45 protein-coding genes, 1 tRNA gene and 1 other RNA gene (2 of these 47 running past the window's edge) are annotated in these 57671 nt (G+C 61.7%); 34 read left to right on the top strand and 13 right to left on the bottom strand.

Annotated features, from left to right (window positions below; translation table 11 throughout):
• The 4 genes from dauA to I6L39_RS14580 form a co-directional block, all read left to right on the top strand.
• A protein-coding gene (dauA, locus tag I6L39_RS14565; RefSeq protein ID WP_216990047.1) for a C4-dicarboxylic acid transporter DauA crosses the window boundary here: on the top strand, window positions 1-1555 show its 3' portion. 182 nt of this gene lie to the left of the window's left edge; only the last 1555 of its 1737 coding nucleotides appear in the window; its start codon lies beyond the left edge, outside the window; its stop codon occupies window positions 1553-1555.
• A 269-nt stretch (window positions 1556-1824) separates the two neighbouring features.
• Window positions 1825-1912 (top strand) — tRNA-Ser (locus I6L39_RS14570).
• Between the two features lie 83 nt (window positions 1913-1995).
• A complete protein-coding gene (locus I6L39_RS14575; protein ID WP_254203657.1) occupies window positions 1996-3252 on the top strand; it encodes a tyrosine-type recombinase/integrase in 1257 nt (418 codons plus the stop codon).
• A 40-nt stretch (window positions 3253-3292) separates the two neighbouring features.
• On the top strand, window positions 3293-4273 hold the full coding sequence (locus I6L39_RS14580; RefSeq protein ID WP_026141915.1) for an IS5-like element IS5 family transposase: 981 nt from the start codon (window positions 3293-3295) through the stop codon (window positions 4271-4273).
• Window positions 4274-4446: 173 nt separating this feature from the next.
• On the opposite strand, the gene I6L39_RS14585 is transcribed toward I6L39_RS14580, so the two are convergent.
• A protein-coding gene (locus tag I6L39_RS14585; RefSeq protein WP_216990048.1) for an IS3 family transposase occupies window positions 4447-5600 on the bottom strand; the annotation gives its coding sequence in 2 pieces (ribosomal slippage) (window positions 4447-5363 and window positions 5363-5600; 1155 coding nt in all).
• 183 nt (window positions 5601-5783) lie between these two features.
• On the opposite strand from I6L39_RS14585, the gene I6L39_RS14590 reads away from it, so the two are divergent.
• Window positions 5784-5911: non-coding RNA, RtT sRNA (locus I6L39_RS14590), on the top strand.
• 516 nt (window positions 5912-6427) lie between these two features.
• Here the strand turns inward: I6L39_RS14590 and I6L39_RS14595 are convergent.
• Window positions 6428-7642: a hypothetical protein gene (locus I6L39_RS14595; RefSeq protein WP_216990049.1), complete on the bottom strand. Its 1215-nt coding sequence runs from the start codon at window positions 7640-7642 to the stop codon at window positions 6428-6430.
• 874 nt (window positions 7643-8516) lie between these two features.
• Between I6L39_RS14595 and hybO the strand changes: the two genes are divergently transcribed.
• From hybO to I6L39_RS14655, 12 genes are all read left to right on the top strand, one after another.
• Window positions 8517-9650 (top strand): hydrogenase 2 small subunit, encoded by a 1134-nt coding sequence (gene hybO / locus I6L39_RS14600; RefSeq protein ID WP_042075290.1) that lies wholly within the window; start codon window positions 8517-8519, stop codon window positions 9648-9650.
• Window positions 9651-9652: 2 nt separating this feature from the next.
• The gene (gene hybA / locus I6L39_RS14605; RefSeq protein WP_216990050.1) at window positions 9653-10702 is read left to right on the top strand and encodes a hydrogenase 2 operon protein HybA; all 1050 of its coding nucleotides are present in this window, start codon (window positions 9653-9655) and stop codon (window positions 10700-10702) included.
• The gene (hybB, locus tag I6L39_RS14610; RefSeq protein ID WP_209791851.1) at window positions 10695-11882 is read left to right on the top strand and encodes a Ni/Fe-hydrogenase cytochrome b subunit; all 1188 of its coding nucleotides are present in this window, start codon (window positions 10695-10697) and stop codon (window positions 11880-11882) included. Before hybA ends, hybB begins: the two co-directional genes overlap by 8 nt.
• Entirely contained in the window at window positions 11879-13582 is a 1704-nt protein-coding gene (hybC, locus tag I6L39_RS14615; RefSeq protein ID WP_216990051.1) for a hydrogenase 2 large subunit, read from the top strand. The genes hybB and hybC overlap by 4 nt, the downstream gene beginning before the upstream one ends.
• Window positions 13582-14112, top strand: a complete 531-nt coding sequence (locus tag I6L39_RS14620; RefSeq protein ID WP_216990052.1) for a HyaD/HybD family hydrogenase maturation endopeptidase — start codon at window positions 13582-13584, stop codon at window positions 14110-14112. The genes hybC and I6L39_RS14620 overlap by 1 nt, the downstream gene beginning before the upstream one ends.
• Complete coding sequence (hybE, locus tag I6L39_RS14625) at window positions 14094-14624, top strand: hydrogenase-2 assembly chaperone (RefSeq protein ID WP_216990053.1); 531 nt, start codon at window positions 14094-14096, stop codon at window positions 14622-14624. Before I6L39_RS14620 ends, hybE begins: the two co-directional genes overlap by 19 nt.
• Before the next feature lie 21 nt (window positions 14625-14645).
• A complete protein-coding gene (locus I6L39_RS14630) occupies window positions 14646-16244 on the top strand; it encodes an ABC transporter substrate-binding protein (RefSeq protein WP_216990054.1) in 1599 nt (532 codons plus the stop codon).
• A complete protein-coding gene (locus tag I6L39_RS14635; protein ID WP_216990055.1) occupies window positions 16229-17233 on the top strand; it encodes an ABC transporter permease in 1005 nt (334 codons plus the stop codon). The genes I6L39_RS14630 and I6L39_RS14635 overlap by 16 nt, the downstream gene beginning before the upstream one ends.
• Window positions 17223-18041 (top strand): ABC transporter permease, encoded by an 819-nt coding sequence (locus I6L39_RS14640; protein ID WP_216990056.1) that lies wholly within the window; start codon window positions 17223-17225, stop codon window positions 18039-18041. Before I6L39_RS14635 ends, I6L39_RS14640 begins: the two co-directional genes overlap by 11 nt.
• 103 nt (window positions 18042-18144) lie before the next feature.
• A complete protein-coding gene (locus I6L39_RS14645; RefSeq protein ID WP_216990057.1) occupies window positions 18145-18933 on the top strand; it encodes an ATP-binding cassette domain-containing protein in 789 nt (262 codons plus the stop codon).
• Window positions 18933-19574 carry an ATP-binding cassette domain-containing protein gene (locus I6L39_RS14650; protein ID WP_216990058.1) on the top strand — a complete coding sequence of 214 codons (642 nt, stop codon included), beginning with the start codon at window positions 18933-18935 and terminating at the stop codon, window positions 19572-19574. Before I6L39_RS14645 ends, I6L39_RS14650 begins: the two co-directional genes overlap by 1 nt.
• Before the next feature lie 257 nt (window positions 19575-19831).
• Window positions 19832-20299: a GNAT family N-acetyltransferase gene (locus tag I6L39_RS14655; protein ID WP_209428948.1), complete on the top strand. Its 468-nt coding sequence runs from the start codon at window positions 19832-19834 to the stop codon at window positions 20297-20299.
• Between the two features lie 91 nt (window positions 20300-20390).
• Here the strand turns inward: I6L39_RS14655 and hypB are convergent, their stop codons facing one another.
• Window positions 20391-21239: a hydrogenase nickel incorporation protein HypB gene (hypB, locus tag I6L39_RS14660; protein ID WP_216991810.1), complete on the bottom strand. Its 849-nt coding sequence runs from the start codon at window positions 21237-21239 to the stop codon at window positions 20391-20393.
• Between hypB and I6L39_RS20295 the strand changes: the two genes are divergently transcribed.
• On the top strand, window positions 21120-21488 hold the full coding sequence (locus tag I6L39_RS20295) for a hypothetical protein (protein WP_254203780.1): 369 nt from the start codon (window positions 21120-21122) through the stop codon (window positions 21486-21488). The genes hypB and I6L39_RS20295 overlap by 120 nt on opposite strands.
• On the opposite strand, the gene hypA is transcribed toward I6L39_RS20295, so the two are convergent.
• The 7 genes from hypA to I6L39_RS14695 form a co-directional block, all read right to left on the bottom strand.
• On the bottom strand, window positions 21466-21807 hold the full coding sequence (gene hypA / locus I6L39_RS14665; protein WP_005333346.1) for a hydrogenase maturation nickel metallochaperone HypA: 342 nt from the start codon (window positions 21805-21807) through the stop codon (window positions 21466-21468). The genes I6L39_RS20295 and hypA overlap by 23 nt on opposite strands.
• A gap of 84 nt (window positions 21808-21891) precedes the next feature.
• Window positions 21892-22896, bottom strand: a complete 1005-nt coding sequence (gene hypE, locus I6L39_RS14670) for a hydrogenase expression/formation protein HypE (protein ID WP_216990059.1) — start codon at window positions 22894-22896, stop codon at window positions 21892-21894.
• On the bottom strand, window positions 22893-24011 hold the full coding sequence (hypD, locus tag I6L39_RS14675) for a hydrogenase formation protein HypD (RefSeq protein ID WP_216990060.1): 1119 nt from the start codon (window positions 24009-24011) through the stop codon (window positions 22893-22895). The genes hypE and hypD overlap by 4 nt, the downstream gene beginning before the upstream one ends.
• Entirely contained in the window at window positions 24005-24256 is a 252-nt protein-coding gene (locus tag I6L39_RS14680; protein WP_201906207.1) for a HypC/HybG/HupF family hydrogenase formation chaperone, read from the bottom strand. Before I6L39_RS14680 ends, hypD begins: the two co-directional genes overlap by 7 nt.
• A gap of 5 nt (window positions 24257-24261) precedes the next feature.
• The gene (gene hypF, locus I6L39_RS14685) at window positions 24262-26679 is read right to left on the bottom strand and encodes a carbamoyltransferase HypF (protein ID WP_216990061.1); all 2418 of its coding nucleotides are present in this window, start codon (window positions 26677-26679) and stop codon (window positions 24262-24264) included.
• Between the two features lie 436 nt (window positions 26680-27115).
• Window positions 27116-28984: a low affinity potassium transporter Kup gene (gene kup / locus I6L39_RS14690; RefSeq protein ID WP_216990062.1), complete on the bottom strand. Its 1869-nt coding sequence runs from the start codon at window positions 28982-28984 to the stop codon at window positions 27116-27118.
• 485 nt (window positions 28985-29469) lie between these two features.
• Complete coding sequence (locus tag I6L39_RS14695) at window positions 29470-31929, bottom strand: hypothetical protein (RefSeq protein WP_216990063.1); 2460 nt, start codon at window positions 31927-31929, stop codon at window positions 29470-29472.
• Window positions 31930-32861: 932 nt separating this feature from the next.
• On the opposite strand from I6L39_RS14695, the gene recR reads away from it, so the two are divergent.
• From recR to I6L39_RS14740, 9 genes are all read left to right on the top strand, one after another.
• Window positions 32862-33464, top strand: coding sequence for a recombination mediator RecR (recR, locus tag I6L39_RS14700; protein WP_042075309.1), 603 nt, complete (start codon window positions 32862-32864; stop codon window positions 33462-33464).
• A gap of 370 nt (window positions 33465-33834) precedes the next feature.
• Window positions 33835-35748, top strand: a complete 1914-nt coding sequence (gene htpG / locus I6L39_RS14705; RefSeq protein ID WP_216990064.1) for a molecular chaperone HtpG — start codon at window positions 33835-33837, stop codon at window positions 35746-35748.
• Between the two features lie 284 nt (window positions 35749-36032).
• Window positions 36033-36677 carry an adenylate kinase gene (adk, locus tag I6L39_RS14710; protein ID WP_005301834.1) on the top strand — a complete coding sequence of 215 codons (645 nt, stop codon included), beginning with the start codon at window positions 36033-36035 and terminating at the stop codon, window positions 36675-36677.
• Between the two features lie 114 nt (window positions 36678-36791).
• On the top strand, window positions 36792-37766 hold the full coding sequence (gene hemH, locus I6L39_RS14715) for a ferrochelatase (RefSeq protein WP_216990065.1): 975 nt from the start codon (window positions 36792-36794) through the stop codon (window positions 37764-37766).
• Window positions 37767-37833: 67 nt separating this feature from the next.
• Window positions 37834-38226, top strand: a complete 393-nt coding sequence (locus I6L39_RS14720; protein WP_216990066.1) for an MAPEG family protein — start codon at window positions 37834-37836, stop codon at window positions 38224-38226.
• A 176-nt stretch (window positions 38227-38402) separates the two neighbouring features.
• Complete coding sequence (locus I6L39_RS14725; RefSeq protein WP_042075314.1) at window positions 38403-39707, top strand: inosine/guanosine kinase; 1305 nt, start codon at window positions 38403-38405, stop codon at window positions 39705-39707.
• A gap of 162 nt (window positions 39708-39869) precedes the next feature.
• Complete coding sequence (locus I6L39_RS14730) at window positions 39870-41498, top strand: methyl-accepting chemotaxis protein (RefSeq protein ID WP_254203658.1); 1629 nt, start codon at window positions 39870-39872, stop codon at window positions 41496-41498.
• Between the two features lie 124 nt (window positions 41499-41622).
• Window positions 41623-41985 (top strand): DUF2750 domain-containing protein, encoded by a 363-nt coding sequence (locus tag I6L39_RS14735; protein WP_042075319.1) that lies wholly within the window; start codon window positions 41623-41625, stop codon window positions 41983-41985.
• Between the two features lie 158 nt (window positions 41986-42143).
• Complete coding sequence (locus I6L39_RS14740; protein ID WP_216990067.1) at window positions 42144-42638, top strand: hypothetical protein; 495 nt, start codon at window positions 42144-42146, stop codon at window positions 42636-42638.
• Here the strand turns inward: I6L39_RS14740 and I6L39_RS14745 are convergent.
• Window positions 42601-44238, bottom strand: a complete 1638-nt coding sequence (locus tag I6L39_RS14745; RefSeq protein WP_209791900.1) for an EAL domain-containing protein — start codon at window positions 44236-44238, stop codon at window positions 42601-42603. The two genes, I6L39_RS14740 and I6L39_RS14745, sit on opposite strands and share 38 nt — an antisense overlap.
• A gap of 188 nt (window positions 44239-44426) precedes the next feature.
• Here I6L39_RS14745 and glgC point away from each other — a divergent pair, with 188 nt between their 5' ends.
• Window positions 44427-45701 (top strand): glucose-1-phosphate adenylyltransferase, encoded by a 1275-nt coding sequence (gene glgC, locus I6L39_RS14750; protein WP_042075322.1) that lies wholly within the window; start codon window positions 44427-44429, stop codon window positions 45699-45701.
• 71 nt (window positions 45702-45772) lie between these two features.
• Here the strand turns inward: glgC and I6L39_RS14755 are convergent, their stop codons facing one another.
• Both I6L39_RS14755 and I6L39_RS14760 read right to left on the bottom strand, forming a co-directional pair.
• Window positions 45773-47773: a hypothetical protein gene (locus I6L39_RS14755; RefSeq protein ID WP_216990068.1), complete on the bottom strand. Its 2001-nt coding sequence runs from the start codon at window positions 47771-47773 to the stop codon at window positions 45773-45775.
• A gap of 146 nt (window positions 47774-47919) precedes the next feature.
• Complete coding sequence (locus tag I6L39_RS14760) at window positions 47920-48471, bottom strand: lipoprotein (RefSeq protein ID WP_216990069.1); 552 nt, start codon at window positions 48469-48471, stop codon at window positions 47920-47922.
• Between the two features lie 320 nt (window positions 48472-48791).
• Here I6L39_RS14760 and amoC point away from each other — a divergent pair, with 320 nt between their 5' ends.
• The 6 genes in view from amoC to amoG are tightly spaced (at most 20 nt apart) and all read left to right on the top strand, a layout consistent with a single transcriptional unit that may run on beyond the window.
• Complete coding sequence (gene amoC / locus I6L39_RS14765) at window positions 48792-49979, top strand: amonabactin biosynthesis isochorismate synthase AmoC (protein WP_216990070.1); 1188 nt, start codon at window positions 48792-48794, stop codon at window positions 49977-49979.
• On the top strand, window positions 49976-51646 hold the full coding sequence (locus tag I6L39_RS14770) for a (2,3-dihydroxybenzoyl)adenylate synthase (RefSeq protein ID WP_216990071.1): 1671 nt from the start codon (window positions 49976-49978) through the stop codon (window positions 51644-51646). Before amoC ends, I6L39_RS14770 begins: the two co-directional genes overlap by 4 nt.
• A gap of 17 nt (window positions 51647-51663) precedes the next feature.
• On the top strand, window positions 51664-52581 hold the full coding sequence (amoB, locus tag I6L39_RS14775) for an amonabactin biosynthesis bifunctional protein AmoB (protein WP_216990072.1): 918 nt from the start codon (window positions 51664-51666) through the stop codon (window positions 52579-52581).
• Complete coding sequence (gene amoF, locus I6L39_RS14780; protein WP_216990073.1) at window positions 52578-55679, top strand: amonabactin biosynthesis non-ribosomal peptide synthetase AmoF; 3102 nt, start codon at window positions 52578-52580, stop codon at window positions 55677-55679. The genes amoB and amoF overlap by 4 nt, the downstream gene beginning before the upstream one ends.
• 20 nt (window positions 55680-55699) lie before the next feature.
• Window positions 55700-56449 carry an amonabactin biosynthesis protein AmoA gene (gene amoA / locus I6L39_RS14785; RefSeq protein WP_216990074.1) on the top strand — a complete coding sequence of 250 codons (750 nt, stop codon included), beginning with the start codon at window positions 55700-55702 and terminating at the stop codon, window positions 56447-56449.
• A 14-nt stretch (window positions 56450-56463) separates the two neighbouring features.
• Window positions 56464-57671, top strand: the beginning of a protein-coding gene (gene amoG, locus I6L39_RS14790; protein ID WP_216990075.1) for an amonabactin biosynthesis non-ribosomal peptide synthetase AmoG. 5071 nt of this gene lie beyond the right edge of the window; 1208 of the gene's 6279 nt are visible here — the first part of the coding sequence; its start codon is at window positions 56464-56466; its stop codon lies off the right edge, out of view.

Genomic DNA, 57671 nt, shown 5'->3' on the forward strand with positions numbered 1-57671 from the left:
CGGCCTCTACACCGCCATCATCGCCGGGATCGTGATCGCCGTGACCGGGGGCTCCCGTTTCTCCATCTCGGGCCCTACCGCCGCCTTCGTGGTGATCCTCTATCCGGTGGCCCAGCAATTCGGGGTGGGGGGACTCTTGATGGCCACCCTGATCTCGGGCTGCTTCCTGGTGGCCATGGGGATGGCGCGGCTCGGGCGCCTCATCGAGTACATTCCGCCTTCGGTCACCCTGGGCTTCACCGGCGGTATCGCCATCGTGATCGCCACTTTGCAGATCAAGGACTTCTTCGGCCTGCAGGTGCCCGATATGCCGGAGACCTATGTCGGCAAGGTGCAGGCGCTGGCCCATGCCCTGCCCAGCTGGCAGTGGGGTGACACGCTCGTCGGGGTGGCCACCCTGGCGGTGTTGTTGCTCTGGCCCAGATTGCGGCTGCCGGTGCCGGGCCACCTGCCCGCCGTGCTGGTGGGGGTGGGCCTGGGTTTTGGCCTGCATCAGTTCGGGGTGGACGTGGCCACCATAGGCAGCAAGTTCAGCTACACCCTGGCCGATGGCACCCAGGGGATGGGGATCCCCCCCATAGCGCCGACCCTGGTGATGCCCTGGGCCCTGCCGGGACCGGACGGGGCGCCGGTGGAGTGGAACCTGGCCGCCATCGAGCGGCTGCTGCCCGCCGCCTTCTCCATGGCCATGCTGGGTGCCATCGAATCCTTGCTCTGCGCCGTGGTGCTGGATGGCATGACGGGTCGCAAGCACAGCTCCAACGGCGAGCTGGTGGGGCAGGGGCTTGGCAACATCCTGGCCCCCTTCTTCGGCGGCATCACGGCGACGGCCGCCATCGCCCGCTCCGCCGCCAACGTGCGGGCCGGGGCCACCTCGCCCATCTCCGGCATCGTCCATGCCCTGGTGGTGCTGGCCGCCATCCTGGTGCTGGCCCCCTGGCTCTCCTGGCTGCCGCTCTCTGCCATGGCGGCCCTGCTGCTGCTGGTGGCCTGGAACATGAGCGAGGCCCACAAGGTGGTGGATCTGGTGCGCCGTGCCCCCAGGTCCGACGTGCTGGTGCTGCTGGTCTGCCTGTCTCTCACGGTTATCTTCGACATGGTCATCGCCATCACCTTCGGGGTGATCCTGGCTTCGCTGCTGTTCATGCGGGAAATTGCGAAGATGACCCGGCTGCACAACCTGGCGGAGCACAAGCGCTATGCGAGCGAGGTGCCGGCCCAGACCCTGATCTACAAGATCAACGGGCCCCTGTTCTTTGCGGCGGCGGAGCGGGTCTTCGACGAGTTGCTGGCCCAGGTACGGGATCACAAGGTGCTGATCCTGCAGATGGAGGCGGTCTCCATCCTGGATGCGGGGGGACTCTCCGCCTTCCAGCAGTTTGCCAGACGGATGGCCAAGTCGGGTGTCCGGCTCAAGGTGGCCGAGTTGCAGTTCCAGCCCCTCAAGACCCTGGCCCGGGGCAAGGTGCGCCCGGTGGCGGGGGAGTTGGAGTTCTACGGTTCGCTGGAAGAGGCCATTCGAGGAGAACATTTGCACGAAGCGGTTGAAAATTGATGGAAAGGGATAGGAAACGGCAACTTTTTGGTCACTTGGTTCGCTAATTGAGCAATCAGTGGCAAAAGATAAAAAATTGGATTGACCGGCCCGCTCCTATCCCTTACATTACGCCCCGTTCCAGCGCAGCAGCGCAACGAACCCGTGTTGGCTGAACACGTTAAATCACAGACAGAACTTTGGTGGGGTGCCCGAGGGCTGCCCACGACGAAGTTGGCAAGAAGCACGCATCGCGTGATACGAAAGCCACTTCAAAGAAGTGAAAATTTGGTGAGGTGTCCGAGTGGCTGAAGGAGCACGCCTGGAAAGTGTGTATACGGCAACGTATCGAGGGTTCGAATCCCTCCCTCACCGCCAAATATAACCCGTTGAATTTCAACGGGTTTTTTCATTTCTAGACTTACGTGATTTTTTTCCTGGATCAACTGGGTGGAACAATCATGTATCTGAGTAAAAATGCCTCCGGCACCTACTACACTCGTCTCCCGCTGCCTAAGTCACTACGTGACCGTGGCTTGCCCTTCGCTATCCGTACTTCCCTTTGCACCAAAGATAGGCAGCTCGCCGTAGACCGCAACCTAGCAGTGGCAGCTCGTACTCGTGCACTAATCGCGGCTACCCCTGCCGATACTACACCCCGCAGTTTCTATCGCTGGATCCGCGCCGATCTAGACGCTTTCAAAGCTGCGGGATTTGCTGCATCTCTTACGCCCTCCCAATCCATTGCTTCCCCCATCGAGTCCTCGACTTGCCCCGCCAAGGGGATTGCCCTTACCCAGGCGTTGACACAGTTTCTCGACGCCAAATCGAGTGAGGGGATCCAACATAAATCCGTGGGCCAGCTCCAACTTCGGATCAACGCCTTCGTCACCTGGGCCAAAGGGGTCAAAGCCGATCAGGTGACCCCAAGCTTGGCGCAGGAGTACCGCAACATCTTGCTGCGCAAGAGCGACATCAGTTTCAAAACTAAGACCGATTATCTGGCAGCCCTGAAACAGTTCTTCCGTTGGTGCGTGGCACTGGACTATTGCAGTCGTAACCCTTTCGATGGGCTGACGGCAGGTAAAAGACCGAACAAACGGGCGGATGAAGAGCGAGTGCGCTGGCATCGCCCTCAACTGGCCCAACTGTTTGCCAGCCTGCGCAGCAAACAATCCCAGAAAGGCAGAAAGTTGAAAATTCAGGACTGGTGGGTGCCCCTGCTGTGCCTATACGCAGGGTTGCGGCCTTCCGAGGCCTGCCAGCTCAAAACTCAGAACATCAAACAGGTTGAGGGGATTTGGTGTTTGATGGTCGATGCGGGAGAGGCGGATCAGCAGCTCAAAACCGTCAATGCGTACCGTACCGTGCCACTGCACAGTGCGTTGATCGGACATCAATTCCTGGACTATGTGGAGAGTCGTCGCAGTCAAGGGAAGGTATTTTTGTTCGATGACCAACCATCAGGCAAAGACGACGACTGGGCGCATAACATCACCTGTCGCTTCCAACGCCACCTCAATGAGGCTGGCATCGTAGGTCAGGGCCGTCCCACGCTTTACGGGCTGCGGCATACCTTCATCGATGAGTTACAGCAGGCGGATGTCGCTGAGCATGTTGTAGCCGAACTTGCGGGACACAGTAAAAACGGCCTGACGTTTGGCCGCTATGGCAAACGTGTGAACATTAGGGAAGGTGCGAACAAGTCCCTGATATGAGATCATGTTTGTCATTTGGAGCCATGGAACAGGGTTCATCATGAGTCATCAACTTACCTTCGCCGACAGTGAATTCAGCAGTAAGCGCCGTCAGACCAGAAAAGAGATTTTCTTGTCCCGCATGGAGCAGATTCTGCCATGGCAAAACATGGTGGAAGTCATCGAGCCGTTTTACCCCAAGGCTGGTAATGGCCGGCGACCTTATCCGCTGGAAACCATGCTACGCATTCACTGCATGCAGCATTGGTACAACCTGAGCGATGGCGCGATGGAAGATGCTCTGTACGAAATCGCCTCCATGCGTCTGTTTGCCCGGTTATCCCTGGATAGCGCCTTGCCGGACCGCACCACCATCATGAACTTCCGCCACCTGCTGGAGCAGCATCAACTGGCCCGCCAATTGTTCAAGACCATCAATCGCTGGCTGGCCGAAGCAGGCGTCATGATGACTCAAGGCACCTTGGTCGATGCCACCATCATTGAGGCTCCCAGCTCGACCAAGAACAAAGAGCAGCAACGCGATCCGCAGATGCATCAGACCAAGAAAGGCAATCAGTGGCACTTTGGCATGAAGGCCCACATTGGTGTCGATGCCAAGAGTGGCCTGACCCACAGCCTAGTCACCACCGCGGCCAACGAGCATGACCTCAATCAGCTGGGTAATCTGCTGCATGGAGAGGAGCAATTTGTCTCAGCCGATGCCGGCTACCAAGGGGCGCCACAGCGCGAGGAGCTGGCCGAGGTGGATGTGGACTGGCTGATCGCCGAGCGCCCCGGCAAGGTAAGAACCTTGAAACAGCATCCACGCAAGAACAAAACGGCCATCAACATCGAATACATGAAAGCCAGCATCCGGGCCAAGGTGGAGCACCCATTTCGCATCATCAAGCGACAGTTCGGCTTCGTGAAAGCCAGATACAAGGGGTTGCTGAAAAACGATAACCAACTGGCGATGTTATTCACGCTGGCCAACCTGTTTCGGGCGGACCAAATGATACGTCAGTGGGAGAGATCTCACTAAAAACTGGGGATAACGCCTTAAATGGCGAAGAAACGGTCTAAATAGGCTGATTCAAGGCATTTGCGGGAGAAAAAATCGGCTCAAACATGAAGAAATGAAATGACTGAGTCAGCCGAGAAGAATTTCCCCGCTTATTCGCACCTTCCCTAGAGAAGTGAATCGCCCCGGCTTCTCTAGACACTTTCGAGCCGCTCGAAATATTGCTTTTCACACTCTACTGGCGATAGCCCATTGTTGAAACTGTGCCGGCGCTTGGGGTTGTAAAACATTTCAATGTAATCGAACACATCCTGCCGGGCTTCCTCGCGATCCGCATAGGTTTTACGTCGGATCCGCTCGCGTTTTAGGAGCTGGAAGAAACTCTCCGCCACCGCGTTATCATGACAATTGCCACGTCTGCTCATGCTGGCCTTAAGCCGATGATCCCGCAAAAAATCCTGCCAGTCATAGCTGCTAAACTGGCTCCCTTGGTCGGAATGAACCAGCACTTCCTGCTCCGGTCGCCGTCGCCACACCGCCATCAGTAACGCGCTGATAGCCAGCTCTCGGTCGATACGTGGCCCCATTGACCAACCAATGACTTGTCGTGAGAACAAATCCAATACCGCGGCCAGATAGAGCCAACCTTCATGGGTTCGGATATAAGTGATGTCTGTTACCCAGACCTTATTTGGCTCAGTCACATCGAACTGGCGTTCAAGATGGTTCGGTGCAACCACCGTTGGCCGGCCACCATAATGACCGGGACGGCGGCGATAACCGGTTTGTGAACGTAAACCTTCATGACGCATTAATCGCGCCACCCGGTGTTTCCCACAGGTCTCGCCCATCTCTCGCAGGTCATCCCGGATCTTGCGATAACCATAGATGCCCCCGCTTTCTAGCCAACATTGCTTGATCTGGCCAAGAAGGCGTTGGTCTTCCAGGGCTCGGGCAGATAAAGGCTGGTGCTGCCAGGCGTAATAACCGCTCGGGTGGACATTCATCATCCGACACAGTCTGCGGATGGGATGTGCGGACGCGTGCTCCCGGATGAAGGCGTACCTTACCCTGACAGCTTGGCAAAGTACGCGGCGGCCTTTTTTAAGATATCTCGCTCATCGGTGACGCGACGCAGTTCAGCCTTGAGGCGCCGAATTTCGGCTTGCTGGCTGGAGTCATCCTGTTGCTGCGCTTCGGGTTGGCTGTAGCGTTTGATCCAGACATAAAGACTGTGGCTGGAAATACCAAGTCGTTCAGCGACCTCTGCTACTGGGTAATTGCGCTCAGTCACCTGCTTGACGGCTGCCAGTTTGAATTCTTTTGTGTAACGTTGCTGCTTGCTCATAACACCTCCTGATTGACCTCAGTTTGAGGCTCTTGAGGTGTCTAGGAAAGTAGGGGCGATTCATACGGTGACTCCAGATAACACGGTAGGGGTACCGTTTTGTTATCCGGTTTGAAGCCGTATGACCACTCCCTTTTGTGGGCAACTGTCAGGTGAATACCATCTCCATACAGACCACATCCCCTGATGTCCAAAGAGGGAGGGTGAGAACCCTCGCCGGTTCGAGCAGAGCGGCTTGCCGCGATGAACGGCCAACGGCCGCCCCGAAGGGGTGAGCCACGCAGTGGCGAATCATCCCTCCCTCACCGCCAAATAAAACAAAAGGGCCTGTCGAAAGACAGGCCCTTTTGTTTTATCCGGTGACGGGCGGCTCGGTTCTAACCCTGGTTCGACAGGCGGGCAGGAAAGCCCGCCTGGACGGCCAGAGGCCGCCCGCAGGGCGAGCGCCAGGGATGGCGCGAGTCAATCCCGACCCATCCTCAGATGTTAGAACCGACCTGATGGTCGGTTTTTTGCTTTGGGGAAGAATGATCCGCTCATGTTGAAGAGGGGGGGGGAGAACTCTCGCCGGGTTCGAGCAGGGCAGCTTGCTGCGATGAACGGCCGCAGACCGCCCCGAAGGGGTGAGCCACGCAGTGGCGCATCATCCCTCCCTCACCGCCAAATTACAAAAAACCGACCCCAGGTTCGGTTTTTTGGTTTCGGGGTCGGCCAATCTCGGGAGCCGATGAGGGAGGGGGAGCCCCTTGCCGACGGCGGGCGTTTCCCCGCTACTGCCAGCCCATAATCTCCCCTCTCCCGGCTCTGTTGCGGGCCCGGCCTATTGCTCAGAAGATCACCCCGACCAGCCTGTCGAGCAGCGTCTCGAAGGAGAACAGAGTGAGGAGCAGGGGCAGGAAGGGGGCGACGGTGGCCAGTACCAGTTGCAGGAACATGTCCCGGCTAAATGGCATGGGCCTGATCTCCTTGATGATGGCGTAGGCGTTGCCCAGATCGGCGAGGGACTGGATATCGGCGGCGCCGAGCAGGGTTTCCCCGTCCCGATCGGCCGTGCGCAGCCATCTGTGCTCGAAACTGCGGCTGTATTCGGCCGCGAGGGCGCCATATTCCCGCAGCCCCTGGCGCTTGGCCTTCAGGATATGAGGGGTGAAGACCGCCAGGGGAGCCAGCACGAGCAGCAGGCCGAAACCGGCGAGCAGTATGATCTCCGGCTTGTAGGCGGTCAGCACGGCGGCGTCATGGAAGATCCGGTTGGCGATGAACCCGGCAAGCTGGGCACCCAGTGCGGTTAGCAGAGGCGAGTAGGCATAGGCCGAGCCGCCGAGAAAGCCGAGGCCGCAGTTGCGATCCGGATGGGTCGGCATGAGGACGAGCGGGATCCGGGATACCTGCCAGAGGAAGCGGGCCCAGATCAGGATCCGGTAGAGCCAGCGCAGGAGCAGGAACTGGATGATGGGGTTGCTCACCCAGAAGAACCAGAATCCGGGCAGGGTCAGGGACACATGCCCCTCCTGAAGGGTGGCGTACCAGGTGGAGGAGTTCAGCACAAAGGTACTGGTCCGGATGAAGTAGCCCATGGAGAAGACGAAGAGGATGAGGCCGATCTCCACGGGAATCGAATTTCGCCAGCTCATGGCGCTGCGAATGGCCTCGTGGAAACGAGGCATGGAGAGCGGGTCTATCAACCCGCGCTCGACAAACTGGCTGACGATCCCACGGATGCGCTGGTGGACGATCAGCTCGGCAAACACCAGCAGGGAGACGCAGATGAGGAAACGGACATGGGTCTCGATGTCCAGCAGGAAGGGCACGGCCACGCCCTGCAGCAGGCTGCCCTCCCAGCCGCACAGCAGCAGGAGGGGGATCCAGCAGATCCCGCACAGGATGAGGATCCGTCGCCTGATATGGGCCTCGATATCGCCAAGGTGGGCCCGGCTCCACAACTGGTAGAGGGGACCACCCAGAATGAGGGAAAAGTTGGCTGGATCCGAAAGCTGAGGGGAGAGCGGATCGGGCGGGGCGACAGGCTTGTGGTGGGACATGATGTGATCACCTTTATGTGTGTGATGACGATGGCATCCGGCGAGAGTGGGCCGCTTTCTTGTTCAACGTGAGGGCGGTACACGCCGGCATCGGGAGCTGGCGCCATGGGTGTCGTAAGAGCTCCCGTGATCGCCGCGCCTCTTGTCTGTCGTGAGCCCGGATGGGCAGGGCAGGCAGGGGAAAATCACGGCCAGCGCCATGGGATGACACCAATGGGTCTGAACCAGCCCCCATGGTGATAGGTATAGCGCTCGCCATGTAAGCGGTGTGATAACCGAGCAACATTTTTGCGTGGTGTGAACAAGTTATATGTGAAGGGCATAATGGAAATGCTGTGTGCTGATGATGTAGCTGAACACAACCCGGCCAGAACCCAGCCAAAGTGTGATCTTCATCCAATTGAGTCAACAAGGGCCTCTGCTGCCAACTAACGCCGTTATTTTATTTGATGGCCTGAAACGTATTTCCTGCAGTCATCATGCATTGATTAATTTATTCAATGCCCGGCGAGTCAATGGCTTGATTCAACAGCGACGGACCTTGCCTCAACAGACCCTGAGGAGATGAAGTGAAGGGTTAACAGGGGCTGAAGACAAATTCTGTGACTACGCTTTTATTTTTCAATATTCATTGTCGGAGTTTATATGAACTTAATTCACATATTGATTGATATGCTCCTTTTGGGGTATTTTAGGTTGCAAAGATAAAAAATAAGTGCATGTTATATATAGCTTTTTATTTTCACCTCACTGGATCTGGAGCGCATTAAAGTGTGGTGACTTGATAAAGATCAACATAAAGGAGGAGGGGGAGGAATAGCATTCCCGCCATTAAGCATTTGTCAAACAATGCTCACTGACGGGAATAAGAAGAATGGTCGAGGATACTTTTTTATCGGCTCATGGAATTAATCGCCGTGATTTTATGAAATTGTGCGCCGGGATGGCCGCAACCCTTGGATTAAGCCAGCATGCGGTGGCCAAGATGGCTACCGCGCTCACCAGCCCCGAGCGGCCACCGGTGATCTGGATTGGGGCGCAGGAGTGCACCGGTTGCACCGAGTCGCTGCTGCGCGCTACCCACCCCACCATAGAGAACCTGATCCTCAACACCATTTCGCTCGAGTATCACGAGGTGCTCTCGGCGGCCTTCGGTCATCAGGCCGAAGAGAACAAGCACAATGCCATGGAACGTTACAAGGGCAGGTATGTGCTGGTGGTGGATGGTTCCATCCCGCTCAAGGATGGCGGCATCTACTGCATGGTGGCTGGCGAGCCCATCGTCGACCATATTCGCCGCGCCGCCAGTGACGCCGCCGCCGTCATCGCCATCGGCTCCTGCGCCGCCTGGGGCGGGGTGCCCGCCAGCGGTGGCAACCCGACCGGCGCCGTCAGCCTGGAAGAGGCTCTCGGCAACCTCGGCACGCCGATTATCAATATCCCGGGCTGTCCGCCCAACCCCCACAACTTCCTCACCACGGTCGCCTACTACATCACCTACGGCAAGCTGCCGGCGCTCGATGCCAAGAAGCGCCCGCTGTTTGCCTATGAGCGGCTCATCCACGAAAACTGCGAGCGCCGCCCGCACTTCGACGCCGGCCGCTTCGCCAAGGAGTTTGGCGACGAGGGCCACCGTCAGGGTTGGTGTCTCTACCACCTGGGCTGCAAGGGGCCGGAGACCTACGGCAACTGCTCGACCCTGGAGTTCTGCGACGTGGGCGGCGGCATCTGGCCGGTGGGCATAGGCCATCCCTGCTACGGCTGCAACGAGCAGGGGGTGGGGTTCAGCAAGGGGATCTTCCAGCTCGCCAAGGTGGAAAATCCGACCCCCAGGGTGGAGAAACCCGACGTGGCCATTCAGGAGGGGGGGCATATCTCGCCCACCGCCACCGGCCTTATCGGGGGCGCCCTCGGGGTGCTGGTCGGGGTGAGCCTGATGACGGTGCGCGAGCTCGGTCGCCAGCAGAAGCGCCACGAAGCCGGGCAGCACCCATCACGGGAGGAGTGACCGTGAACAGACGCAACTTCCTCAAATTCGCCTCCGTCGGTGCGCTGGCGGCGGGCGCCACTATGCCGGGCACCGCCATGGCCGGGGCCCAGAACAAGCCGCCCATCCCCGGCGCCCTTGGCATGCTCTACGACTCCACCCTCTGCGTCGGCTGCCAGGCCTGCGTGGCCGAGTGTCAGCGCCTCAACGGCAACCCGGCCAATCCGGCTGACACCACCTGGTCTGGCAACGACAAGCTGAGCCCCTACACCAACAACATCATCCAGGTGTGGAAGAGCGGCACCGGCGAGCACAAGGATCAGCTGGTGGATGGCTACGCCTACATCAAGAAGCAGTGCATGCACTGCGTCGATCCCAACTGCGTCTCCGTCTGCCCGGTGCAGGCGCTGACCAAGGATCCCAGGACCGGCATAGTCCACTACGACCCGAGCGTCTGCACCGGTTGCCGCTACTGCATGGTGGGCTGCCCGTTCGACGTGCCCAAATATGACTACGACAACCCGTTCGGGGCGATCCACAAGTGCGAGCTCTGCAACCAGAAGGGGCTTGAGCGCATCGATCAGGGCAAGTTGCCCGGCTGCGTGGAGGTGTGCCCCACCGGCGCCGTCATCTTCGGCACCCGCGAGGAGCTGATGGCCGAGGCCAAGCGCCGGCTGCTGGCGACCCCGGGCAGCGAATATGCCTACCCGCGCCAGACCCTCTCCGCCAACGACCCTTACCTGCATCAGGTGCCGAGCTACCAGCCCTACGTCTATGGCGAGAAGGAGGGGGGCGGCACCCAGGTGCTGGTGCTGGCCGGGGTGCCCTATACCAAGCTCGATATGCCTGACTTGCCGGAGCTCTCCTCCGGGGCGCGCTCCGAGCACATCCAGCACACCCTCTACAAGGGGATGGTGCTGCCCATGGTGGTGCTGACCGGGCTCTCTGTGCTCATTCGCCGCAACAGCAAGAAGAACGGCCACGATCACCACGATCACCAGGGGGACGAGGGCCATGGGCCGGGCAGCCGCCCGGATCAGGGATCGACAAAGGGAGGCAAGGATCATGAGTAGTCACAAGGCACATCCGCTGGGGGGCAGGCTGGTCAGCTGGCCCGTGCTGGTGCTGGCCCCCTTCGCGGTGCTATGCGCCATGCTGATCCTCAAGCGCCTGGTGTTCGGACTGGGCTCGGTCACCGATCTCAACGGCGGCTATCCCTGGGGGCTCTGGATCTCCTTTGACCTCTTGATCGGCACCGGCTTCGCCTGCGGCGGCTGGGCACTGGCCTGGGCGGTCTACGTCTTCAACCGGGGCGAGTATCATCCCCTGGTGCGGCCGGCCCTGCTGGCGAGCCTGTTCGGCTATTCCTTGGGCGGCCTCTCCATCACCATAGACGTCGGCCGTTACTGGAACCTGCCCTACTTCTATCTGCCCGGTCACTTCAACACCTCTTCGGTGCTGTTCGAGACGGCGGTCTGCATGACCATCTACATCGGGGTGATGGCGCTGGAGTTCGCCCCCGTGCTGCTGGAGAAGTTCGGCTGGAAGAGCTCCATGGCCCGGCTCAACAAGATCATGTTCTTCATCCTGGCGCTCGGGGCCCTGCTGCCCACCATGCACCAGTCCTCCATGGGATCCCTGATGATAGTGGCGGGGGAGAAGATCCATCCGCTCTGGCAGAGCTACGAGCTGCTGCCGGTCTTCTCCTTGCTGACCGCCTTCATCATGGGCTTCTCCATCGTCGTGTTCGAGGGCTCCCTGGTGCAGGCGGGGCTGGCGGGGCGCGGCCCCAACGAGAAGTCGCTCTTCTACAAGCTGACCCAGGTGATCGACATCTTCCTGATCCTGTTCGTGGCGCTGCGCTTTGCCGAGATCGTCATCAACGACAAGTCGGAGTACCTCTCCGAGTGGAACCGCTACGCCTTGATGTTCTGGAGCGAGATCGCGCTGATGATCTTCCCGCTGCTGGTGTTCCACTGGGACAAGAGCCGCCGCGATTCGCGCATGTTGTTCCTGGGGGCCCTCAGCATGCTGCTGGGCGCCGCCCTCTGGCGACTGGACTACTCCCTGCTCGCCTTCAACCCCGGCAATGGCTACCACTACTTCCCCTCCGCGACGGAAGTGCTGATCTCCCTGGGCTTCGTCGCCATCGAGGTGTGTGCCTATTTGCTGCTGATCCGGCTGCTGCCGGTACTGCCATCACTTGAACGTGTTCACCAAGATTATCAGGCCCGAGGGAAAGCCAACGTATGAGCCAACGTATCACCATAGACCCCATCACCCGCATCGAGGGGCACCTGCGTATCGACTGTGAAATCGAAGGCGGCGTCGTCACCAAGGCCTGGTCGTCCGGCACCATGTGGCGCGGGATGGAGGAGATCGTCAAGGGCCAGGACCCGCGCGATGCCTGGATGATAGTGCAGCGCATCTGCGGGGTGTGCACCTCCATTCACGCCATCGCCTCGGTGCGGGCGGTGGAGAACGCCATCGGCGCCAAGGTGCCGGTCAACGCCCAGTACATCCGCAACCTGATCATTGCGGCCCACAACATCCACGATCACATCGTCCACTTCTATCAGCTCTCCGCGCTGGACTGGGTGGATATCACCGCGGCCCTCGAGGCCAGTCCGCAAAAAGCGGCCGACCTGCTCAAGGGGGTATCGACCTGGTCCCTCAACAGCGCCGACGAGCTGACCAAGGTGCAGGACAAGATCCGCGCCCTGGTGGCGAGCGGCCAGCTCGGCATCTTTGCCAACGGCTACTGGGGCCACAAGGCGATGAAACTGAGCCCGGAGGTGAACCTCATCGCCGTGGCCCACTACCTGCAGGCACTGGAGTGTCAGCGCGATGCCAACCGCATCGTCGCCATCCTCGGCGGCAAGACTCCCCACATCCAGAACCTGGCGGTGGGCGGGGTGGCCAACCCCATCAACCTGGATGCACCGAGCGTGCTCAACCTGGAGCGGCTGCTCTACGTGAAGAGCTTTATCGACCGGCTCGGCGAGTTCATCGAGCAGGTCTACAAGGTGGATGCCGCCATCATAGCCGCGCACTACCCCGAGTGGCTGAACCTGGGGCAGGGGGCCAAGCACTACCTGAGCGTGCCGGAGCTCCCCACCGACGCCGACGGCGGCAGCTTCCTGATGCCGGGCGGCTATATCGAGAATGGGAATCTGGCGGGTTATCGTCCCATCGAGAGCCATCAGGACGCCTGGCTGATGGATGGCATCGCCGAGAGCAACAAGCACGCCTGGTACAAGGATGACGAGCCCCTCAAGCCGTGGGAGGGCAAGACCGAACCGAACTACACCGGCTGGCAGGATGACGGCAAATACTCCTGGGTCAAATCCCCCACCTTCTACGGCAAGGTGGTGGAGGTGGGGCCGCTCGCAGACCTCCTGGTCAAGCTCGCCGCCAAGCACCCGGAGTCGGTGGCGCATTTCGATCAGCTTAACGGTCTCTACAAGGCGCTGACCGGTTCAGCCATCAAGACTGAACAGCTGCACTCCACCCTGGGCCGCATCATCGGCCGCGCGGTGCGCTGCTGTGTGCTGAAAGATACCCTGGCGCACCAGTGGAAGGCGCTGGTGGACAACATCGGCAAGGGGGATGTCAGCGCCTATATCAAGGCCGAGATCCCGGCGGACAAGGAGTTTCGCGGGGTGGGCTTTGAAGAGGCGCCGCGCGGCATGCTATCCCACTGGGTAGTCATCAAGGGCGGCAAGATCGAGAACTATCAGGCGGTGGTGCCCTCCACCTGGAACTCGGGCCCGCGCAACTTCAACGACGAACCCGGCCCCTACGAGCAATCCCTGGTAGGCACCCCGGTGGCCGATCCGGCCAAGCCGCTGGAGGTGGTGCGCACCATTCACTCGTTCGACCCCTGCATGTCCTGCGCGGTGCACGTGGTGGATACCCAGAGCGGCGACGTGACTCAGGTGAAGGTGCTGTGATGAACACCCTGATCCTGGGCGTGGGCAACCTGCTGTTGAGTGACGAGGCCGTCGGGGTGCGGATCGTCGAGGGGCTGGAGCGCGACTACCGCTTCGCCCCCGACATCGAGCTGCTCGATGGCGGCACCGCCGGCATGGAGCTGCTCGAAGCCATGGCCAGTCGCGACCACATCATCTTGGCGGACGCGGTGCGCAGCGGCAATCCGCCGGGTACCGTGGTGACCCTGAAAGATGAGGAGATCCCGACCCTGTTCGGTCGCAAGATCTCCCCCCATCAGCTGGGGCTGGCGGACGTGCTCTCGGCGCTGCACATGACGGGGGAATCCCCCAGGCGGCTCACCCTGATCGGGGTCGAGCCTGAATCCCTCGAGCCTCGCATCGGCCTCACTCCCGTGGTGGCGGCGGCGCTGGGGGAGGCGACGGATCGGATCCTGACCCTGTTGGCCAGTCTGGGTGCTCCGGCCATCCCGCTCTCTGAGCAGGAGAAGGCCGAGCGAGCGCGGGAGGGCGTATGGCGCAATCCATGGTGAATGAGGCTGTGAACGAAGCCGCGACAGAGCCGGCGCAGGAGTTTGCCGGTTTTGCCACCAATCCCGCGCCTCTGCTGGTAGCCCAGTACGAGCGGATCGCCCGGGAGGAGATGCAAGGGCTGCCCTTCTATCACCCGGCCATGCCCATAGTGGCCGAGTGCACCCTGTTTGAAGGGCAGTGGCTCGGCTGCGTGCTCACCCCCTGGATGCTCTGCGTGGTGGTGCTGCCCGGGCCGGATCAGCTCTGGCCGGTGCGTGGCAGCCGCGATCGGCTCGCCCTGCAGCTCCCCTGCGGCAACCTGACCTTTATGGTGGGAGAATTGCCCGAGACGGGGCAGTTGCTGGCCTGTTCGCTCATGTCCCCCATCGACCCGCATCTCGGCGCCGACGAGGGGCGCACGCTGGTGAGCAGCACCCTCAAGATGTTGCTTTCGCTTCCGGTGCAGCAGGGGGCTGGCGGCGTGGATCTGGGGCGCCGACGACTGTTCGGTGTCCTGCGCCGAGGTGAATGAACGAGGCGAACAAGGAGTTTCATGACAATCCCATTCTTTGGCCGTCGCAGTGGGCTCGCGGCCGCTGTGCTGGCCCTGCTCTCGGGCGGCCTCTCTTTCGCCGCGCTGGCTACCCAGCCCGTCCCCGCCGAACTCACGCTCGCCATCGGCGCTGAACCTACCGAAGGGTTCGACCCTCTGCTCGGCTGGAGCCACGGCAGCCATCTGCTGCTGCACAGCCCGCTGCTCAAGCAAAACGCCGACCTCGGCTGGCAGAACGTGCTCACCCAATCGGTGACCCCGAACCAGGATGGCAAGGGGTGGCTTATCCGCCTCAAGCCGGATCTGACATTCTCCAACGGCGCGCCGCTCACCGCCGAGGACGTGGCCTTTACCTACAACAGCGCAGCCCGGGGCGGCGGCAAGATCGACATGGGCAACTTTGTCTCGGCCAAGGTGCTCTCGCCTACCGACGTTGCCATATCTTTAAGCGCCCCCCAGAGCACCTTCGTCAACGTGCTGGGATCGCTCGGGATAGTGTCGAAGCAGGATTACGATCCCAAGGCTTACGCCCGCCATCCGGTCGGTGCCGGCCCTTACCGGCTGGTGAGCTTCCTGCCCGGCCAGCAGCTGGTGGTGGAGGCGAACCCCCATTACGCCGGCGGCAACAATGACTTCAAGCGGCTGGTGTTTGTCTTTATCGATGAAGAGAGCGCCTATGCCGCCGCCCGGAGCAGCCAGCTCGACCTGGTGCGCATCGCCCCGTCGCTGGCCCCCACAGTCCCTGCCTCCCTCAAGCTGTGGGTGCGGCCAAGCGCGGAGAACCGCGGCATCGTCTTCCCCATTCCGCCGGCGGGTGGCAAGGATGCCAAGGGTTATCCCATCGGCAACGACGTGACCTCGGACGTGGCGGTGCGCCGCGCCATCAATTATGCCATCGACCGCAAGCTGCTGGCCGATCAGCTGCTGGAAGGGCACGCCATCCCCGCCTACAGCGCGGTAGAAGGCTTGCCCTGGCTGAATAAAGCCACCGCCTTCAAGGATGGGGATGTCGTCCACGCCAACGCCCTGCTCGACGAGGCAGGCTGGAAGAGGGGGAGCGACGGCGTTCGCCACAAGGGCTCCCTGCGCGCCGCCTTTACCCTCTGGTACACCAGTGGCGACAGCACCCGCCGGGATCTGGCGGAAGCGGTGCGGGCCATGCTCAAACCCATCGGCCTCGAGGTGAGCCTCAAATCCGGCAGCTGGGAGCAGGTGGAGCGCGAGATGCACGCCAATCCGGTGCTGATGGGGTGGGGGAGTCTGGATCCCATGGAGCTCTATCACCATTACCAGAGCGGATCCGCTGGGGTGGAGTTCTACAACCCGGGCTATTACCAGAATCCGGTGGTGGATGGCTACCTCAAGCAGGCGCTGGATGCCCCGAACTGGCAGGCGGCCGTGCCGTTCTGGCAGCAGGTGGAGTGGGATGGCAAGCGTGGCGCCGGGGTGCAGGGGGATGCGGCCTGGGCATGGCTGCTCAACGTGCAGCACACTTATCTGGCCAACCGCTGCATCGACCTTGGCAAGGGGGCGCCGGAAATTCACGGTAGCTGGTCTTTGCTGGGCAACCTGCAGGATTGGCGGTGGACGTGCCGCTAAGTTCGTCCACCATGATGACTGCAACTCTGAAAGCCCTGCTGCGTCTGGCAGGGCTGCTCTGTCTGGTCTCTGCTGCCACCTTTGTGCTGCTCAGCCATTCCCCCATCGATCCCATCAAGGCCTATATCGGGAGCGATCTGCTCCATGTGCCGCCCGAGCAGTACGCCCGCATCGCCGCTCGCTGGGGGCTGGATCAGCCGCTCTGGTTGCGTTACTGGCACTGGTTCACCCAGGTGCTGCGGGGGGATCTCGGATACTCCATGCTCTACAACGCGCCTGTGAGCGAGGTGATAGGTCAGCGCTTTGCAGCCTCCTTCCTGCTGCTGGCGGGCGCCTGGCTGCTCTCCGGCTGTTTCGGCATCGGGCTTGGGCTCTGCGCCGGTCGCTATCTCAACCGCTGGCCCGATCGCCTGATCTGCCGCTTTGCCTACCTGCTCGCCTCCTTGCCCACCTTCTGGGTCGGCCTCTTGCTGCTGGCGCTGTTTGCGGTGCACTGGCCACTGCTCCCTGTTTGCTGCGCCTGGACGCCGGGGCTCGCTGCCGATGAGGCGCACTGGTTGATGCGCTTGCGCCATCTGTTGCTGCCGGTGACCACTCTGGCCCTGCTGGGGCTTGGCAATATCGCACTGCACACCCGGGAGCGGGTGGCCGAGGTGCTGGCGAGCGATTTTATTCGCTATGCCCGCGCCCAGGGCGATGGCGGCTGGCCCATGCTGCGCTTTCACGTGCTGCGTCACGCCCTGACCCCGGCCATCTGCCTGCAGTTTGCCTCCCTCGGTGAGCTGATCGGCGGATCGCTCTTGGCAGAGAAGGTCTTCTCCTACCCGGGGCTCGGCCAGGCCACTGTGGATGCGGGGCTGCGGGGAGATATCCCCCTGCTGATGGGGATTGTGCTCTTCTGCACCCTGCTGGTCTTTTTGGGCAACACGGCGGCGCGGGTGCTGCTGGCCCGCATCAACCTGGGCTGGGAGGGTGTGCATGCTGTTTAATCCGCTCCCCTCCCTGCTGCGTCTGGGTTTTGCGCTGATCTGCCTGCTGCTGCTGGCCAGCTACGGCTGGAGCCTCTCTCATCAGGATGTGCCGATGGATCTGCTGGCGCGCCAGCAGCCCCCCTCGCTGGTGCACTGGTTCGGTACCGATCAGATGGGGCGGGATCTCTGGCTGCGGGCCTTTCAGGGTACCTTCACCAGTCTGGAGCTGGGGCTAGGCACGGCCCTTTGCAGCGGCCTGCTGGCCATGGTGGCGGCAAGCCTCTCGCTTATTCATCCCAGGTGCGATGCGGCGGTGCGCCTGGTGATCGATGCCATGCTGGCGCTGCCCCATATGCTGCTGTTGATCCTGATCTGTTTTACCTCAGGGGGCGGCATGCGCGGGGTGATCCTGGCGGTGGCGCTCACCCACTGGCCCAAACTGGCGCTCATTCTCCGCGCCGAGGCGCGGCGGATCGCCTGCAGCGACTACGTGGTGCTGGCCCGCTGTCAGGGGATGGGAGCGCTGCGCCGCTGGCGTACCCACCTGCTGCCGGGGCTGTTGCCCCAGTGGTTTATCGGCACCTTGCTGATGTTCCCCCACGCGGTGCTGCACAGCGCCGCCCTGAGTTTTCTGGGCTTTGGCCTGGCGGCCAACGAGGCCTCGCTGGGGCTACTGCTGGCCGATGCCCTGCGCTATCTGGCTAGCGGTGGCTGGTGGCTGGCCCTCTTCCCCGGTCTGATGCTGCTGACGTTGGTTTTACTGTTTGATCAGGCCACTCGCACCCTGCAACAACTCTGGTTTGGGTTTGGGGGAGATACATGCTGAGTTTTGAAAGCGCCATCTGGCGTCAGCACAGTCTGGCTGGCGCTGCTGTTCGCTCAGATGACTCGCGAGCCCTGTAACAGTTGCTGTGGCACAGGAGTGAACCATGCTGAGTTTTGACCATGTGACCATAGAGGCGGCCCACTACTCCTGGCTGGGGCGGCGCAACTGGCGGCCGCTGTTGACCGATATCAGCCTGCAACTGGCGCCGGGGGAGATAGTGGCGCTGGTGGGGGGGAGCGGCGAGGGCAAGAGCCTGTTGCTGCAAAGCGCCCTCACCCTGCTGCCGGACAACCTGCGGATGCGCGGAATTATCTCCCTCGATGGCACGCCTCTGTGCGATGCCAGCCGGGCCGGACTGCGCGGCCACACCCTCTGCTATGTGCCGCAGGGGGTGAGCGCACTCAATCCGTTGCTGACGGTGGAGCGTCAGCTGGGCCGTGCGGCGCGCCTCTGCGGCCAGAGCGCTTCCCGCGAGCGGCTCGGCCAGCAGTTGCTGCGCTACCAGCTGCCCGCCGCCACCCTGGACCGCTATCCGCGCCAGCTCTCCGGCGGCATGGCCAAGCGCATCCTGGCCTGCACCGCGGCCCTCGGCGGTGCCCGCTACATTCTGGCGGACGAGATCACCGCCTGGCTCGACGAAGAGCTGGCTTGTCTGCTGCTCGGCCAGTTGCGTGAATTGGCCAATCAGGGCAGCGGCATCCTCTGGGTGACCCACGATCTGGCGCTGGCGGCCCGCTTTGCCGATCGCATAGTTGCGCTCCATCAGGGGCAGGTGAGCGACACCTTGAGCTGCCACCATCTGCGCCAGGGGCAGGGGAGCGAGATGCTCCGCGCCCACTGGCAGGCGCTGCCGGAGTTCAATGCGCTTTTCTCTGTGCCGGAGGTGTCCTGATGCTGGAAGTACGAAATCTTACTATCACCCAGGGGGAACGCCCCCTCTGGCAGGGGCTATCGCTGACGGTGAAAGCGGGCGAGCGGCTCGGCATCTCCGCCCCGAGCGGTTATGGCAAGACCACGCTGGGGCGGGTATTGGCAGGTTGGCAACCGGTTGGGGCAGGCGGGCAGATCCTGCTGGATGGGCAGTCTGTGCCTGAACGGGTAAAAGGCTATCACCCCATCCAGCTGGTGCCCCAGCACCCGGAGCTCACCTTCAATCCCTATCGCACCACCGGGCAGGCGCTCTGGGATGTATGGCGCCCCGATGACGCCATGCTGGCCCGCTTTATGGTCAAACCCGAGTGGCTTGGTCGTAAACCCGGTCAGCTCTCCGGCGGCGAGCTGGCCCGCATCGCGCTGCTGCGCGCCCTCGATCCCCGCACTCGACTGCTGATTGCCGACGAGGTGACCGCCCAGCTGGATCCGCAAATCCAGCGTCAACTCTGGCGGGAGTTGATGATTGAGTGCGAGCAGCGCGGTCTCGCCATGCTTGTCTTCAGTCACCAGCAGGCCCTGCTGCGCCAGGTTTGCCATCGGGTACTGCGTTTTGGCGAGGAAGTGGCTGAGCAGGCACTGATGGCTCGCAGCGTGGCCTGAGGGGAGGCTCCTCCTTCATCACCTGGCCTTCTCCCGCGAGGGGAGAAGGCGATGCATGTGCGATGCCCAGGAGGTGGCTGATGATGCCGACGTTGCCAAGCCTCACGGCGGGTATTCGGTATATCCTTGGGTCCCTTGCAGACATCCTGGCCTGTCTGGCATAACGAGGGGGCGCCCTGTCAGGGGCGCAATCAGCATCCTGGGGGGTCATCAGATGGCCGGGCCCACCATCTTGGACATCATTCACTATGAATTGCATGGAACTTAAACCGTTCAGTGACGTGAGCGCGGTGGATTTTCTGCCCGTGGTCAACGATCAGACCGTGAGAACGCATCTGATTGATCATCCTCCCTTCGATGTGGCCAGTGTGCGCGCCTGGATGGATGACAAGATGCGAATAGACAGGTTACCCGGTTGTCGGGTGCGTGCCGTGGTCATTGACGGTGAACTGGTGGGATGGTGCGGGATACAACCCGACGACGAGGGGGTCGAGATGGCCGTCGTGATCGCCAAGGCGGGTTGGGGGGCGGGGATAGCCATCTTCAAGGAGATGATGGAATGGGCAAGGCAGATGGGGCATAGGGAGGTCATGTTTCATCTGCTGAGCACACGCCCTGAATATCGGGCTCTCGCCAGGCGCTCCACCAAGGTGAAGAGGACGACGCTGTCGGGGAATGATTTCACCACCTATTGCCTCAGCGTGGAAAAATGGTTTGCGGGTTGATGATGGACAACGCGCCCCTTGCCAGTACAAAAGCGGGAGGCATCAGCCTCCCTCTCTTGTTTTCTACCGTTATCAGCGGCGTTTAGCCGGTTCAGGCACTGGCCAGCCAGTTGAGCCAGGCATCCATCCCTTCACCCGTGGTGGCGCTGACCTGGATCACCTGGATATAGGGGTTGACCCGTTTGGCGTTCTCGATGCAGCGGGCCACGTCAAAACTGACATAGGGCAGCAGATCAATCTTGTTGATCACCATCAGCTGGGCGGCGGCAAACATGTCCGGGTATTTCAGCGGTTTCTCTTCCCCCTCGGTGACGGAGAGGATCGCCACCTTGTACTTCTCGCCGAGATCGAAGCTGGCGGGGCAGACCAGATTGCCCACGTTCTCGATAAAGAGGATGCCCCCTTCATTGGCGGGCAGCTGGTGGCAGGCGTCGTGGACCATCTTGGCGTCCAGATGGCAGCCCTTGCCGGTGTTGATCTGCACGGCAGGAACGCCGGTAGCACGGATGCGATCCGCATCTCTGCTTGTCTGCTGATCCCCCTCGATCACCGCGCAGGGGCGCAGCCCTTCGAGTCGGCGCAGGGTTTCGCACAGCAGGGTGGTCTTGCCTGAACCCGGACTCGACACCAGGTTAAGCACCAGCTGGGCCGCCTCGTCGAAGTGTTCGCGGTTGTGGGCCGCCAGCGCATTGTTCTTGGCCAGCACATCCATCTCGATGGCGATCAGCTGGCGCTGTCCCATGCCGGGCACCGACAACCCCGCTTCCCCTTTGCCGTAGTGCAGATCACCCTGATGATGGTCATGGTCATGGTCATGGTCATGGTCATGGTCATGGTCATGGCTGTGATCATGGGGATGCGCGTGGGAATGGCCGTGGTCATGAGAGTGGGTATGTTCATGATGATGGTCGTGGGGGTGATCATGCCCCTCGTGGCTTATGGGAGCCCGTACCCCGTGGTAGTGGTGATGGACATCCCCCTGATGGTGGTAGTGGTGGTGAATGATCAGGGTGCGCGGCGCGCTCTGTTCGTGGGCATGATGGTGATGGGCGTCATGAGCATGATGATGGCCGTGCTCATGACCATGTTCATGGTGATGTTCATGCTCATGATCGTGCTCATGGCCGGCGATCCGCGCCTGGCCGCATCCGCATACGCTACACATATCAACTTACCTCGATGTCGGTGATGCGCAGGCTATCACCCTGCGCGACTCGTAATTTGTATCCGCCACACTCGGGGCAGGCTTGCCCGCGCTCGGTGAGGGTGACCGTCTTGTTGCAGTCGTAACACCAGGCTTCTGCCGCCTGGTGCTGAAAGTGCAGCTGGGCCCCCTCAACGGCGGTGCCCTTGGCGGCCGCCTCGAAACAGAAGGCAATGGTGTCCGGGTCGACGCAGGAGAAGCTGCCGACCTCGAGCCAGAGGGCGGTCACCTTGGTAAAGCCCCGCTGGGTGGCCTGTTCGGCCGCCAGATCGATGGCGGCCATAGCCAGAGACATTTCGTGCATGGTGGCTCCTTAACCGGTATGGGGAGAAGCAGTGACTCCTCCCCCTAATTGGGAAAACGGCATATGGGTGAACGATATGGCCGATCAACAGATCCGCGGCAGCAGTTCCCCTTGCGGCAACTCCAGATAACGGCGGCTGCCCCAGGGGTTATTGAGGATCACCTTGTGGCGATCGCTTGCCTGCACCACGCCGATCCGGCTGGCTGCTGGGTTGAATTGCCGCAAGATGCCCAGCGCGTCTTGCGCCTGTTCGGCAGGCAGGGCCAGCACCATGGTCCCCTCGTTGGCGAGATCATGGGGTTCGAAACCGTATAGCTCGCACAGGCCGCGCACCGGATCGCAGACCGGAATGGCGGCCTCCTCCAGCTCGATGGCAACGCCGGAAGCAGTGCTCCATTCGTTCAGCACGGCGGCAAGGCCACCGCGGGTGGCATCGCGCAGGGCGTGAGGGGTAATGCCTGCCTGCAGCAGCGCTTCGACCTGAGGCCAGAGGGTGGTGCAGTCGCTCTTGAGATCAGATCCCAGTTGCAGGGCGTCACGGGCCATCAGGATGCAGGCGCCGTGGCTGCCGATATCCCGCGACACCAGGATGGCGTCACCGGCTTTGAGGCTTCGCACCGAGATGCCCCGGCTCTGTTCAGGCAGCGGGAAGGTGCCGACCCCGCTGGTGTTGATAAAGAGCTTGTCGGCTGCTCCCTTGGGCACCACCTTGGTGTCGCCACAGACGATGCGGGCGCCGCTGTTGGCAAGTTCAGCCGCCATCGACTCGACGATGCGGGCCAGATCGGCGTAGGGGAAGCCCTCCTCGATGATAAAGCTGCAGCTCAGATACTCGGGCTTGGCCCCCATCATGGCGAGATCGTTGACCGTGCCGGCGATGGCCAGCTTGCCGATATCGCCCCCCTCGAAGAACAGCGGCGAGACGGTAAAGCTGTCGGTGGTGAAGGCGACGGGGCCCTCTACCGGCAACAGGGCGGCATCTTCACCGCGCAGCAGGATCTCGTTGCCAAAGTGGCGAAAGAAGAGCTGGTTGATCAGCTGATTCATCTCGACGCCGCCGCCGCCGTGGCTAAGTTGGATTTCTCTCATCGTTCCTGGATCCCCATATATCGGTAGTAGGCATTGCAGGCCCCTTCGGAGCTGACCATGCAGCTGCCCATGGGCTGGGTCGGGGTGCAGCCCCGGCCAAAGACTTTGCACTGGTTCGGCTTGGCCAGGCCGCGCAGGATATCGGCGCACTGGCACGCCTTGTGGTCATCGATCGGGGCCTCACTGAGTTGAAAGTGACGTTCCGCATCGCGCCTGGCGAAGGCATCGCACAGGCGCAGGGCGGAGGCGTTGATATCCCCGAGGCCCCGCCAGCGAAAGTGCTCGCGGGTCTCGAAAAAGCGCTCGACCAGCCGCTGGGCGGCTTTATTGCCGCTGGCGGTGACTGCGCGGCTGTACTGCACCTCCAGCGCGTAGCGCCCCTCCACCTTCTGGCGCACCATCATCAGCAGCGCCTCCATCACGTCCACCGGTTCGAAGCCGCTCACCACCACCGGCACCTGATAGCGTTCGACGATGGGCAGGTAGATATCGGCGCCTGTGATGACGCTGACGTGGGAGGGGCCGATAAAGGCGTTCACCTTGGCCACTCCGTCGGCCATCACCGCATGAATGGCGGGCGGCACCAGCACATGGTTGATGTGAAACAGCAGATTCTCGACCCCTTGTTCTTCCGCGGCTGCTAGCAGCGCCGCTGTCATCGGGGTAGAGGTCTCGAAACCGATGGCGAAGAAAACCACGGTTTTGTCCGGGTTTTCAAGGGCGATACGCAGGGCATCGAGGGGGTCATAGACCGGGCGGATATCGCTCCCCCTGGCCCGCTGCTGGGCCAGCGTACCCTTGGAGCCCGGCACCCGGATCATGTCCCCCAGGGTGACCAGAATGACGCTGGGCTGGCTAGCCAGCTCGATGGCCTGATCGATGCGCTCTTTCGGCATGATGCAGACCGGGCAGCCGGGGCCGTGGACGAACTCGATGCTGGCCGGCAACAGCTGGTGCAGGCCGTACTTCATGATGGTGTGGGTATGGCCGCCGCACACCTCCATCACCCGCAGCGGTTCGGGCAGATCTTTGGCGAGTTCAGTGATCTGGGCGGCGAGGGCGCGGATCACCTCGGGCTGACGAAAGCCCTGAAAGAGGTCGTTCAAGGTCAGCATGGCAAGATATCCTGTTTGGGCATCAGGGCCACCATCTGGCGGAAGCTCTCGAGGCTGGCCAGCGCCTCCGCTTCGTCAATCTTGCTCATCACAAAGCCGATATGGAGCAGCACATAGTCGCCCACCTGGAGAGGCTCTTCGAGCAGCATGCAGCTGACGCGCCGCTGTACCCCCAGGGTGTCGACGGTGACGCAGTTATCTTCGGGGTGCAGTTGCACCACCTGAGAGGGAATGGATAGACACATGGATTTCAGGACTCCGACAAGGTGGCACAACCGGTAGCGACAGGCTGGTGCGTGGCAAGATGGTGGATGGCAAACCAGAGCTGACCGGCGGCTATGCCACCGTCATTGAGCGGCAGGATTTCGCTGGTCAATACCTGCCGGCCGGCGGCTTCGAGTGCGGGGACCAGCTGGTCCATCAGCACCCGGTTTTGAAAGACGCCGCCCCCGAGCGCCACTGGATAGCCGGGGAAACGCTCGGCCAGGGCAACGATCAAATCGCTGATGGCGCGGATAAAACCGGCAGCCAGGCTGGCGGTGGAGGAGCCTTTGCGCCGCTCGCTGACAAGGGTATGGATGAGCTCTGCCCATTGGATCTGCAGCGGCCCTTCCGCTGATTGGCTGAGATCAAAGGCGAGGGGGAAGGGCTGTTCATCGGGGGCCAGCTGCAAGGCAGCCGCCTCCAGCAAGAGCCCCGCTTCGCCTTCGTAATCCGGGGTATCGATCACCCCCAGCAGCGCTGCGACGGCATCGAACAGCCGCCCCATGGCGCTGGTATGGGGGGCGTTGCGACCGAGATGCCAGAGCTGGTGCAGGTTGCTGAGCCGCTCAAGGGGCAGTTTGTTGACCCCCGGAATATCGAGGGAGCGGATCTGCTCCACGCCATAGGATTCGAACAGCAGCCCCAGCAGTTGGCGCACCGGCTCGCGGATGGCCGCCTCGCCGCCGATCAGCTTGAAGGGTTGGAGGTGGGAAACCCGTGTAAAACTTTTCACATCGGCCAGCAGCAGCTCGCCACCCCAGAGGGTGCCGTCATCCCCAAGGCCGGTGCCATCGAAGGCAACACCCAGCACCGGGCCCGTGATGTCGTGCTCGGCCATCACCCCCAGCAGGTGGGCGTGATGGTGCTGCACCTCGAGATGGGTCGCACCCTGATCGCGGCAATAGTCCCTGGCCCACTGGTGGCTGAGGTAGCCAGGGTGGCGATCCGAGACCAGCAGCTGGGGCTTGAGATCGTAGAGGTCGCGAAAGGTGGCGAGGGTCTGCTCGAAGTGCTCCTGCATCGGCAGGCTGTGCAGATCGCCGATATAGGGGCTGTAGATGCGCTGGCGGCCGAAGGCGAGCGCCAGCTGGTTCTTCTGCTGCGCCCCGACCGCCAATAGCGGCGCCTTGACCGCCTCTTTCAGGCTGGGGGTGCAGGGGGCATAGCCCCGGGCCAGCCGCAACGTCTGGCGTCGCCCGCCCGCCCACTGCACCAGACTGTCGTCGCACGGGTGCAGGATGGGGCGGTTGTGATCCAGAATGCCGTCAATCTCGCTGCCGAGTTCCCTGACCACCGCCTCGCACTCGATAAGGATCGGGCTGCCGCGACCATTGGCACTGGTGGCCACCAATGGGATCGCGCAGGCATCCAGCAACAGCTGATGGAGCGGGGTATAGGGGAGCATGACGCCAAGGTAGGGGATGCCGGGGGCGATCCCCTCGGCCAGCGGGGCCGCGCTATGTTGGGATTCTGAGTGCCGATCATCGTTTTTGCGTTTGCGCAGCAAGGTGATGGGTCTGGCCTGAGAGGCGAGCAGCGTCCACTCGTCTTCGCTGCCGGTGACATGCAATTTGGCCTCGGCAAGGGAGCCCATCATCACCGCCAGCGGCTTGCGCGCGCGCCGCTTGAGCGTTCGCAATCTGGCAACACTCTGTTCATTGCGGGCATCACACATCAGGTGATAACCCCCCATGCCCTTGACCGCGATAAGCTTGCCCGCTTGCAGGGCGCGAGCAGCTGCTTGCAAGGCATCCTCGCGCTCGGCCAGCGCATCGCCACGGCCATTTCGCCAGCTGAGATGGGGCCCGCACTCGGGGCAGCTCACCGGCTGGGCGTGGTAGCGTCTGTCCAGCGGGTTTTCATAGGCCGCCGCACAGCGCGGGCACATGGCAAAGTCTGCCATGGCGGTATGGGGTCTGTCGTAGGGGAGGCGGCGGATAATGGTGTAGCGCGGGCCGCAGTGGGTGCAGTTGGTAAAGGGGTAGTGGTGATGGCGATCGTTGGGATTGGCCACGTCCGTGGCGCACGCCTCGCACATCCCCTGATCCGGCGAGATGGCGACCGTGGCCGCGCTCTGCTGCTGGCTGGCTTTAATTCGAAACTGGCCATGAAATTGGCCATCGAAGTCGGGATCATGAGCGAGGGGCAGTTCCCGCTCGCTGAAGTGATCGATACGGCTGAGCGGCGGCGCCAATTCGCGCAGTTCGCGGGCAAAGCTGGCCAGCTGCTCAGGGGAACCCTCGGCGCCTATGGTGACTCCGCTCGCGTCGTTCAACACATAGCCGGCAAGGCCGTGGCGCAGTGCCAGCCCATAGACGAAGGGGCGAAAGCCAACCCCCTGTACGATGCCGTCGATATGGAACTCGCGGCGCAGCCGGGACAGTGTCGGGGTCTTGGCCGTCATGGCGCCACCCTGAGGGGGGTCAGGCCGGGCCAGATGGCGATCATCTTGAGGGGTGTCATGTGACATCGAACTCCCATCTGCAGGCCTGCCACCACGGCGCCGGCCATTGGGTACAACGGACAGGGGCAGGACAGGAATGCAATGCGCAGGGTTGCAACGGGCTGCGTCTCGATAGCGGGGGCGTAGCCTGGGCAGGGGAGGGAAGCGGGCCTCTCATCCTGCCGCGGGGGCCAAGTTTACCGGGGCACTTATCGCCATTACCTTGATCTCGCACCGGTTTGAGTGCCAGACGCGGCGCTTCTTTGCGATCCTGTGAGGGGCGCCACGTCTCCTGGCGGCTCGAGATCCCGTGGGGAAAACCCAGGCTTCCAGACACGCAAGAGGGAGGCGGTTGCCTCCCTCTTGCGTGTCATGGCCTTGGGCGCGGCGCCCGCCATCAGATATCCACCTGGGATCCCAGCTCGATCACCCGGTTGGGCGGGATCTCGAACTGATCGGGCGCCCGCAGGGCGTTGCGCTGCAGCAGCATAAAGAGCTTGCCGCGCAGATAGAGGTACCAGGGGCGCTCCTTCATGATGAGGGACTCGTGGGCCATGAAGAAGGAGGTCTCCATCATACGGCAGCTTAAGCCCTCAAGGTTGCAGCGGTGGAAGATCTCCTCGACGTTCGGGGTCTCGCGCCAGCCGTAGCTCGCCACCACCCGCCAGAAGGTGGGGGAGAGCTGCTCGATGCAGACTCGGCGCACGTTGTGGACATAGGGCACATCCTCCACCTTCAGGGTGAGCAGGATGACGCGCTCGTGCAGCACCTTGTTGTGCTTGAGGTTGTGCAAGAGCGCATGGGGGATGACGTTGACCACTCGCGACAGATAGACCGCAGTGCCGGCCACCCTGGTCGGCGGGGATTTTTCGAGCGACGCTATCATCGGCTCAAGCGAGTTGCCGTGCTCGTTCAGGCGGCGGATAAGCTGGAAGCGCTCGCTCTTCCAGCTGGTCATCAGGGTGAACATGACGGCCCCCAGAGTGAGCGGCAGCCAGCCGCCGGAGAAGACCTTGGCGAGGTTGGCGGCAAAGAGCGGCACGTCGATGGCGAGCAGCAGGGCGAAGAGGGTGGCCACCAGCGGCTTGCGCCAGTGCCAGCTGTGGCGGGCCACCGAGCAGGAGAGGATGGAGGTGAGCACCATGGTGCCGGTGACGGCGATGCCATAGGCCGCCGCCAGGTTGCTGGAGTGCTCGAAGCTCATGATGACGATCACCACAGAGAGATAGAGCAGCCAGTTGATGACCGGAATATAGATCTGGCCGGACTCCTGCTCCGAGGTGTGCACGATGCGGATGGGGGAGAGATAGCCGAGTCGCACCGCCTGCCGGGTGAGGGAAAAGACCCCGGAGATCACCGCCTGGGAGGCGATCACCGTCGCGAGCGTCGCCAGCAGCAGCAGGGGCAGCAGGGCCCATTTGGGCGCGAGCAGGAAGAAGGGGTTGGCGATGGCCTCGGGATTGCCGAGCAGCAGGGCCCCCTGGCCGAAGTAGTTGAGCACCAGGGACGGCAGCACCACCATAAACCAGGCGCGGCGAATGGGGCTCTTGCCAAAGTGCCCCATGTCCGCATAGAGCGCCTCCACCCCCGTGATGGCCAGCACCACGGCGCCCAGGGCAAAGAAGGAGGCGCTCTGGTAGGTCATGAAAAAGCGCAGCGCCCAGACAGGGTTGAGCGCCCCCAGCACCTCGGGGTGCTGGAGGATGCTGCGAAGCCCAAGCACCGCCAGGGTCAGGAACCAGATCAGCATGATGGGGGCAAACAGCTTGCCCACGGCGGCGGTGCCGTGTTTCTGGATGGCGAACAGCAGGGTCAGCACCAGCACCGAGAGCGGCACTATATAGGGATCCAGGGAGGGGGCCGCTATCTTCAAGCCCTCGATGGCCGACATCACCGACATGGCCGGGGTGATCACCACCTCGCCATAGAAGAAGCTGCCGCCGACGAGCCCCAGGATGATCAGCACCGGCGTCCACCTCTGCGGGGTGTTGCGGGTTGCGAGCGACATCAGGGTGAGTATGCCCCCTTCGCCCGCGTTGTCCGCCCGCATCACGAAGGAGAGATACTTGACCGAGACCACCAGGATCAGCAGCCAGAAGATAAGCGAAAGAAAGCCCAGGATGGAGGCGGGTTCGACCCCGAAGCCGAACTGGCCGGAGAGGCACTCGCGCAGGGTATAGAGCGGGCTGGTGCCGATATCGCCATAGACCACGCCGATCGCCGCCAGCATGACGCCGGACAGGGCGGGTTTGTTAGTACAGTTCATAAAGTTGTCTGTCAGTGTGATGGTGACGATTGGCCAGCACGGGCCTCCCCCGTCTATCGGGCGTGCGGTAGGTGCCGCATGAGCGCATTAATGGATTGCGATGGGAAAGGGAGCTAACTGGATATAAAGAGGCTCATCATGGGATACAGTCTGTTCATCTGTCGTTAAGCTTATAATGACACACACTCTGCGGGTTCATGCTCAGGTATAAATAATCAAAACGTCCTTTTGAGTAAGGCTATTAATTGGCCGTTGATTGAAATACTCACGCGCTATGCTGGCAACCGTTTTTTATCTGGGGAAGCGGTTTGGCCACTATTTTTCCCGGGAGGAGTGAAAAATAGACGATAAAATAGTGACTAATTAATTGCGGTCAGGATGGCAAAGAGGAGGGAGTTGGGTAGCAATGGAGTCTTTATTTGCCTGAAAGGAATAAAGGTAGGGTGCAATGAACGAAGTGAATTGCACCCTACAAAATTATTTTTTCAACGGATAATCTGTGATTTAAATATATTTGTTTCAACCACCCTTTCCACATTATCAAACGATGATTCTCCCATTTTTAAAGCCTCAACAAGGTCGAAGTAACTAGGCTTAATAACAAGTCGATTCCAAGCGCTCAACAAGTACTCTCTAAATGCTACAGTTCTATTATATCTATCTTCAATGTTGAATGACTCGCATCCTGCACGCATCTTATTTACTATTTCAGGATTGAATATAGGAGTGTCAAATAACATTGCATCCAAATATGCAAAATCACTAATCCAGCGCTTAAGATGATATTGCCCTGTCGATGTAATTCTAAACTTCACAGGCATTTCACCAATCAAACCTGTTTCGTCTTCATCAAAAGTAAAACGTTGCGAGGTTTCAATTAGTTTCTTGTTGGTGGCTCTTCTTAACGCATGTTCTGTTTGTGCAGGTATGTATCCAGTACCTTGCATTTCTGAAATTATTTCTTTTGTATTACAAAATCCATCTCGGTCTTGTAGTTCACTTTTATCTGATAAAATAGCGAGAATGAACGGGACAAGGAAATGCTCAGATTCATCAGCTATTGATATATCAAAAATGTTCATTGCTAAAGATGTGTTTGGATCAAAATGAGAAAATTCACCTAACAGCGCCTGTTTTGAAAACTCATGTACAGGAATGATATATCTACCTTCGAGTTCATATGTTCTAATTATTTTCTCTGCTTCCACATTAGGGCTTCCAATAAATCCAGTTATGAAAGTGAGAGCTTGTCTTACATTTCCCCCCGTGATGTTTTCTATAAATTCACCAAGTGATTTATTTCTTCTCAATGATTCGAGTAAAACCTTTATAAAAATAGATAAGTTGTCGATATTTATTCTTACGAATTCGACTTTTTCCAATGGGATCTTACCTTCGGACATTTCAAGAGCAAACTGAAGCCTTTTATCTAAAACTTGATCAATTCTTGGAGGGGAAATAGTAAATACTTTATGAGGATAAGCTGTCAGGGCACCTGAGGATTTTGATTTGAAGAACGTTTGTGGTCGCACAGATATGAAGACTAGTGAGCTCCATTCTTTAGCCAACTCTTGAGAAATGACGAAAGCTTGTTGTTGTGTGTCAAAGTCTCTTTGGTCTGCATTATCAATACAGATTATTACTTGTTTTTTGCTTTGTTTGGATAAATGTGCAATAGAATTTTTTAAATGCTCATCTTTATTGTTTATTTTTGATGATAGCATTTCTAATTGCTTCTCTTCATATTTTTCTCTGTTCGTCTCTCTGAGTTCTCCCCAAATGCCACTGGCAAATCGCTGTATTTCTCTTGAGTATACGCCTCTTACAAATTTTAATTCTGATGTGTCGGTGTTATATTTGCAGAGCAATTGATCTTCAATCTCATTCAGAATAAATTGCTGAAGATTTGTAGCTAATGTGGCTTTTGCACCTAAATCAATATAAATGTATATCGCTTCATTGAATTCTTTAAAGGCGCTAGAGTAAATAAGATTTTTTACAAAAGATGTTTTGCCTACGCCCACATCACCAATCAGTACAATTGGTCTTTTGGATAATGCCTCTGCCATTATGCTAGGATCTAACCCGTGTTCTCGTTTATCTGGTTTTACGGATGTGAGTTTAGGTGACGCCTCACTATCACTAAATAAGGCGGCATAACGAGCTTGGATCATTTCTTTACTTAATAAAGCATATTTTGAAAGGGCACCACTTTCGCAATAACATTTTTTATAAAAAATCTCCTCGTTTTCTGTGCTTTCTAGTGCATCTTGTATTATCAACTCTGATATTTGACGTAGAGAGGTTTGAATTTCACTTGCATATCTAACCTTGGGATACATTGTAAGGTATGATGATAATTTATTAGGTATTCCTTTCATATCGGAAGCCAAATACTTTATTAAACGCTGTTCTTTTACTCCAAAATAAGATAGCATATTCCATGCTAGAGTAAAATTATCAAGCATATCAGATAAACTATCAAAGACTAGTGCTTTTCCATCAAGAGGAGAACAGCCATTTTGATTGCTTGCAATGAAAGATATATATTGGTGACCATTTGTAGCAACGGCAATAGGTGTTCCTCTAGAAGCGCAATAATGTTGAACCTGCCTAATTGCGTTACCTAAATCATCGTTGGCTTTTAATAGAGTGGGCAAGTCTATAATATTTTTCTTGGATAATCCTGCTGGTATTTCAAAAACTCTACCTTCTCGTTTTGCTTCGATAATTACTTGCCTTGGAGAGCCTAGCTCATAGTCTGTAAACGTATTTTGTTCATATTCCTCTACTTCTATTTGATCATCTGGCCATGCAAAAACATCTGTAATTATCTTATTTATGATGTGGTGTCTTGTTTGTGCCTCATTTCTTATTTTTTCAAGATCTGAATTTTCTTCAATTATTTTTCTTAAAAATTGTTCACATTCATGCATGGTTTTCATTATATCTCCCTGTGTCTTCTAATACTGAAATCTAGAGTTCTTACATTTAGTTTGCAGCATTGAATTTATGTTGACTGAACTCGTGATTCCCTGAGGTGTCCCTTCGGAACCAGTCTCCAAGTGGCACATATTAACCGGAGGGATAGAAAACTGAAGGGGCAGGGGCCTAAAATCGGCTCTGGCTCAACAAATCAGTCAATAATCGGCTCATTTTTGTTCGGTTTAAATTGATGATAGCCTGACAGCTCGATAGCAAAACCAAACAACTTGGCCGCTGCCCCAAGCTGCTTTGGCATGCTGCACAGCCCAATTTGGGCCCTTGGTATGGCTTTTCTCCCCGGATTTTGTTCCTCCGCTTGTATGGTTTATGGCGGCCGATCCTGGCTGCAAACTCCTTTGAACGGCTCCATCACGCGGTTGGGTCAGGGGCTTGTCAGCCAGTGTCGAGCTCGTCACTTTTGTTATGTCGATCAGGGGGACAGCCCCTTCGTCACTCTGGTCATTTGCGGCAAATACTGCCTTTATCATCCCGATTACCTTTTTATTTTCACAGTCTTGCGATTTTGTGGCGGGCCGTCTGCCGGTGTTGGTCTGATAAATGCCTTGTGGGGGGCTGGCGCCTCTTTGCCTGTCGGCGGGCGGCCCGGTGTAACGAACCATTTAGGATCCCTCTCTATAAACAGCTTCGTGATTGCAGGTCCCAGTCTCTGTAAACCTGTGAGGTGGCGTGCGCCGTTTCACGCCTGTCCGGGCTCTGCGTTCAGAGTTGAGGCTGCCTTGAGTAGCCACTCGGTGGGGCACCGATCATTGGCGCCCGGGGCTGGCTCGGGTATAGTCCTGCGCCAACAAGATAGGTTCGGATGGAGGAGTCGGCGCCGCGTCAGGCAAGCGGGCCGAATCACTCCTTCGGCGCGGCGTTAAAGGATATCCCCATGAAATTCAGTCCCCTGCTCGATGAGATGATGAAGGCGCTGCAGGTCTTGCCGGGCGTGGGCCCGAAATCGGCCCAGCGCATGGCGTTCACCCTGCTCGAGCGCGAGCGCAGCGGCGGCCTGCGTCTGGCTTCCCTGCTCAACCGGGCGCTGACCGAAATAGGTCACTGCAGCCACTGCCGCACCTTTACCGAGAACGATCGCTGCGAGATCTGCGCCAATCCCAAGCGCGAGGAGAACGGCCTGCTCTGCGTGGTGGAGAGCCCGGCGGACGTGGCCGCCATCGAGCAGACCGGCCAGTTCTCCGGCCGCTACTTCGTGCTGATGGGTCACCTGTCGCCGCTCGACGGCATAGGCCCGGAGGAGCTGGGGCTGGAGATCCTGGAGCGGCGCCTCAAGGATGAGCACATCAAGGAGCTGATCCTCGCCACCAACCCCACCATCGAAGGGGATGCCACCGCCTGGTATATCGCCGACATGGCGCGGGCCGCCGGGGTCGAGGTGAGCCGCATCGCCCACGGGGTGCCGGTGGGCGGGGAGCTGGAGCTGGTGGATGGCACCACGCTTTCCCACTCCCTGATGGGGCGCCAGCGTCTGAGCTGAAGACGCCACGAACCCCACCCCAGCCCTCCCCTTGGCAGGGAAGGGAGCAATGGATGCCACCCCAGCTCTCCCTTTGGCAGGGGAGGGTGCAATGGATCTCACCCCACTCCTCCCCTTGGCAGGGGCGAGCAAGGCTGACCCCGCTATTGGCTCCACTCTCGATCCCAATCTGACCCTCCTCGCCAGATAGGGGACGACAGTGTACCTCCCCCTTATGAAGGGGGAGGCCGGGAGGGGGTTGCATGTGGGCCAAACGAGGGGCCGGTGTGCAAATTTGCTCTCAAGTTTGCACGCAAGCCCCTTGATATTTGAAAGGCCAACCCCATCTAGCTTGGGAATCTGTTCAACCCGACGTTTTGAGGATTGGTCGATGACCCAAAGTGTTCACGCCGAAACCCACGGCTTTCAGACTGAAGTCAAACAATTGCTGAGCCTGATGGCTCACAGCCTCTACTCCAACAAAGAAGTATTCCTGCGCGAGCTGATCTCCAACGCCTCCGATGCGGCGGACAAGCTGCGCTTCAAGGCGCTTTCCGATGCCTCTTTGTTCGAAAACGACGGCCAGCTGCGCGTGCGACTGGTGGTGGACAAAGAGAACAAGACGTTGACCATTTCGGACAACGGCATCGGCATGACCCGTGACCAGGTGATCGAGCACCTGGGCACCATAGCGAAATCCGGCACCGCCGAATTCTTCAAGCACCTCTCCGGCGATCAGGGCAAGGATTCCCAGCTGATCGGTCAGTTCGGGGTGGGCTTCTACTCCGCCTTCATCGTGGCCGACAAGGTGACCGTGGTCTCCCGCGCCGCCGGCAGCGAGCCGGGTCAGGGCGTGCAGTGGGAATCCGAGGGGGAAGGCTCCTTCACCGTGGCCGACGTGACCAAAGAGGGCCGCGGCACCGACGTCATCCTGCACCTGCGTAGCGATGAAGAGGAGTTCCTGGACGACTGGCGCCTGCGCTCCGTGGTCGCCAAGTATTCCGACCACATCAGCGTGCCGGTGGAGATGTATAAAGAGGGCACCCCGGATCGGGAAGAGGATGGCGAGACCATAGTCGGGACGCCGGGGGAGTGGGAGCAGGTCAACCGCGCCACCGCGCTCTGGACCCGCAACCCGAAGGACATCAAGGACGAGGAGTACCAGGAGTTCTACAAGCACGTCGCCCACGACTTCGAGGATCCGCTGCTGTGGGGTCACAACCGGGTGGAAGGGGCCCAGGAGTACACCAGCCTGCTCTACATCCCGGCCCGCGCGCCGTTCGATCTCTACAACCGCGAGCAGAAGCACGGCCTCAAGCTCTACGTGCAGCGCGTCTTCATCATGGATGACGCCGAGCAGTTCATGCCGACCTACCTGCGCTTCGTGAAAGGGGTGCTGGACTCCAACGATCTGCCGCTCAACGTCAGCCGCGAGATCCTGCAGGACAACAAGGTGACCGCTTCCCTGCGCAAGGCCTGCTCCAAGCGCGTGCTCACCATGCTGGCCAAGCTGGCCAAGGATGATGCCGAGAAGTACGCCAAGTTCTGGAGCGAGTTCGGCAATGTGCTCAAAGAAGGCCCGGCCGAGGATTACGCGAACCGCGAAGAGATTGCCAAGCTGCTGCGCTTCGCCAGCACCGCCGGCGAGGGCGAAGCCCAGACCGTCTCTCTCGAGGATTACGTTGGCCGCATGAAGGAAGGCCAGCAGAAGATCTACTACATCACCGCCGACTCCTATGCCGCGGCCAAGAACAGCCCGCACCTCGAGATCTTCCGCAAGAAGGGCGTCGAAGTGCTGCTGATGTGGGAGCGGGTGGACGAGTGGCTGATGAGCCACCTCACCGAGTTCGACGGCAAGCAGCTGGTTTCCGTCACCCGTGGCGAGCTGGACCTCGGCGATCTGGAAGACGAGGCCGCCAAACAGGCGCAGGAGGAGGCTGAAAAAGCCAACGCCGGCCTGGTGGAGCGGGTCAAGAAGAGCCTCGGGGATGCGGTGAAAGAGGTGCGCGTCACCCACCGCCTGACCGACTCTCCGTCCTGCATCGTCACCGACGCCTACGGCATGAGCACCCAGATGATCAAGCTGATGCGCGCCGCCGGCCAGCCGGTGCCGGAGCAGAAGTATATCCTGGAGCTCAACCCCGACCACGCTCTGGTGAAGAAGCTCGGCACCATCGAAGACGACAGCCTGTTTGGCGAGTGGGTCGCCCTCCTGCATGAACAGGCCCAGCTGGCGGAGCAGGGCGGGCTGAACGACCCGGCGAGCTTCGTCTCCCGCATCAACCGTCTGCTGCTGCAGGCGTGATCCCCTGACCCAAGGCCCACTGCATGCAGTGGGCTTTTTTTTGTGGCCGACGCCGCCCCTGTGTGCGGGAGGAGGCGGCCCAGGGATCGCTATTGCCCGCTTCGGGTGAGTGCTGCATTTTCAATCATTTTTCGGTGTTGTCGTCTGCGTCTTTGGTCGCAGAGACGGGGCGGGAAAGTGGTGATAATCTGGCCACTCACACGGGGCGAGCTTGTTAATACGGGCGAAAACGTGTAGTTTTTTGCCTTCTCAAGAATTGAATAACCAATCAACTAGGAGCGTGTATGCGCATTGTTCTGTTGGGAGCTCCGGGCGCCGGCAAGGGTACCCAGGCTCAGTTCATCATGGAAAAACACGGTATTCCGCAGATCTCCACCGGCGACATGCTGCGTGCGGCGATCAAGGCGGGCACCGAGCTGGGCCTCAAGGCCAAGGCCGTGATGGACGCAGGTCAGCTCGTCTCCGACGACATCATCATTGGCCTGGTCAAAGAACGCATCGCGCAACCGGATTGCGCCAACGGCTTCCTGCTGGACGGCTTCCCCCGCACCATTCCCCAGGCGCAAGCCATGAAGGATGCCGGCGTGGCGGTGGACTTCGTGCTGGAGTTCGACGTGCCTGACGAAGAGATCGTCAAGCGCATGAGCGGCCGCCGCGTGCACTCCGGCTCCGGCCGTACCTACCACGTGGTGTTCAACCCGCCGAAGGTGGAAGGCAAGGATGACGTGACCGGCGAGGATCTGGTGATCCGTGCCGACGACGAAGAGACCACGGTGCGCAAGCGTCTGGATGTCTACCATCAGCAGACCGCACCGCTCATCGGCTTCTACGGCAAGGAAGCGGAAGCGGGCAACACCCGTTACGTCAAGATCGATGGCACCCAGCCGGTGGAGCTGGTCAGCAAGCAGCTGGCGACCATCCTGGGCTAAGCCCGCCATTGCCATCGTCCCCAAGGGGCCAGCGGCAATGCGCCATTGAGACAAGGGCCCGGCATGGGCCCTTTCTTGCATTCAGACATCGCAACAGAAAGACAGGAAGCAAACGTGACCACGAAAACCGGGATCTTGCTGGTCAATCTGGGTACCCCAGCCGCGCCCACCACGGCCGCCGTCAAGGCGTTTCTCAGCCAGTTTCTGCACGATCAGCGGGTCGTCGACCTGCCGCGCTACCTCTGGTGCCCCCTGCTCCACTTCATCATATTGCCGACGCGCTCGCCCAAGGTGGCCAGGCTCTATCGGCAGGTGTGGACAGAGCAGGGCTCGCCCCTGATGGTCATCAGCCAGCAGCAGCGCGCGGCCCTGGAGCAGGAGCTCAAGCGGGAAGGGGTCGAGGTGCCGGTGGCGCTGGCCATGACCTATGGCTCCCCCTCCCTGGACGAGGGCTGGCAGGCCCTCAAGGCCCAGGGGGTCAACCGGGTGATCCTGTTGCCGCTCTATCCCCAGTATTCGGTCAGCACCACAGCCTCTGTGTTCGATGCCTGGGCCAGGGCGATGAAGCAGGAGCGCAACCTGCCGGTGGTGCGGCTCATCCGCGATTACCACGCCCACCCGGAGTACATCCAGGCCCTGGCCATGAGTGTACGTCGCCACTGGGAGCAGCACGGCCAGGGGGAGCATCTGCTGATGTCCTTCCACGGCATTCCCGAGCGCTACGAGCGGGAGGGGGATCCCTATGGCCAGCAGTGCAGGCGCACCGCCGCCCTGCTGGCGGAGGCCCTCGGGCTCGCCCCCGAGCAGTGGACCGCGAGCTTCCAGTCCCGCTTCGGCAAGGAGGAGTGGCTCAAGCCCTACACGGACCAGACAGTGGCGGGATTGCCCGCCCGCGGCGTCAAGCGGCTCGACGTCATCTGCCCGGCTTTTTCGGCGGATTGCCTCGAGACCCTGGAGGAGATCCAGGTGCAGAACCGGGAGATCTTCATGGACGCCGGTGGCGAGCAGTTTGAATACATCCCGGCCCTCAACAGCGATCAGGCCCATATCCGCATGATGGTGTCGCTGATCTGCCGCGAGCTGGCGTGATGATTGTCTGCATCCGGCCGCGTTCAGGACGGCGGATGCCCGGGTTTCACGATAAAGGAGTGTCTTGATGATGCATATCACGCTGATCTACGCCGGCCTGCTCGGGCTCTTGTTCCTGCTGCTCTCGTTCTGGGTGGTCAAGCGCCGCGCCCAGTTCAGGGTGATGATAGGGGAAGGGGAGGCACCCGAGATGCTCGCCGCCATCCGCGCCCACGGCAACTTTGCCGAGTACGTGCCCCTCACCCTGCTGCTGATGGCCCTGTGCGAGCTGGCGGGCGTCGGGGCCTTCTGGCTGCACCTCGGCGGTGTCTTGCTGCTGGTGGGGCGCATCCTGCACGCCATCGGCATCCAGATCCCCAGGGCCCCCAACAAGCCGCGCCTCTTCGGCACCCTCTTCTTCTGGCTGTCGCTGGGTATCTTCTCGGTGCTGGCCCTGGTGCAGGGGCTCTCGCAAAGCTGAATGTCACCCCGCAAAACCACCCCGTCACGGGGTGGTTTTTTTGAGGGCGAAAGATCAAACGTTTGCCCCGCAACCCCTTGTCTATACTGACCTCAAAATTCAATCGTGCGACTTTTCGGCGTGGTGGATTGTGTTAAAATCCCGCCCCTCTTTTCCCCAGAGCACAGAACATCGCCATGAAATTTCCCGGTCAGCGCAAGTCCAAACACTACTTCCCGGTCGACAGACGGGATCCCCTGATCCCGCAGAGCTCCCAGCTCACCGAACTGGGCAAGGCCTATGTGGTGGGCATCGATCAGACTCTGGTGGACATCGAAGCCCATGTGGACGAGGACTTCCTGAATCGGTACGGCCTGAGCAAGGGTCACTCCATGCTCATCTCCGACGAGGTGGCCGAACAGGTCTACAACGAGCTCAAGGCCAACAACATGGTGGTGAGCGAGTTTGCCGGCGGCACCATAGGCAACACCATGCACAACTACTCCGTGCTGGCGGATTCCCACTCCATCCTGCTCGGGGTCATGAGCCAGGACATCCGCATCGGCAGCTACGCCTACCGCTATCTGTGCAACACCTCGTCCCGGGTCAACCTGGACTACCTGCAGCCGGTGGACGGCCCGGTCGGCCGCTGCTTCACCTTCATCACCGAAGGGGGGGAGCGCAGCTTTGGCATCAACGCCGGCAAGATGGACCATCTGGACGTGGACCACATCCCCGAGTCCATCATCAAGGAGGCCTCGGCCCTGGTGATCACCGCCTACCTGGTGCGCGGTGCCGACGGCACCCCCATGAAGGAGGCCGCCATGGCCGCCGTGCGCTATGCCCGCGAGGCCGGCGTGCCCGTGGTGCTGACCCTGGGCACCCGCTTCGTCATCGACGAGAATCCCCAGTGGTGGCGCGACTTCATCAGCGAGAACGTGACCGTGCTCGCCATGAACGAGGACGAGGCGGAGGCCCTGACCGGGATCAAGGATCCGCTCGGCGCGGCCGACAAGGCGCTGGACTGGGCCGACATGGTGCTCTGCACCGCCGGCCCCATCGGCCTCTACATGGCGAGCTACACCGACGAGGACTACAAGCGCGAGACCACCCACACCCTGCTGCCCGGCGTCATCCCCGAGTTCAACATGTACGAGTTCAGCCGCCCCATGGCCCGGGACAAGTGCCGCAAGCCGGCGCGGATCTACTCCCATATCTCCCCCTACATGGGCGGCCCGGAGAAGATCAAGAACACCAACGGCGCCGGTGACGGGGCGCTCTCCGCGGTGCTGCACGACATGGTGGCCAACGCCTACCACCGCATGAACGTGCCGAACTCCGCCAAGCACCTCTCCGAGTTCCTCACCTACTCCTCCCTGGCTCAGGTGTGCAAGTACGCCAACCGGGTCAGCTACGAGGTGCTGGCCCAGAGCAGCCCGCGCCTCTCCCGGGGCCTGCCCGAGAAGGAAGACAGCCTGGAAGAGGTGTACTGGGAGCGCTGATGGCGCCGGCCGGTCATGAAGCCAAGAGGGTGCCATAAGGCGCCCTTTCTTGTTTTTGGGCTGGATCATGTTTTTGGCATCGCTTTTGCGTGCATCGTGGACAGTCCGCGCCCCGGCGACATACCTTGTGTTAACGACATGTAGCGGATGCGGGGTGAGGGTATGTTGAGACAATGGAGTATCGGGCGGCGCCTGTCGCTGGTGACCCTGATGGTGCTGGCGTTGCTGGGACTGCTGCTGTTCTTCTCCCTGCAGGTCTATCACCAGGGGTTGATGGGGGAGAAGAGCCGCCAGACCCGGGCCCAGGTCGAGACCGCCTACAGCCTGGTGGCGGGACTGGAGGCCAGAGTGCGCAAGGGGGAGCTGGACGAGGCGAGCGCCAAGGCCGAGGCGCTGGCGCTGCTCAGGGGGCTGCGCTATGGCGAGGAGGACTACTTCTGGATCAACGACAGCCACCCCACCATGGTGATGCACCCCATGAAGCCCGAGCTGGACGGCAAGGATCTCTCCGGGGTGGAGGACAAGCAGGGGCTCAGGCTGTTCGTCGCCTTCGCCGATCTGGCGAGGGCGCAGGGGGCGGGGGAGGTCGCCTACTACTGGCCCAAGCCCGGGGTGGACGAGCCGGTGCGCAAGATCTCCTACATCAAGCGCTTCGCCCCCTGGGACTGGATCATCGGCACCGGCGTCTATGTGGACGACGTCGAGGCCCAGTACCAGGAGGTGCTGCGCACCCTGCTCGGCATAGGGCTGGTGCTGGCCGTTCTGCTGTTTGCCGTGGTCGGCCTCATCGTGCGCAGCATCGTCGTGCCGCTCTCCCAGTCGGTCTCGGCCCTTGGCAACATCGCCAGGGGGGAGGGGGACCTGAGGTTTCGTCTGCCTGAGTCGGGGCGGGACGAGCTGAGCCAGCTCAGCGTCAACTTCAACCTCTTCGCCGGCCAGATGGCGCAACTGGTGGCACGCAGTCAGCAGATCGCGAGCCAGAACCGGGAGCAGGCCCATCAACTGGAGCGGATCGTCGATCGCACCGGCGCTATCGTCACCGGTCAGGAGCAGGATACCCTGCGGGTGGCCAGCGCCATGGAACAGATGACGGTGAGCAGCCGCGAGGTGGGCCAGCACGCGGCCCAGGCCGCCGAGGCGGCGGACTCGGCGCTCAATCTGGCCCAGCATGGCCGCCAAGTAGTGGCCCAGACCCGGGAGACCATCCGCCAGCTGGCGGACGAGATGGTGGAGACGGTGCAGGCGGTGAGCCGGCTGGAGCAGGAGACCCAGCAGATTGGCTCCGTGCTCGACGTGATCCGCGGGGTGGCGGAGCAGACCAACCTGCTGGCCCTCAACGCCGCCATCGAGGCTGCCCGGGCCGGCGAACAGGGGCGCGGCTTTGCCGTGGTCGCCGACGAGGTGCGCACCCTGGCGACCCGCACCCACAGCTCCACCGACGAGATCCGGCAGATGATACAGCGGCTGCAGGAGGGGGCGGGCAAGGTGGTCGGCGGGATCACCCAGTTGCAGCAGCTCTCCCGCTCGACCGCCGACCGGGCCGGTGATGCGGACGCCGCCATCCATGCCATCGATGGATCCGTGCACACCATCACCGCCATGAATGGGCAGATCGCCACGGCGGCGGCCGAGCAGAGCCGGGCGGCGGAGGAGATCAACCAGCGGCTGGTGGCCATCACCCAGCTGGCGGCGGATGCCCTGGCCCAGAACCACCTGACCGAGCAGGCGTCCGGGCAACTGGCGCTCGCCTGCGACGAATTGAGCGCCCTGGTGGCGCAATATCGCATCTGACGGCGTTTATCCCTGTCTTTTTGGGGATAAGGCTTGAGTCTGGGGGGCTTTTGGGACACCATCAGCCCCATTCTCGGCCAGCCCTGGCCGACTGCCTGCCATTGCTTTGCAAGAGAGAGACCCCATGAGCAAACTAACTGACAATCTTGACGCCAATTTCCAGCTGTTCATCGAAGAAGTCCGCGAGTCGGGTCAGGTGTGGGGTCTGCGCTACGGTGAAGACTGGGTGGTGTGCCGCTCCGCCGAGTTCGAGGACGCCGACGTTATGCCGCTCTGGTCCGCGGAGGCCGATGCCCGTCTGCACTGCGTGGACGAGTGGGCGGATTACGAGCCCGAGGTGATCGAGCTGGAAGAGTTTCTCGACATCTGGATCAACGATCTGGACGAGGACGACGTGCTGGTCGGCCCGAACTGGAACGCCGATCTGGAAGGCCAGGAGCTCGAGCCCATCGAGCTGGCCAAGGCGCTGGTCGAGCTGGACGCCTGAGTCCGCCCCGGCGACAGCCCTGTCCATCCCCAGAAACCGGTTCCCGCGAGGGACCGGTTTTTTTATGCTGGGCCCTGAACCCGGCTGAAAAGGCGTTTTGGCTTTGCACCCGCTCCCCCGATGGGTCATCATGATCCCTTTGCCGATCGGGAGATGACATGTTTGTCTTTGACGTGACCACACGAGCGGGGGCGCAGGCGCAGATCCGGGTGCAGGCGCTGGACTGGGGCCAGAGCGGCCCGGTGAGCTTCCAGTGCGACAGCGACGAGCTGGCCCTGGTGCTGCTGACCGGCTGTCGCTGCGATGCGGTGGGTTACTTCAACCTGCTGGGGGGCTGCAAGCCGCTTTATGTGGAGCAGTGGCTCGCCTACCTGCAGGAGCGCGGCCATCTCGACAAGCAGAGTTGCCGGCTGGAGAGCCCCTCCCAGGACGATTACCTGGCCCGGGCCGGACTCGCGGACGACGAACTCAATGCCCTGCTCGGCCAAGTCTACAAGGTGGCCGGGTTCAACCGTCTGCAGATCAACCGTTACCTCAAGCATCGCCACAACCCGACCATGCTGGCGACCCGTTACGACCAGAAGGAGCTGGAGCGCTATCGCCAGCTCAACGACATCATTCTGACCCTGTTGAAGCTGAAACGCTCTCCGTGAAGATCCCCTGCTGACCCATCTCCGGCCCCAGCTCCTGGGGTCGGGCGATCAGATAGCCCTGCAGGCCGTCCACGTACATGCTCTGCAGCATCTGCTTCTGTCCTATCTGCTCCACCCCCTCCGCAATCACCAGGCAACCCATGCGATGGGAGACGTCGACTATCATCCGCACGAACTGCTGGTTGGTGAGATCCTGCTCCAGCTCGGTGATGAGGCCGGGATCCAGCTTGATGTAGTCGGGCTTGAGCTCGCGAAACAGGCTGAAGGAGCCGATCCCCTTGCCGAAGTTGCAGATGGCCGAGCGGCTGCCGTGGCGCCTGAGCAGCTCGAACAGCCGCTTGGCCCCCGTCAGATTGCGCTCCAGGTGTTCCTCGTCGAGCTCGAACACCAGGTTGGCCCCGATGTCAGGATCCTTTTGCAGCTGATGGTCGAGCCAGATGAGGAAGGCGCTGTTTTGCAGCAGGCTACCCGGCAGGTTGAGGCCCCAGCGGCTGCTGTGGTTGCCGAACGCCCTGTACTGGCGGATGACGTGACGGATCACCATCTGGGCCAGGCGCAGCACCATGTCCAGCCGCTGCGCCATGGCGAGCAGGGTGTCGCTTGGCAGCACGGTGCCGTCGCTGCTGCAAAAACGGGGGTAGATCTCGTGATAGGCCAGCATGCCGCGATGCAGGGGCTGGATGGACTGGCTGGTGAAGCTGACGCTCTCCTGCTCCAGCAGCTCGGTCAATACCTGGGTCCAGTGGCGTTGCCCCTGAATTTCGACCACCTCGTCGCTCTGCTGGATGGCCCAGCCGTTGACTGCCTCCGTCTGGGCCCGCGCCAGTGCCAGATCCGCCCTGGCCAGGATGGCCTCTATCTTCTGCTCGCTGCTGAGCCGGGTCATGCCCGAGTAGGCGGCGCTCTCCAGCTCATGGTCGTGCTGGTAGCGATCGAAGGCGAGTTTCAGATCCCGTCCCAGCAGGTGCGGGGGGATCTGGGCCAGGGGGGGCATCAGGACCGCAAAGTCGGCGCCCGAGATGCGATAGACCTGGTGGCCGGGGAAGCGGCTCACCGTGTGGCTGATGAGGGCGGCGATGTCCCGGATGTAGGCATCGCCGGACTGGAAACCGCGCTGGGCGTTGAGCTTGCCGAGCTCGGTGGCGCGGATCAGCACCAGGATGGCGGTCTGGGTGTTCTCCTGCTGCAACAGCTCGGTGAGATCGCGCCTGAAGGCATGGCGGTTGTGCAGGCCCGTCATCTCGTCCCGGGTCGCCTGGTTGTGCAGCTCGGTGATCTGGCGATGGGCGTCGAGTTCGGCCTCATTGAAGGAGGCGAGCAACTGGCGCAGTGCCGTCTGTGCCTCTACGCTGTCCAGCATGGCGGGGTCGCGCTGCTGCAGCGCCTGCAGCCAGCGCTGCTCCTGCCTCGCCCGTTCCCCCCGACGCACGCTGTGGGTGAGAAAGAGCAGCAGGGCAAAACCCGTCAGGGTGGTCGTCATGACCAGCAGCAGGGTGAGCGGCGAGGCGGGGGGGGCGAGCAGGATCCCCTGCAGCAGCAGCATGGGAATGCAGACCAGCGCGCTGACCAGCAGCAGGTTCCCCTCATCTTTGTTCAACATCGTTCCATCCTTGATGATGTTCGTGATGTAGAAATTCTAACCAAGTCGCAGGCGCAATACATGAGTACTCACGCAACTCCATGATAAAGCGCCGGCGGAATGCAACTAAATGTGAGTGAAAACACTTTCACAGTCTGTAAAAAAGGCGAAGATGGGTTGAAAACAGCCCCAACAGAGCAGAGGTAGATATGTTGCTAGAACCCGTAGACACAGCCAAAGCACGGCAACTATTGAATCAGAGTATGGCCTTGGTGCTCGCAGGGGGACGGGGCAGCCGCCTGAAGCAGTTGACCGACAACCGCGCCAAGCCCGCCGTCCATTTTGGCGGCAAATTCCGCATCATCGACTTCGTGCTCTCCAACTGCATCAACTCCGGCATCCGCCGGGTGGGTGTGGTGACCCAGTACAAGTCCCACAGCCTGCTGCGCCACCTGCAATCGGGGTGGTCCTTCCTGCGCTACCAGATGAACGAGTTCATCGATCTGCTGCCCGCCCAGCAACGGGTGGACGAGGTGCACTGGTATCGCGGCACCGCGGACGCCATCTACCAGAACGTGGACATCATCCGCGACTACGGCCCCAAATACATAGTGGTGCTGGCGGGTGACCATATCTACAAGATGGACTATGCCGCCATGCTGCTCGATCACGTGCGCCTCGGTGCCAAGGTGACGGTGGCCTGCATCGAGGTGCCGCGCGCGGAGGCGTCCGCCTTCGGGGTGATGGACATCGACGAGCAGCGCAAGATCCGCGCCTTCGTGGAGAAACCCGCCAACCCGCCCGCCATGCCGGGGAATGACCAGGTCTCCCTGGCCTCCATGGGGATCTATATCTTCGATGCGGAGTACCTCTATCAGCTGCTGGAGGAGGACATCCACAACCAGGAGTCCAAGCATGACTTCGGCATGGACGTGATCCCGCGCATCGTGGGGGAGGGCAAGGCGTTTGCCCACCCGTTCACCATGTCCTGCGTCGGGGCCAGAGAGGGACAAAAACCCTACTGGCGCGACGTGGGCACCCTGGACTCCTTCTGGGAGGCGAACATGGATCTCGCCTCCGTGGTGCCCGAGCTCGACATCTATGACGAAAACTGGCCCATCTGGACCAGCCAGAACATGTCGCCGCCCGCCAAGTTCGTGCAGGACAGAAACGGCCAGCACGGCATGACCATCAACTCCATGTTTGCGGGGGGATCCATCGTCAGCGGCTCCTTCGTGCTCAACTCGGTGCTCTTCAGCAATGTGCGGGTGCACTCCTTCTGCACCCTAGATCAGGCGGTGATCTTCCCCGGTGTCGAGATCGGGGCCGGCTGCCGGTTGCGCCGGGTGGTGGTGGACAAGGGCTGCAAGCTGCCCGACGGCCTGGTGGTGGGGGAGAATGCGGACGAGGATGTCCGCCGCTTCTACCGCTCCGAGCAGGGCATAGTGCTGGTGACCAAGGAGATGCTGGCCAAACTGGGGTGACGCCATTGCCAGACGCCACAAGTAAAAAGGGAGCCGCTATGGCTCCCTTTGCTTGTTCAGCCGGTGGCTGATTATTTTTCGGTGATCAGGGCCTTGCCGGCCATCACCATGGCGGTGCCGTGCTTGCCACCGGCGGCGGTCACCTGGGGGACGCCGTCTTCGTCGGTGTCATGGCCTGCGCCGTCGATGACGTTCTCGCCGGAGTCGCCGACCCATTCGGCCATCTGCATGCCGCCGTTATTGGTGCCACGGAACCAGCTGACATACTGCCGGGTCAGCTTGGCGAGCTCCAGCTCGGGCGCCTTCTCGGCCCCTTCGTTGCGCAGGTTCAGCATGGCGGAGCGCAGGGCGCCGGAGATGGCGGCCTGGGTCCAGGGGGTGTATTCGCCCTGCGTGCCGGCGAGCCAGGTACCGGCCTTGGCATTGAAGTAGGCCTTGTCGGTGGCGATGAACAGCTCGCGGGCCGCGGTGCGATACTTGGCATCCGAGGTGGCCAGGAAGGCGGCGGTCAGGCCGCGGATGGCGGCAAACTGCGCCTCGATGGACTGGCCCGCATCAAGCTGGCCACCCAGGGTCAGACCGTCGTGTACCAGGCCGTTCTTGCCCTTGAGGTTGGCGAGGATGAAATCGGCCTGCTTGCGCACCAGCGCGAGCGCCTGCTGGCCCTGGGCAGTTTTCAGGTTCAGCTCGCCGTTGTCACCGGCGGCGTAGCCGACCGGCAGGGCATCCTGGGCGCGCTGGAAGATCTGCAGGGCGACCAGGGCGTAGGCGGCGTCAAAAGTGGTGACGTGCTTGCTCTGCTTGCCTGCCTGCCAGCTGTCGACCAGGGTGCCGGCCTTGGCATTGAAGTGCAGGGCATCGAGGTTCTTGAAGGTGAGGTTGGAGAGGTTCAGGGCCAGGGAGAAGGCATCGCTGCCCGCCACCGCCTTGCCCAGATCATTGGCCTGGTTGGCGGCCGGCGCGGCGGCGAACGGGGCACCGTCGAACACGGCGTGGAAGGCCGGGTTCTGATTGGTGTTGGCCGTGCGCTGATCGCTGAAGGCGTAGAACTCGGAGAGCGGCCACAGCAGCATCCAGGCGTCGCGCAGTTGGGCGGAGCCGTCCACCACCTCCAGCTTGCCGATGGCGCCCGCGTCGTTCTTGCTGGTCTCGGTCACTTTCACCTGATGGGGGAAGTAGACCACTCCCTTGGCCGGATCGTACTGCGGGGTGATCTTGGCGCCCAGAGTCTTGCCGTCGAAGCCGAGCTGGTCTTGCAGGATGGCCAGCTTGTCGATGGACTGCTCGGTCAGCATCATGCCGTTGAAGCCGTCGGCGGCAGAGACCCCCAGCTTGTGCTTGCCGTCTTGATCCATGGTGGCGGAGGCGGCTTCCACCTCTTCATCGCTCTCGGCCACGTGCATGCCGCCGAGGAAGTCCTGGGACCACATCACCTCCTTGAGCAGTATGCCGCCCACGGCCGCCGGCACCAGCAGGTTGTCACTGCCGCTCCAGCGCAGGGTGGCATAGTCGCGGAAGTAAGCCGGCACCTGGGTCTTGACGCTCTTCTCGTTGCCCTTGGCGGTCTTGATGGTGATCTGGTCGCCATTGACCGGGGCGGCGTTCACGGCCTGGGCGAACTCCGGGTTGGCGGAGGCGTAGGGCAGGGAGAGGGGATACATGCCCTGGGGGATTTCATCGGCCGGGAAGCCGACGGCCTCGGCCATGGCCAGTACCCGCTTGCCCAGGTCGGCCAGGGTGCCGCCACGGGCCAGGTTCTGCGGTCCGTTCACCAGGTGGGGGCCCATGCCGGACTGGTAGTTGAGGGCGTACATGGCCTCTTCGGAGTATTCGTAGGATTCGATGCCGGCGGCGAAGTCGAACGGGGTGGGCTCATCGGCGCGGTTGGCGTCCAGCACGTCCAGATCCAGGCCGAGGGCCTCGGCCAGCGGCTCGCCGGAGAGCTCGAATTCGGTGTAGGCCAGCATGTTGGCGGCGGTGTTGAAGGTCTTGTCTTCCACCTTGACGGCAGCGTGCGCGGCACTGCTGAGCAACGCACAGGCGATCGCCTGCACCAGTACGGTTTTTCTCATGTCCTTTTCACCCATATATTTGATTTTATTATGACGCTTCTCATGAATCTAAATGAGAATGGTGTGCATTATGGGGCAAAAGGGCGGGCTTGAGAAGTGAAATACCGCGCTTCCGAACGTTGTGGAGAGAAGCGCGGCGATAAGCGTTACATCAGCTTGAAGGGGATCACCAGGCGACCCGGCTCCACCTTGAGGGCCTCGACCTTGTCCTTGATACGCGCCTCGCTCTGGCGGTTACCATCGAGCCGATAGACCGGGGTCTGGGAGAGGAAGAGGGAGAGGGACTGGTTGAAGGTGGGCAGCAGCGGGGTGAGGGCGGCACCCACGTCGGCCGGCTCTGTCTTGACCGAGAGCAGCTCCAGATCGCGCAGGTAGATGGCGCCCTGCTCGGCCACATAGTCCGGGCGTGCGCGCAGGGAGAGGCGGATCTTCATCTGCTGACTGCCCAGGGGGCTCGCCACCTGCAGATCGCCGGCGGCGTCCAGTTCGACCTTGTCGGCCTGGCTGCGACCGATACGGCTCTGCATGTCATCGAGGCGGATCTTGCTCGACATGATGCCGGGGATCCCCAGCTGTTTCTCGAAGGCGACTCGCTCTTTGAGGTATTGGTTGATCTCGCCCTCGCTGACGCTGTACTGAGTGAGGGAGCAGGCGGCCAGCAGCAGGGCGAAGGGGAGCAGTAGCAGGTGTTTCAACATGGGAAAGTTCCATCAAATGGGTGGCAACAACAGATGGCGCCATCTTAGGGGCAAAGCGGGTTGGCCGCCAGTGGGGGGCTTTTCTCCCGTTTCTGTCGCATCCCCCATATGGGGATGGCAGTCCGTTTTCATTCGAGTAGGTTTTGTTGCTCGCCACCAGCGGGCCAGCCGTGGCGCCCTCAAGGGAATATCCACAGACAAGGTCCTGTTTTATCGACTTAAAATCCCATTGACCCCGTGATTTCAAAGCGAGTATTTTACCGCCGCACAAATACAAATTGATAATCATTATCATTTTGAATCATATTTGAGGGTGTAACGTGGATACTCTTGTGATGGAAAATAGCGCACCTGCCCAGGCTGCGTCTTCGCCCGAATTCTTGTTTACCTCGGGTCAGGGCACGCTCAGTGCCACTGACCTGGGCCAGCCTATCACCACCCCCGCCTGTGAATGGCCCATGCTGGAGCAACAGATTGCCGATGCGCTGGCGGCGGCCAGCGCCGCTGGCCAGGCCAATCCTCTGCTGATCGGTGCCTTCGCGTTCGACCCGGCGGAGGCCTCCTGCCTCTATGTGCCCGGCCGCTATAAGTGGGGCGAGAAACTGGCCTCGACAGAGCCGGCATCGGTGACAGAGGCTGAGCATGCCGTCGAGGCCAACCGGGTCATCTCGGTGCAGAGTACGCCGCCGGCCAGCGAATTTCAGGCCTCGGTCAGTGCGGCGCTGGATGCGTTTGCACAAGGCCGGCTCGCCAAGGTGGTGCTGTCGCGCAAACTCACCCTTACCCTGCACCAGCCCGCCGACCCTAAGCAGGTGATGGCCCGTTTGATGGCCCAGAACCCCCATGCCTTCCACTTCTCCCTGCCGCTCGGCCAGGACCGCCGCCTGCTGGGCGCAAGCCCCGAGCTGCTGCTGCGGGTCAGCGGGGGAGAGGTGTTCACCCATCCGTTGGCGGGCTCCGCCAGACGGGCGAGCGAACCGGCGCAAGACGAGATGGTGGCCCGGGATCTGCTGGCTTCTCGCAAGGATCAGCATGAACACCGCCTCGTGATCGACGAGATCCGCCGGGTGCTGACCCCCCACTGCCGCGAGCTGGCGATCCCCGCTCATCCCTCGCTGATGAGCACGGATACCCTCTGGCATCTGGGCACCCCCATCGCCGGGCGGCTCAATGGCGGCGAGGCATCGGTACTGTCACTTGCCTGCCAGCTGCATCCCACCCCGGCCCTGTGCGGCTATCCCACTGATCTGGCCCGCCAGTTCATCCGCGAGCAGGAGCCCTTCCGGCGCGCCCTGTTCAGCGGCATCGTCGGTTGGTGCGACAGCCAGGGCAACGGCGAGTGGGCCGTGGTGATCCGCTGCGGCGTGCTCGATGGCCATCAGGTGGAGCTGTTTGCTGGCGCCGGTATCGTCGCGGGCTCGGATCCCGCCATGGAGTGGGCCGAGACCGGCACCAAGCTGGGCACCATGCTCAAGGCACTGGGCCTGGATTTGGAGGTGGCGCAATGAGCGATACCAACCGCTTCCTGCCCTATACCCGCTGGCCCGAAGAGTTGGCCCAGCTGTACCGCGCCAAGGGCTATTGGCGCGGCGAGCCGCTGACCGCCATGCTGGCACGTCAGTGCGAGCTGGCCCCCGACGCCGAGGCCATCCTCTGCGGCGAGCGGCGCTTCAGTTATCGTGAGCTGGACGCCGCCTCGAGCCGGCTGGCCGCAAATCTGGCCCGCCACGGCCTGGGGGTGGGGGACACCGCACTGGTGCAGCTCCCCAATGTGGCCGAGTTCTATCTGGTGTTCTTCGCCCTGCTCAAGGCCGGTATTGCGCCGGTCAACGCGCTCTTTAGCCACAACCGGCTGGAACTCCTCTCTTATGCCGAGCAGATCACACCGAGCCTCTTTATCGGCTCGCTGACCCATCCACTGTTTGCGAGCAAGGGGCGCGAGAGCGAGCTGCTGGCAAGCATCGGCGCCGAGTTGGTGCTGCTGGATGGTGACGCAGGGGCGCTGGGGCTGACCCGTTGGTTCGGCGAGGGGGATGAGGGGGGCTCCCCGTCCGTCTCCTTTGCCCCGACCCCGGCGAACGAGGTGGCCTTCTTCCAGCTCTCCGGTGGCAGCACCGGCACCCCCAAGCTCATCCCCCGCACCCACGATGACTACCTGTACAGCGTGCGCCGCAGCAACGAAATTTGCGGCCTCGGCCCCCATACCCGCTATCTGTGCGCCCTGCCGGCGCCCCACAACTTCCCCCTGAGCTCCCCTGGCGCCCTCGGGGTGTTCGAGGTGGGTGGCACCGTGGTGCTCGCACCCGATCCCAGCCCCATCAGCTGCTTCCCGCTGATCGCCCGCCACCGGGTCAATCTCACCTCGCTGGTGCCGCCGGCGGTCTCCCTCTGGCTGCAGGCAGCGGAAGCGGATCCCACAGCGCGCACTCAGCTCGAGAGCCTCGACTTGCTGCAAGTGGGCGGCGCCAAGCTGGGGGAGGCGGTGGCCAGCAAGATTGGGCCGCTGCTCGGCTGCCGGCTGCAGCAGGTGTTCGGTATGGCGGAAGGGCTGGTCAACTACACCCGGCTCTCTGATCCCGACGAGAAGGTCATTCACACCCAGGGCCGCCCCATGAGCCCGGACGACGAGGTGCGCATCCTCGATGAGGCGGGCAATCCGGTTGCCCCCGGCGAGCCTGGCGCCCTGCACACCCGCGGCCCCTATACCTTCCGCGGCTACTACCAGAGCCCGGCCCACAACGCCCGGGTGTTCGATGCCGAGGGTTTCTACTGCTCCGGCGATCTGGTGGTACAGGATGCCGATGGTTACCTCACCGTGGTGGGGCGGCAGAAGGATCAGATCAACCGGGGCGGCGAGAAGATCGCGGCGGAAGAGGTGGAAAACCAGCTGCTGCACCACCCTGCCATCACCCATGCGGCCCTGGTCTCCATGCCTGACAGCGCCATGGGGGAGAAGAGCTGCGCCTTTATCGTCAGCACGGATCCCGCCTTGAAGCCGCTGGCCTTGCGCAAGTTTCTGCGCGAGCGCGGGGTGGCGGACTTCAAGCTGCCCGACCGTTTCGAAACTCTGGACGCCCTGCCCATGACGGCGGTGGGCAAGATTGACAAGCAGGGGCTGCGGGCGCGCATTGCGCACGCCATCGCCGCCAACCAGCCTCTACAGCATAAAAACTAGTAAGGAATCATGACGTTATGGCTATCCCAACCCTGAACAATTACGCCATGCCCAGCCAGTGGAAGGCCAACAAGGTCGACTGGACCCTGGAGCCCAAACGCGCCGCCCTGCTGATCCACGACATGCAGGAGTACTTCACCGCCTTCTATGGCGAAAATAGCCTGTTGATTGCTGCCCTCACCGAGCGCCTGGCCGCCGTGCGCAAGCAGTGCAAGGCCCTCGGCATCCCGGTCTTCTACACCGCCCAGCCCAAGGACCAATCCCCTGAAGATCGCGCCCTGCTCAATGACATGTGGGGCCCGGGTCTCAACAAGAGCCCCGAGTTGCAACAGGTGGTGGCCGCACTACGCCCGGAGCGTGACGATATTGTGTTGGTCAAGTGGCGCTACAGCGCCTTCCAGCGCTCCGAGCTGGAGCAGATGCTCAAAGCGCTGGGGCGGGATCAGCTGATCATCGGCGGCATCTACGGCCACATCGGCTGCATGATGACCGCCTGCGACGCCTTCATGCGCGACATCCAACCCTTCTTCCTGGCGGACGGGGTGGCAGACTTCTCCCTGGCCGACCACCAGATGGCGCTCGACTACGTGGCGACCCGCTGCGGCAAGGTGATCCGCTGCGAGGAGGTACTGGCCCTCGCCCCGGCTTCTACCGCCCAGCCCAATTCGTTGTCCGCCAATCCGTTGCTGACGTATGAGGGGCTCAAGGCGCGGCTGCTGAGTCATATCGACGAGGACGAAGGGGAGTTTGATCCCGACGAGAACCTCATCGACTACGGCCTGGACTCGGTGCGGATCATGGCCCTGCTCACCGAGTGGCGCGCCGCCGGGGTGGAGCTCGGCTTCGTGGAGCTCGCCAAGCTGCCGACCCTCAACGGCTGGTGGCGCCTCATCGAGGCCAGGCTGGCAGCCCAGGCGCTGGAGGTGACCCCATGAACCGCTTCCCCTTGACCATCCCCCAGCAGGGGCTCTGGTCCGGACATCTGCTCAACGACGACAACGCGATGTTCAACACCGCCGAGTGCATCGCCTTCGATGGCAAGGTCGAGGCGGCCGTGCTGGCCGCGGCCCTTGCCAAGGCGGTGGGGGAGTGCGAGGCGCTCAAGGGCCACTTCGAACAGGATGGCGAGGCGGTCTGCTTCGTCTCGCATGAGCTGCCCCTGGCCTATGAAGAGGTCTCCCTCGAGCGCGATGACGAGATGCTGGCCCGCGCCTGGGCCTGGGCCGATCTGCGCCGCCCGTTCGAGCTGACCCAAGAGGCGCCCTGCCGCTTCGCCCTGCTGCGCGGCCCCGGCCGCGATTATCTCTACAGCTGCGTGCACCACATCGCCCTCGATGGCTTTGGCACCACCTTGCTGTTCCAGCGCATCGCCGAGCTGTATGCAGAGGGGCTGGCCGGTGAGATGAACTCCCCATCCCCCTTCGGTTCTTTGGCGGAGGTGCTGGCCGAAGAGGCGAGCCGCGAGCAGAGCGGCAAGAACGCCGCCGCCCGCACCTTCTGGCAGGAGCAGCTGCAAGGCTGGCCCGAGGTGAAGTCCTTTGGCGAGACCCGTGCCCCGATTGCCGCCGAATTTATCCGCGAGAGCCGCCCGCTGCCGGCGGCGCTGTGGCAGTCCCTGACCGGCTTTGCCGACGAGCACAAGCTGGGCTGGCCCGATCTGCTGCTGGCCGGCCTCTCTGCCCAACTGTCGCTGTCGAGCGGCCAGGATAAGACCCTGCTCGGCCTGATGATGATGAACCGCATCGGCTCGGCATCGCTGACCGTGCCCTGCATGCAGATGAACATTACCCCGCTGGCGCTGACACTGGGTGAAGAACTGGATCTGGCGGGGGCTGCCGGCGCCGTGGCCAAGGCCAAGCGCGGGGTGCGCAAACATCAGCACTACCGCTACGAACTGCTGCGCCGCGACCTTGGCCTGGTGGGGGGCGACAAGCGGCTGTTCGGCCCGCTGGTCAACATCATGCCGTTCGATCACGCTCGCCGCTTCGGGCCGTTATCTGCCCATATTCTCAACATCAGTGCCGGCCCGGTGGAGGAGCTCACCATCGAGGTGCAGGTCGGCGTCGATGGTCAGCCCAGACTGGATCTGGACGCCAACCCCGGCTGCTACTGTCAGGCGGATCTGGCAGCCATCGCCGATACCCTGTTTGCCCTGCTGGGACGCTGGCTGTCCGAGCCCGCCCAGACCCTGGGGACGCTCAAGGCCGACTGGCTGGCCGAGCAGCGGGCCAGGGCCCTGATCGCCGGCCCCACCCATGAAGTGATCAAGACGCGGCCTGTGCTGGAGGCGCTCTGCCACTTCGCCGCCCAGACCCCGGACAAGATTGCCTTGATTCAGCGCACGGCGCAGGGAGAGGCCCGCTTCAGCTACGAGGCGCTGCTGGCCAGAGCCGAACAGATGGCGGCCGCCTTGCAGGCCGAAGGCGTCGCCCCCGGCGACAAGGTGGGGGTCATGCTGGCCCGCACCCCCCAGGCCATCTTCGCCCAGCTGGCGGTGCTGCTGGCGGGCGCCGTCTATGTGCCCCTCGATCCCGAGCAGCCGCTGGAGCGCCAGGGCCATATTCTGCGGCTGGGGGAGGTCAAGACCCTGATCACCCAGGCCGAGTACCGCCACAAACTGGTCAGCCTGTTTGAGGGACGCACGCTGCTGGCGGGGGATCTGGTAAGCGGCGATCGGCTCAACCAGCCGGCCGCCGGTCGCGCCGTCGCCTACCTGATGTTCACCTCGGGCTCGACCGGCCTGCCCAAGGGGGTGGCGGTGAGCCACGGCGCGCTGGATCATTTCGCCGCCGCCGCCCGCTGCCGCTATCACCTGGATGAAGAGGCGCGGATGCTGCAATTCGCCCCCTTCAACTTCGACGCCAGCATAGAAGAGGTGTTCGCCACCTTGAGCGCCGGCGCCACCCTGGTGCTGCGCACCGACGCCCTGCTCGAATCCATGCCCGCCTTTGCGGCCGGGGTGGAGCAGATGGGGATCACTCACCTCGACCTGCCCACCGCGTTCTGGAACGAATGGGTAGTGGCGCTGACGGCGGGTCAGGCCCACATACCTGCCAATCTGGCCACCGTCATCATCGGCGGCGAGGCGGTCTATCCCGAGCAGCTGGCCCAGTGGCAGCGCCAGGGCCGCTCCGATGTGCGCCTGTTCAACACCTACGGCCCCACCGAGACCACAGTGGTGGTGACCACCCAGGAGCTGCAGCAGGAAGATCCGAGCCAGGCCCAGTTGCCCATCGGCCTGCCGCTGCCCGGCATGCAGGCGCTCATCCTCGGGGCGGGGGAGCAACCCGCCAGCGAGGGGGAGCTGGTGCTGCTCGGCCCACAACTGGCCAACGGTTACGTGGGGGGCGTGCAAGGGAGCTTCGATACCCTGCGTGTCGGTGCGAAGCAGATGCCCGTCTATCGCACCGGCGATCGGGTGCGCCTGGTGGCCGGTCGTCTGGTCTACCTCGGCCGGCGCGACAACGAGTTCAAGATCAGCGGCTATCGCATCCAGCCCGGCGAGGTGGAGGCCCAGCTGCTGGCCCTGCCGGGGGTGGACGAGGCCTGCGTGCAGGGAGTGAGCATCGGCAGTGTGCGCCGGCTGGTGGCCTTCGTGGCGGGGCCGGAGCGCGACAGCCGGGTCATCAAGGCGCAGCTGGCCAGGGTGCTGCCTGCCGCCATGATCCCCACCGACTATCGCCACTATGACCAGCTGCCCCGCACCGGCTCCAACAAGCTGGATCGCAAGGCTCTGCTGGCCGCCTACCAAGCGGGCGGCGAAGCCCTGACCCTGGGCAGCGAGACCGAGAACCGGGTCGGCGCCATCTGGCAGCAGATCCTGGGGCTCGCCACCATGGCGCCCGCCGACAACTTCTTCGAGCTGGGGGGCCAGTCCCTGCAGACCATCCAGATCGTCAACCGGCTCGGCGCCGAGTTCGGGGTGCAGGTCAAGGTCTCCGACGTGTTCGATCACCCGCGCCTTGACGACTTCTGCCGCTTCCTCGACGGCCTGCTTGCCGAGGACGAAGAGAGCGTGGAGATGGTGTGGTGATGAGCAAGGAGCAACAAGCAATGGCCTTTGATTTCACTGGCAAGCGGGTCTGGGTGACCGGAGCCGGGCGCGGCATTGGCCGCGAGGTGGCGACGCAGTTCGTGGCAGCCGGCGCCTGTGTGGTGGGGCTGGATCTGGCGTTTCCCGAAGCCGACTACCCCTATGCCACCCGGCTGCTCGATATTGGCGACTCGAAGGCGGTCAACGCCTGCTGCGCAGCGCTGCTGGCAGACGGCGGGCTCGATGTGCTGGTGAACGGGGCCGGAGTGCTGCGCCTCGGCCCCACCGACGCCCTGAGCGATGACGACTGGCACGACTGCATGACGGTCAACGCAAGCGGCGTCTTCTATCTGCTGCGGGCTCTGGTGCCTCACTTCAAGGAGCAGCGGCGCGGTGCCATCGTCACCATCGGCTCCAACGCCGCCCATGTGCCGCGCATGCAGATGGCGGCCTACTGCGCCTCCAAGGCGGCCGTCACCAGCCTGACCCAGACGGTGGGGTTGGAGCTGGCCTCCTTCGGCGTGCGCGCCAACCTGGTGTCGCCGGGCTCGACGGATACCCCCATGCTGCGCGGCATGCTGCCAAGCGAGGAGGCCATGGCCCGCACCATTGCCGGGTTGCCGGAGCAGTTCAAGCTCGGCATCCCCCTGCGCAAGGTGGCCACCCCGGCGGAGATCGCCCATACCGTCCTCTTCCTGGCCTCGGATCTGGCCAGCCACATCACGCTGCAGGATCTGGTCGTCGACGGCGGCGCCACCCTGAGTGCCTGAGGCTTGAGAAACAGATGAACAATATGATTTTGCTGTTGAAACAGCTGGAACGGCAGGGGGTCAAGCTGGCGCTGAACGACAAGGGCCAGCTTATCTCCCAGTCAAGCAAGGAGGCGGTGACGCCGGCCATCGGCGCCACCATCAAGGCCCACAAGGATGAACTGGTGCGCTGCCTGGCGGCCCGTGCCGCCTTCGAGGCACCCATTGTCGCCGAGGGCGCCCGGCAGGGGCCGCTCTCGTCGTCCCAGAGCGGGCTCTGGTTTATCGAGCAGTACGAAGAGGCCTCCCACCTCTACAATATGCCGGTCTACTTCAGAGTGAGCGGCGAGCTGGACACGGCGGCGCTGGAGTTTGCCTTCGACCACCTGTTTGCCCGCCACCCCAGCATGCGTACCCGCTTCATCAAGGACGAGGCGGGCAGGGGGGCGCAGGAGATCCTGCCCCACACGCCCTTCAAGTTGCAGATTGAGGACGTGAGCGCAGAGCCCGCTGCCGAGCGCGAGGCCTATGTGGCCCGCCGGGTGCGCGAGGAGATCGGGCGCCCCTTCTCCCTGACCCAGGGGGATCTCAGCCGGGTGCACCTGATCCGGCTCGGCAGCCGCGAGCACGTGCTGCTGATCACCCAGCACCACATCATCTCCGACGGCTGGTCGGTCAAGAACATGTTCGCGGATCTCAAGCGTGCCTTTCTTGCCCATCAGAACCGCGAACCCCTGCAGGTGAGCGAGCTGCCGCTCACCTACATCGACTATGCCCGCTGGTTCAACTCACCGCGTTTCCTCGATTATCACGCCGAGTTTAAGCCGTTCTGGGTCGACCGGCTCGGTGGCAGCCCGGAGGTGCACGGTCTGCCGCTCGACAAGCCGCGCCCGGCCCATCAGGCCAGCGGCGGCGAGCTGGTCTTCTCCACCATCGACAACACGCTGTGGGAGAGCTTCAAGCGCCTCTGCCAGCGCCACAGCACCTCCAACTTCATCGGTCTGCACGCCCTGTTTGCATTGCTGATGGTGCGCCAGAGCGGCGAGAAGGAGGTGGTGATCGGCACCCCGCTCGCCTATCGCGAGCGCCACGAGATCGAGTCGCTGGTGGGCTTTTTCGTCAACACCCTGGTGCTGCGCACTCAACTCAGCGGCAAGCCCAGCTTTGTCGACTATCTGCAGCAGTGCCGGGAGGAGGATCTGGCGGCCTTCGATCACCAGCTCTACCGCTTCGAGGCGCTGGC

The sequence above is a fragment of the Aeromonas sp. FDAARGOS 1409 genome (genome assembly GCF_019048705.1).
GTDB lineage: Bacteria > Pseudomonadota > Gammaproteobacteria > Enterobacterales > Aeromonadaceae > Aeromonas > Aeromonas sanarellii.

What these genes read in the sequence shown, in the direction of transcription:
- I6L39_RS14575 (WP_254203657.1), top strand. Translation starts at nt 1,996, where the DNA reads ATGTATCTGAGTAAAAATGCCTCCGGCACCTACTACACTCGTCTCCCG.
- I6L39_RS14580 (WP_026141915.1), top strand. Translation starts at nt 3,293, where the DNA reads ATGAGTCATCAACTTACCTTCGCCGACAGTGAATTCAGCAGTAAGCGC.
- I6L39_RS14595 (WP_216990049.1), bottom strand. Translation starts at nt 7,642, where the DNA reads ATGTCCCACCACAAGCCTGTCGCCCCGCCCGATCCGCTCTCCCCTCAG.
- hybO (WP_042075290.1), top strand. Translation starts at nt 8,517, where the DNA reads ATGGTCGAGGATACTTTTTTATCGGCTCATGGAATTAATCGCCGTGAT.
- hybB (WP_209791851.1), top strand. Translation starts at nt 10,695, where the DNA reads ATGAGTAGTCACAAGGCACATCCGCTGGGGGGCAGGCTGGTCAGCTGG.
- hybC (WP_216990051.1), top strand. Translation starts at nt 11,879, where the DNA reads ATGAGCCAACGTATCACCATAGACCCCATCACCCGCATCGAGGGGCAC.
- I6L39_RS14620 (WP_216990052.1), top strand. Translation starts at nt 13,582, where the DNA reads ATGAACACCCTGATCCTGGGCGTGGGCAACCTGCTGTTGAGTGACGAG.
- hybE (WP_216990053.1), top strand. Translation starts at nt 14,094, where the DNA reads ATGGCGCAATCCATGGTGAATGAGGCTGTGAACGAAGCCGCGACAGAG.
- I6L39_RS14630 (WP_216990054.1), top strand. Translation starts at nt 14,646, where the DNA reads ATGACAATCCCATTCTTTGGCCGTCGCAGTGGGCTCGCGGCCGCTGTG.
- I6L39_RS14640 (WP_216990056.1), top strand. Translation starts at nt 17,223, where the DNA reads ATGCTGTTTAATCCGCTCCCCTCCCTGCTGCGTCTGGGTTTTGCGCTG.
- I6L39_RS14645 (WP_216990057.1), top strand. Translation starts at nt 18,145, where the DNA reads ATGCTGAGTTTTGACCATGTGACCATAGAGGCGGCCCACTACTCCTGG.
- I6L39_RS14650 (WP_216990058.1), top strand. Translation starts at nt 18,933, where the DNA reads ATGCTGGAAGTACGAAATCTTACTATCACCCAGGGGGAACGCCCCCTC.
- I6L39_RS14655 (WP_209428948.1), top strand. Translation starts at nt 19,832, where the DNA reads ATGGAACTTAAACCGTTCAGTGACGTGAGCGCGGTGGATTTTCTGCCC.
- I6L39_RS20295 (WP_254203780.1), top strand. Translation starts at nt 21,120, where the DNA reads ATGGTCATGGTCATGGTCATGGCTGTGATCATGGGGATGCGCGTGGGA.
- hypA (WP_005333346.1), bottom strand. Translation starts at nt 21,807, where the DNA reads ATGCACGAAATGTCTCTGGCTATGGCCGCCATCGATCTGGCGGCCGAA.
- hypE (WP_216990059.1), bottom strand. Translation starts at nt 22,896, where the DNA reads ATGAGAGAAATCCAACTTAGCCACGGCGGCGGCGGCGTCGAGATGAAT.
- hypD (WP_216990060.1), bottom strand. Translation starts at nt 24,011, where the DNA reads ATGCTGACCTTGAACGACCTCTTTCAGGGCTTTCGTCAGCCCGAGGTG.
- I6L39_RS14680 (WP_201906207.1), bottom strand. Translation starts at nt 24,256, where the DNA reads ATGTGTCTATCCATTCCCTCTCAGGTGGTGCAACTGCACCCCGAAGAT.
- hypF (WP_216990061.1), bottom strand. Translation starts at nt 26,679, where the DNA reads ATGACGGCCAAGACCCCGACACTGTCCCGGCTGCGCCGCGAGTTCCAT.
- kup (WP_216990062.1), bottom strand. Translation starts at nt 28,984, where the DNA reads ATGAACTGTACTAACAAACCCGCCCTGTCCGGCGTCATGCTGGCGGCG.
- I6L39_RS14695 (WP_216990063.1), bottom strand. Translation starts at nt 31,929, where the DNA reads ATGAAAACCATGCATGAATGTGAACAATTTTTAAGAAAAATAATTGAA.
- recR (WP_042075309.1), top strand. Translation starts at nt 32,862, where the DNA reads ATGAAATTCAGTCCCCTGCTCGATGAGATGATGAAGGCGCTGCAGGTC.
- htpG (WP_216990064.1), top strand. Translation starts at nt 33,835, where the DNA reads ATGACCCAAAGTGTTCACGCCGAAACCCACGGCTTTCAGACTGAAGTC.
- adk (WP_005301834.1), top strand. Translation starts at nt 36,033, where the DNA reads ATGCGCATTGTTCTGTTGGGAGCTCCGGGCGCCGGCAAGGGTACCCAG.
- I6L39_RS14720 (WP_216990066.1), top strand. Translation starts at nt 37,834, where the DNA reads ATGATGCATATCACGCTGATCTACGCCGGCCTGCTCGGGCTCTTGTTC.
- I6L39_RS14725 (WP_042075314.1), top strand. Translation starts at nt 38,403, where the DNA reads ATGAAATTTCCCGGTCAGCGCAAGTCCAAACACTACTTCCCGGTCGAC.
- I6L39_RS14730 (WP_254203658.1), top strand. Translation starts at nt 39,870, where the DNA reads ATGTTGAGACAATGGAGTATCGGGCGGCGCCTGTCGCTGGTGACCCTG.
- I6L39_RS14735 (WP_042075319.1), top strand. Translation starts at nt 41,623, where the DNA reads ATGAGCAAACTAACTGACAATCTTGACGCCAATTTCCAGCTGTTCATC.
- I6L39_RS14740 (WP_216990067.1), top strand. Translation starts at nt 42,144, where the DNA reads ATGTTTGTCTTTGACGTGACCACACGAGCGGGGGCGCAGGCGCAGATC.
- I6L39_RS14745 (WP_209791900.1), bottom strand. Translation starts at nt 44,238, where the DNA reads ATGTTGAACAAAGATGAGGGGAACCTGCTGCTGGTCAGCGCGCTGGTC.
- glgC (WP_042075322.1), top strand. Translation starts at nt 44,427, where the DNA reads ATGTTGCTAGAACCCGTAGACACAGCCAAAGCACGGCAACTATTGAAT.
- I6L39_RS14755 (WP_216990068.1), bottom strand. Translation starts at nt 47,773, where the DNA reads ATGAGAAAAACCGTACTGGTGCAGGCGATCGCCTGTGCGTTGCTCAGC.
- I6L39_RS14760 (WP_216990069.1), bottom strand. Translation starts at nt 48,471, where the DNA reads ATGTTGAAACACCTGCTACTGCTCCCCTTCGCCCTGCTGCTGGCCGCC.
- I6L39_RS14770 (WP_216990071.1), top strand. Translation starts at nt 49,976, where the DNA reads ATGAGCGATACCAACCGCTTCCTGCCCTATACCCGCTGGCCCGAAGAG.
- amoB (WP_216990072.1), top strand. Translation starts at nt 51,664, where the DNA reads ATGGCTATCCCAACCCTGAACAATTACGCCATGCCCAGCCAGTGGAAG.
- amoF (WP_216990073.1), top strand. Translation starts at nt 52,578, where the DNA reads ATGAACCGCTTCCCCTTGACCATCCCCCAGCAGGGGCTCTGGTCCGGA.
- amoA (WP_216990074.1), top strand. Translation starts at nt 55,700, where the DNA reads ATGGCCTTTGATTTCACTGGCAAGCGGGTCTGGGTGACCGGAGCCGGG.